The 56915-nt window shown below is 74.2% G+C and carries 55 protein-coding genes (1 of these 55 running past the window's edge); 42 read left to right on the top strand and 13 right to left on the bottom strand.

Annotated features, from left to right (window positions below):
* Nucleotides 1-552: the 3' portion of an NADPH:quinone oxidoreductase family protein gene (locus UXQ13_RS18750; RefSeq protein WP_225235719.1), read on the top strand. It extends 402 nt beyond the left edge of the window; the window shows 552 of its 954 coding nt (coding positions 403-954); the start codon falls outside the window, past its left edge; the stop codon is at nt 550-552.
* Between the two features lie 73 nt (nt 553-625).
* Here UXQ13_RS18750 and UXQ13_RS18745 read toward each other — a convergent pair whose 3' ends face one another.
* Nucleotides 626-829 (bottom strand): DUF5703 family protein, encoded by a 204-nt coding sequence (locus tag UXQ13_RS18745; protein ID WP_225235720.1) that lies wholly within the window; start codon nt 827-829, stop codon nt 626-628.
* A 117-nt stretch (nt 830-946) separates the two neighbouring features.
* Between UXQ13_RS18745 and UXQ13_RS18740 the strand changes: the two genes are divergently transcribed.
* Nucleotides 947-1105 (top strand): hypothetical protein, encoded by a 159-nt coding sequence (locus UXQ13_RS18740; RefSeq protein WP_225235721.1) that lies wholly within the window; start codon nt 947-949, stop codon nt 1103-1105.
* Here UXQ13_RS18740 and UXQ13_RS18735 read toward each other — a convergent pair whose 3' ends face one another.
* On the bottom strand, nt 1106-2104 hold the full coding sequence (locus UXQ13_RS18735) for an NHL repeat-containing protein (protein WP_225235722.1): 999 nt from the start codon (nt 2102-2104) through the stop codon (nt 1106-1108). It abuts the gene before it with no gap.
* Nucleotides 2105-2147: 43 nt separating this feature from the next.
* On the bottom strand, nt 2148-3266 hold the full coding sequence (locus tag UXQ13_RS18730; RefSeq protein ID WP_225235723.1) for a glycosyltransferase: 1119 nt from the start codon (nt 3264-3266) through the stop codon (nt 2148-2150).
* Between the two features lie 89 nt (nt 3267-3355).
* On the opposite strand from UXQ13_RS18730, the gene UXQ13_RS18725 reads away from it, so the two are divergent.
* Nucleotides 3356-3805 (top strand): hypothetical protein, encoded by a 450-nt coding sequence (locus UXQ13_RS18725; protein ID WP_336392722.1) that lies wholly within the window; start codon nt 3356-3358, stop codon nt 3803-3805.
* A 66-nt stretch (nt 3806-3871) separates the two neighbouring features.
* On the opposite strand, the gene rpsD is transcribed toward UXQ13_RS18725, so the two are convergent.
* Nucleotides 3872-4486: a 30S ribosomal protein S4 gene (gene rpsD / locus UXQ13_RS18720; RefSeq protein WP_225235725.1), complete on the bottom strand. Its 615-nt coding sequence runs from the start codon at nt 4484-4486 to the stop codon at nt 3872-3874.
* Between the two features lie 57 nt (nt 4487-4543).
* Between rpsD and UXQ13_RS18715 the strand changes: the two genes are divergently transcribed.
* Nucleotides 4544-5317 (top strand): DUF2470 domain-containing protein, encoded by a 774-nt coding sequence (locus UXQ13_RS18715; RefSeq protein ID WP_225235726.1) that lies wholly within the window; start codon nt 4544-4546, stop codon nt 5315-5317.
* Here the strand turns inward: UXQ13_RS18715 and UXQ13_RS18710 are convergent.
* The 3 genes from UXQ13_RS18710 to UXQ13_RS18700 all read right to left on the bottom strand — a co-directional run bounded on the left by UXQ13_RS18710 (nt 5277) and on the right by UXQ13_RS18700 (nt 9977).
* Complete coding sequence (locus tag UXQ13_RS18710; protein WP_225235727.1) at nt 5277-6899, bottom strand: ABC-F family ATP-binding cassette domain-containing protein; 1623 nt, start codon at nt 6897-6899, stop codon at nt 5277-5279. The two genes, UXQ13_RS18715 and UXQ13_RS18710, sit on opposite strands and share 41 nt — an antisense overlap.
* A 190-nt stretch (nt 6900-7089) precedes the next feature.
* Nucleotides 7090-9003, bottom strand: a complete 1914-nt coding sequence (locus tag UXQ13_RS18705) for an AAA family ATPase (protein WP_225235728.1) — start codon at nt 9001-9003, stop codon at nt 7090-7092.
* On the bottom strand, nt 9000-9977 hold the full coding sequence (locus UXQ13_RS18700) for an aldo/keto reductase (RefSeq protein ID WP_225235729.1): 978 nt from the start codon (nt 9975-9977) through the stop codon (nt 9000-9002). The genes UXQ13_RS18705 and UXQ13_RS18700 overlap by 4 nt, the downstream gene beginning before the upstream one ends.
* Before the next feature lie 52 nt (nt 9978-10029).
* On the opposite strand from UXQ13_RS18700, the gene UXQ13_RS18695 reads away from it, so the two are divergent.
* From UXQ13_RS18695 to UXQ13_RS18670, 6 genes are read left to right on the top strand one after another with little or no spacing between them, the layout of a single operon-like run.
* Nucleotides 10030-10845 carry an undecaprenyl-diphosphate phosphatase gene (locus UXQ13_RS18695; RefSeq protein WP_225235730.1) on the top strand — a complete coding sequence of 272 codons (816 nt, stop codon included), beginning with the start codon at nt 10030-10032 and terminating at the stop codon, nt 10843-10845.
* A 9-nt stretch (nt 10846-10854) separates the two neighbouring features.
* Nucleotides 10855-11559 (top strand): histidine phosphatase family protein, encoded by a 705-nt coding sequence (locus tag UXQ13_RS18690; RefSeq protein WP_225235731.1) that lies wholly within the window; start codon nt 10855-10857, stop codon nt 11557-11559.
* 10 nt (nt 11560-11569) lie between these two features.
* Nucleotides 11570-12121: a DUF3090 family protein gene (locus UXQ13_RS18685; RefSeq protein WP_336392721.1), complete on the top strand. Its 552-nt coding sequence runs from the start codon at nt 11570-11572 to the stop codon at nt 12119-12121.
* A gap of 32 nt (nt 12122-12153) precedes the next feature.
* The gene (locus UXQ13_RS18680; protein ID WP_336392720.1) at nt 12154-13002 is read left to right on the top strand and encodes an SCO1664 family protein; all 849 of its coding nucleotides are present in this window, start codon (nt 12154-12156) and stop codon (nt 13000-13002) included.
* 57 nt (nt 13003-13059) lie between these two features.
* Nucleotides 13060-14307, top strand: a complete 1248-nt coding sequence (mshC, locus tag UXQ13_RS18675; protein WP_336392719.1) for a cysteine--1-D-myo-inosityl 2-amino-2-deoxy-alpha-D-glucopyranoside ligase — start codon at nt 13060-13062, stop codon at nt 14305-14307.
* 5 nt (nt 14308-14312) lie between these two features.
* Nucleotides 14313-15344, top strand: coding sequence for an HD domain-containing protein (locus tag UXQ13_RS18670; RefSeq protein WP_225235735.1), 1032 nt, complete (start codon nt 14313-14315; stop codon nt 15342-15344).
* A gap of 16 nt (nt 15345-15360) precedes the next feature.
* Here the strand turns inward: UXQ13_RS18670 and UXQ13_RS18665 are convergent, their stop codons facing one another.
* Nucleotides 15361-16212, bottom strand: a complete 852-nt coding sequence (locus UXQ13_RS18665) for a PAC2 family protein (protein WP_225235736.1) — start codon at nt 16210-16212, stop codon at nt 15361-15363.
* Nucleotides 16213-16293: 81 nt separating this feature from the next.
* On the opposite strand from UXQ13_RS18665, the gene metH reads away from it, so the two are divergent.
* Together metH and UXQ13_RS18655 are read left to right on the top strand one after the other, a co-directional pair.
* A complete protein-coding gene (metH, locus tag UXQ13_RS18660; RefSeq protein WP_336392718.1) occupies nt 16294-20160 on the top strand; it encodes a methionine synthase in 3867 nt (1288 codons plus the stop codon).
* On the top strand, nt 20153-20836 hold the full coding sequence (locus tag UXQ13_RS18655) for an HAD family hydrolase (protein WP_336392717.1): 684 nt from the start codon (nt 20153-20155) through the stop codon (nt 20834-20836). Before metH ends, UXQ13_RS18655 begins: the two co-directional genes overlap by 8 nt.
* A 9-nt stretch (nt 20837-20845) precedes the next feature.
* Here the strand turns inward: UXQ13_RS18655 and UXQ13_RS18650 are convergent, their stop codons facing one another.
* On the bottom strand, nt 20846-21775 hold the full coding sequence (locus UXQ13_RS18650) for a RecB family exonuclease (protein ID WP_336392716.1): 930 nt from the start codon (nt 21773-21775) through the stop codon (nt 20846-20848).
* Nucleotides 21776-21830: 55 nt separating this feature from the next.
* Between UXQ13_RS18650 and UXQ13_RS18645 the strand changes: the two genes are divergently transcribed.
* From UXQ13_RS18645 to pafA, 10 genes are all read left to right on the top strand, one after another.
* Nucleotides 21831-22757: a tRNA (adenine-N1)-methyltransferase gene (locus UXQ13_RS18645; protein ID WP_336392715.1), complete on the top strand. Its 927-nt coding sequence runs from the start codon at nt 21831-21833 to the stop codon at nt 22755-22757.
* A gap of 191 nt (nt 22758-22948) precedes the next feature.
* Nucleotides 22949-24670 carry a proteasome ATPase gene (gene arc, locus UXQ13_RS18640; RefSeq protein WP_336392714.1) on the top strand — a complete coding sequence of 574 codons (1722 nt, stop codon included), beginning with the start codon at nt 22949-22951 and terminating at the stop codon, nt 24668-24670.
* 16 nt (nt 24671-24686) lie between these two features.
* A complete protein-coding gene (locus tag UXQ13_RS18635) occupies nt 24687-25514 on the top strand; it encodes a septum formation family protein (protein ID WP_336392713.1) in 828 nt (275 codons plus the stop codon).
* A 22-nt stretch (nt 25515-25536) separates the two neighbouring features.
* On the top strand, nt 25537-27042 hold the full coding sequence (gene dop / locus UXQ13_RS18630; RefSeq protein WP_318250054.1) for a depupylase/deamidase Dop: 1506 nt from the start codon (nt 25537-25539) through the stop codon (nt 27040-27042).
* A 2-nt stretch (nt 27043-27044) separates the two neighbouring features.
* Complete coding sequence (locus UXQ13_RS18625; protein ID WP_225235742.1) at nt 27045-27578, top strand: ribonuclease E inhibitor RraB; 534 nt, start codon at nt 27045-27047, stop codon at nt 27576-27578.
* Between the two features lie 71 nt (nt 27579-27649).
* Nucleotides 27650-27859 carry a ubiquitin-like protein Pup gene (locus UXQ13_RS18620; protein ID WP_225235743.1) on the top strand — a complete coding sequence of 70 codons (210 nt, stop codon included), beginning with the start codon at nt 27650-27652 and terminating at the stop codon, nt 27857-27859.
* Between the two features lie 106 nt (nt 27860-27965).
* Entirely contained in the window at nt 27966-28655 is a 690-nt protein-coding gene (locus tag UXQ13_RS18615) for an endonuclease VII domain-containing protein (protein WP_336392725.1), read from the top strand.
* The gene (prcB, locus tag UXQ13_RS18610) at nt 28652-29500 is read left to right on the top strand and encodes a proteasome subunit beta (RefSeq protein ID WP_225235745.1); all 849 of its coding nucleotides are present in this window, start codon (nt 28652-28654) and stop codon (nt 29498-29500) included. The genes UXQ13_RS18615 and prcB overlap by 4 nt, the downstream gene beginning before the upstream one ends.
* 3 nt (nt 29501-29503) lie before the next feature.
* Complete coding sequence (gene prcA, locus UXQ13_RS18605; protein ID WP_336392712.1) at nt 29504-30385, top strand: proteasome subunit alpha; 882 nt, start codon at nt 29504-29506, stop codon at nt 30383-30385.
* A 9-nt stretch (nt 30386-30394) separates the two neighbouring features.
* Nucleotides 30395-31753, top strand: coding sequence for a Pup--protein ligase (gene pafA / locus UXQ13_RS18600; protein WP_225235746.1), 1359 nt, complete (start codon nt 30395-30397; stop codon nt 31751-31753).
* A 40-nt stretch (nt 31754-31793) separates the two neighbouring features.
* Here pafA and UXQ13_RS18595 read toward each other — a convergent pair whose 3' ends face one another.
* The gene (locus tag UXQ13_RS18595; protein ID WP_336392711.1) at nt 31794-32897 is read right to left on the bottom strand and encodes a DUF3866 family protein; all 1104 of its coding nucleotides are present in this window, start codon (nt 32895-32897) and stop codon (nt 31794-31796) included.
* Nucleotides 32898-32933: 36 nt separating this feature from the next.
* Between UXQ13_RS18595 and UXQ13_RS18590 the strand changes: the two genes are divergently transcribed.
* From UXQ13_RS18590 to UXQ13_RS18555, 8 genes are all read left to right on the top strand, one after another.
* Complete coding sequence (locus UXQ13_RS18590; protein WP_225235748.1) at nt 32934-33902, top strand: helix-turn-helix transcriptional regulator; 969 nt, start codon at nt 32934-32936, stop codon at nt 33900-33902.
* Nucleotides 33899-34861, top strand: a complete 963-nt coding sequence (locus UXQ13_RS18585) for a helix-turn-helix transcriptional regulator (protein ID WP_336392710.1) — start codon at nt 33899-33901, stop codon at nt 34859-34861. Before UXQ13_RS18590 ends, UXQ13_RS18585 begins: the two co-directional genes overlap by 4 nt.
* A gap of 49 nt (nt 34862-34910) precedes the next feature.
* Nucleotides 34911-35114, top strand: coding sequence for a hypothetical protein (locus UXQ13_RS18580; RefSeq protein WP_336392709.1), 204 nt, complete (start codon nt 34911-34913; stop codon nt 35112-35114).
* A gap of 40 nt (nt 35115-35154) precedes the next feature.
* A complete protein-coding gene (gene tatA, locus UXQ13_RS18575) occupies nt 35155-35469 on the top strand; it encodes a Sec-independent protein translocase subunit TatA (RefSeq protein WP_225235751.1) in 315 nt (104 codons plus the stop codon).
* A 19-nt stretch (nt 35470-35488) separates the two neighbouring features.
* Entirely contained in the window at nt 35489-36412 is a 924-nt protein-coding gene (gene tatC / locus UXQ13_RS18570) for a twin-arginine translocase subunit TatC (RefSeq protein WP_336392708.1), read from the top strand.
* A 3-nt stretch (nt 36413-36415) separates the two neighbouring features.
* The gene (locus UXQ13_RS18565; RefSeq protein ID WP_336392707.1) at nt 36416-37327 is read left to right on the top strand and encodes a diacylglycerol kinase family protein; all 912 of its coding nucleotides are present in this window, start codon (nt 36416-36418) and stop codon (nt 37325-37327) included.
* A 42-nt stretch (nt 37328-37369) separates the two neighbouring features.
* The gene (locus UXQ13_RS18560; RefSeq protein ID WP_225235754.1) at nt 37370-40219 is read left to right on the top strand and encodes a DEAD/DEAH box helicase; all 2850 of its coding nucleotides are present in this window, start codon (nt 37370-37372) and stop codon (nt 40217-40219) included.
* Nucleotides 40220-40352: 133 nt separating this feature from the next.
* A complete protein-coding gene (locus UXQ13_RS18555; protein WP_336392706.1) occupies nt 40353-41405 on the top strand; it encodes a DUF4333 domain-containing protein in 1053 nt (350 codons plus the stop codon).
* A 13-nt stretch (nt 41406-41418) separates the two neighbouring features.
* Here the strand turns inward: UXQ13_RS18555 and UXQ13_RS18550 are convergent, their stop codons facing one another.
* Nucleotides 41419-42339, bottom strand: coding sequence for a 5'-3' exonuclease (locus tag UXQ13_RS18550; protein WP_225236107.1), 921 nt, complete (start codon nt 42337-42339; stop codon nt 41419-41421).
* A 128-nt stretch (nt 42340-42467) separates the two neighbouring features.
* Here UXQ13_RS18550 and UXQ13_RS18545 point away from each other — a divergent pair, with 128 nt between their 5' ends.
* From UXQ13_RS18545 to UXQ13_RS18530, 4 genes are all read left to right on the top strand, one after another.
* Nucleotides 42468-42938 carry an Lrp/AsnC family transcriptional regulator gene (locus UXQ13_RS18545; RefSeq protein WP_225235756.1) on the top strand — a complete coding sequence of 157 codons (471 nt, stop codon included), beginning with the start codon at nt 42468-42470 and terminating at the stop codon, nt 42936-42938.
* Complete coding sequence (locus tag UXQ13_RS18540; protein ID WP_336392724.1) at nt 42935-43282, top strand: nuclear transport factor 2 family protein; 348 nt, start codon at nt 42935-42937, stop codon at nt 43280-43282. Before UXQ13_RS18545 ends, UXQ13_RS18540 begins: the two co-directional genes overlap by 4 nt.
* A gap of 67 nt (nt 43283-43349) precedes the next feature.
* Nucleotides 43350-45467, top strand: coding sequence for an intein-containing Rv2578c family radical SAM protein (locus UXQ13_RS18535; protein ID WP_225235757.1), 2118 nt, complete (start codon nt 43350-43352; stop codon nt 45465-45467).
* A 37-nt stretch (nt 45468-45504) separates the two neighbouring features.
* Nucleotides 45505-46386 carry a lysophospholipid acyltransferase family protein gene (locus tag UXQ13_RS18530; RefSeq protein ID WP_225235758.1) on the top strand — a complete coding sequence of 294 codons (882 nt, stop codon included), beginning with the start codon at nt 45505-45507 and terminating at the stop codon, nt 46384-46386.
* On the opposite strand, the gene UXQ13_RS18525 is transcribed toward UXQ13_RS18530, so the two are convergent.
* On the bottom strand, nt 46361-46879 hold the full coding sequence (locus UXQ13_RS18525; protein ID WP_225235759.1) for a GNAT family N-acetyltransferase: 519 nt from the start codon (nt 46877-46879) through the stop codon (nt 46361-46363). The two genes, UXQ13_RS18530 and UXQ13_RS18525, sit on opposite strands and share 26 nt — an antisense overlap.
* Before the next feature lie 18 nt (nt 46880-46897).
* Nucleotides 46898-48322: a KamA family radical SAM protein gene (locus UXQ13_RS18520; protein ID WP_225235760.1), complete on the bottom strand. Its 1425-nt coding sequence runs from the start codon at nt 48320-48322 to the stop codon at nt 46898-46900.
* A 111-nt stretch (nt 48323-48433) separates the two neighbouring features.
* Here UXQ13_RS18520 and kdd point away from each other — a divergent pair, with 111 nt between their 5' ends.
* From kdd to UXQ13_RS18480, 8 genes are all read left to right on the top strand, one after another.
* Nucleotides 48434-49456, top strand: a complete 1023-nt coding sequence (gene kdd, locus UXQ13_RS18515; RefSeq protein WP_225235761.1) for an L-erythro-3,5-diaminohexanoate dehydrogenase — start codon at nt 48434-48436, stop codon at nt 49454-49456.
* Nucleotides 49453-50967, top strand: a complete 1515-nt coding sequence (locus tag UXQ13_RS18510; protein WP_225235762.1) for an amidohydrolase — start codon at nt 49453-49455, stop codon at nt 50965-50967. Before kdd ends, UXQ13_RS18510 begins: the two co-directional genes overlap by 4 nt.
* Nucleotides 50964-52550, top strand: a complete 1587-nt coding sequence (gene kamD, locus UXQ13_RS18505; protein WP_336392705.1) for a lysine 5,6-aminomutase subunit alpha — start codon at nt 50964-50966, stop codon at nt 52548-52550. The genes UXQ13_RS18510 and kamD overlap by 4 nt, the downstream gene beginning before the upstream one ends.
* On the top strand, nt 52547-53287 hold the full coding sequence (gene kamE, locus UXQ13_RS18500) for a lysine 5,6-aminomutase subunit beta (protein ID WP_336392704.1): 741 nt from the start codon (nt 52547-52549) through the stop codon (nt 53285-53287). Before kamD ends, kamE begins: the two co-directional genes overlap by 4 nt.
* A complete protein-coding gene (gene kal, locus UXQ13_RS18495) occupies nt 53284-53688 on the top strand; it encodes a 3-aminobutyryl-CoA ammonia lyase (RefSeq protein ID WP_225235765.1) in 405 nt (134 codons plus the stop codon). Before kamE ends, kal begins: the two co-directional genes overlap by 4 nt.
* Nucleotides 53689-53963: 275 nt before the next feature.
* Nucleotides 53964-55580: an apolipoprotein N-acyltransferase gene (gene lnt, locus UXQ13_RS18490; protein ID WP_336392703.1), complete on the top strand. Its 1617-nt coding sequence runs from the start codon at nt 53964-53966 to the stop codon at nt 55578-55580.
* Nucleotides 55577-56362 carry a polyprenol monophosphomannose synthase gene (locus UXQ13_RS18485; protein WP_336392702.1) on the top strand — a complete coding sequence of 262 codons (786 nt, stop codon included), beginning with the start codon at nt 55577-55579 and terminating at the stop codon, nt 56360-56362. The genes lnt and UXQ13_RS18485 overlap by 4 nt, the downstream gene beginning before the upstream one ends.
* Nucleotides 56359-56829 carry an FxsA family protein gene (locus UXQ13_RS18480; RefSeq protein WP_225235768.1) on the top strand — a complete coding sequence of 157 codons (471 nt, stop codon included), beginning with the start codon at nt 56359-56361 and terminating at the stop codon, nt 56827-56829. The genes UXQ13_RS18485 and UXQ13_RS18480 overlap by 4 nt, the downstream gene beginning before the upstream one ends.
* Nucleotides 56830-56915: the final 86 nt, after the last annotated feature.

Genomic DNA, 56915 nt, shown 5'->3' with positions numbered 1-56915 from the left:
TGGCTGCTCGTGCACGCCGGCGCCGGCGGCGTCGGGACGGCGGCCATCCAGCTGGGCAAGGCCGCCGGCGCACAGGTCATCGCCACGGCCGGCGGGCCGAAGAAGACCGCAGTCTGCACCGAGCTGGGCGCCGACCACGTCATCGACTACCTGAGCGAGGACTTCGTCGCCCGGGTCAAGGAGATCACCGGCGGCCACGGCGCCGACGTGGTCTACGACCCGGTGGGCGGCGACGTCTTCGACGGGTCGACCAAGTGCATCGCGTTCGAGGGCCGGATCGTCGTCGTCGGGTTCACCTCCGGCCGGATCCCGGCCGCGAAGGCCAACCACCTGCTGGTGAAGAACTACTCGGTGCTCGGCCTGCACTGGGGGCTGTACCGCAGCAAGGACCCGGGCCGGATCGCCGACGTGCACCAGGCGCTGTGCGACCTGTTCGCCGAGGGCAAGATCGACCCGCTGATCGGCCAGACCCTGCCGATGGACCAGGCGCCGACGGCGCTGGCCTCCCTCGGCGACCGCGGCACGGTCGGCAAGGTCGTCCTCACGCCGTAGGCCCCGTCGGGCAGAGGAACCTCTGCACCCCCTCGTCGGCCGATGAGGGGGTGCAGCGGTTCCTTTGCCGGGGCTACACGGCGGGGCGCGGCAGGTAGCTCAGGCGGGCGCGGCGGCGCATGACCACCCGGCGGGTGCCGTCGGCGAACATCTGCAGCTTCGCGAGCTCCCAGCCGCCCACGTCGGACTGCAGGCTCATCATCTGCGCCGCGGCGGACCGGCCGGTGCCGGACGGGATGCGCAGCGGGGCGTACTCCCACTCTCCGGTGATCGACACGCCCCCGATGGTGCCAGCCGTTCGCCTCCCGGTCACCCGGACGTCGGACGTGTCACGGCCGGCCGGGCCGGGCAGCCCTCCCGGGACCCACCCGACCCGGACCGCTGGAGGACCGCGATGACCGACCCCGTGGACGACGCCGACCGCCTCGAGCAGCAGCAGGCGATCACCGAGGAGGTGGGCCCGGGCACCCCGGTCCCGGCCGACGCGGACCCCGCGGACGCCGTGGACCAGCGGCGCGCCGTCCCGCTGGACGAGGACGACGCGCCCCGCTGATCAGCCCCGCGCGTCGATCAGCTGCAGCTGCCCGGTCTCCCGGCTGCCGACGAAGACCCGCCCGGTCGTCGGGTCGACCGCGACGGTGTTGGGCTGGCGGACGGTCGGGAACCGGGCCACCTCGGTGAGCTCGTCGCCGGCGGTGGACAGCCCGACCACCTCGTTGGTGGCCGTCAGGGTCACCCAGACGACCTGGTCGGTGCTGTCGTAGGCGAGGCCGTACGGCGTGCCCTCGAGGGGGTAGGTCGAGTCGAGCTCGAGTGGGTCCGAGCCGTAGACCAGCATCGCGTCGCCGCGGGTGTCGGCGACCAGGAACCGGCCCTGGCCGTCCGTGACGATGTGGGTGGGCCCGTCCCCCGCGTCCAGCACGGTCTGCAGCTCGCCGGCCGCGACGTCGTAGGTGGTGATGCTGAAGGCGCCGACGTCCACGACCCCGGCGACGTCGCCCACGGTGGCCACACCGCCGGGTTGGGTCTGGGAGTCGAAGGTCTGGGTGACCTCGCCGTCGGTGACCACCGAGAGGGTGCCGCCCATCTCGTCGCCCACCAGGATCTGGCCGCTGGCCACCCGGGCGGCGTCGTGCGGGTAGTCCCCGACCATCGTCTCGGTGACCTCGCCGCCGGGTAGCGCGACCTCGACGAGCATGTTGGAGTCCTCGGCCGGCACGAGCACCGGACCGCCCGGTGCGGCCAGCTGCAGGTGCCGGGCGTGGCCGGGCAGCGGGATCTCGGCCTGGGTCACGCCCTGGGCGTCGGTGAGCACCAGCCGGTTCGGGTCCCGGACGGCGACGGCGAGCAGCCCGGTGACCGGGTCGAACACCATGCCCTCGGCATCGGGGTCCAGGTCGACCACCGTCCCGGCCGGGTCGGCGGTGAGCTCGGGGGAGTCGGCCGGCTCGGCGGCCTTCACCGGCTCCGCGGCGGGGGCGTCGTCCGACCCGGACGAGCAGGCGCCGAGCACGAGGGCGAGGGGGAGCAGGAGGGCGGCGGTGCGGTGCATCGCTCCACCCTGCGGGTTCCGGGGTGCCGGCGCTGACCGGGGGTCACGCGGCCGGGAGCAGCTCGAGCATGCGGTCGACGGCGGCCGACCACGGGAAGTCGGCGGCCCGGGCCCGCGCCGCCCGCCGGCGCTCGTCGACCGGGAGGGCCAGCACCTGCTGCACGCCGTCGGCGAAGGACCCGGCGTCGTCGGCCACCGCGGCCCCGTGCCGACCGCCGGCCACCAGCTCGCGCAGGGCGGAGCTGGCCGAGGCCACCACCGGGGTGCCGCAGGCGAGGGACTCCAGGCCCGCCAGCCCGAAGGTCTCGTGCGGGCCGGGCGCCAGCGCGACGTCCGCGCTGGCCAGCAGGGCGGCGAGACGCCCGCGGTCGGCGACATGGCCGAGCCAGCGCACGGGCAGACCGACGGACCCGGTCTGCAGGCGCGCGGCGAGCGGACCGTCGCCCACCACCACGAGCGTGGCCCGGACCCCGCGCCGCCGGAGCTCGGCCAGCGTGTCCAGCGACCGCTGCGGGTGCTTCTCCGCCGACAGCCGGCCGCAGTGGACCAGCAGGACGTCGGAGCGGTCCAGCAGCTCCGCGCGCAGCCGGACGTCGAACCGGTCCGGGGCGAAGGTGCGCAGGTCGACGCCCAGCGGCACCTGGGCCACCGGCATGCCGAGTCGGGCGAACTCCTCGGCGGCGAAGTCGGTGCTGCAGACCACCAGGTCGTGCCCGGCCACCGTCCGGCGGTTCGCCGCGTCGGCCACCCGGCGCGCGGCACCCGGGGGGAGCAGCCACTGGGTGAGCAGCCGGTCCAACCGCTCGTGGGCGAGGACCAGCGCGGGGACGTCGCGCTCGGCGGCCCACCGGCCCAGGCCCCGCAGCGTCGTCCGGTCCGAGACCTCGATCCGGTCGGGGTGCAGCTGCTCCAGCAGTCGGCGCACGCGCCACGGGTCCATCACCCGGTAGCCGCCGGTGCCGGGCACCCGCGGTGCGGCCAGGGTCAGCCGGGTGACGGTGCCCGCCGCGACGTCGGCCGGGGCGCCGTCGGTCCGCGCCCCCGGGACGACGACGGCCACCGCGTGCCCCCGGTGCGCATAGCCCAGGGCGAGCCGGTCCACCGCCGTCCGCAGTCCGCCGGAGGTGGGGTGGTGCAGGTTGGCCACGAGGACGATGCGCACGCCCGGCACGATCCGGCTCTCCTGCGACGGCCCCGTGGCCGTCGGGTGGACGCCGTGCGGCGGACCGGCGAGCAGGTGATCATGCCGCTGTGACCTGGCCGATCGTCGTGGTGGTGGTGCTCCTCGTGGGGCTGCCGCTGGGTGCTGTCTGGTGGAGCCGCCGGCGGTTCTGGTCCCGGCTGCGGCCGGGGCGCGACCGCGACGTGCTCGGGGAGGTCGTGCGCCGCCACGGTCTAGGACCCGCGGCGATCGCCCGGGTCGAGGACGCCGTCCTGTGGGGGAAGCGGGTCGACGACCCGCGCGAGCGCGCGGCCGTCGTGGACCTGGCCCGGGCGAGCCTTCCGCGCCCGCCGTCCGGCCGGTGGGCCACGGTCGTGGTGGTGGGCGCGGTCGCCTACCTGGTCGTGGCGGTCGCCGGCGCTGTGTGGGCGACCGTGCAGGGACGGTGGGACGACGTGCCGTGGACCGTCCTCCTGGTCGCCGGGCTCGTCGGGGTGGGGAACGGCCCTCGGCTGGCGATCCGCCGGAACACCGACTGACGCTCGGCACGGTCGATGCGCATTCCGCAGCTGGGATGCACAGGAACCGTGCCGAGCCGGCCGGGGTCAGCGGGAGTAGTGCTCCACGACCAGCTGCTCCTCGCACTGCACCGGGATCTCGCTGCGCTGCGGACGGCGGGCGACGAAGCAGGTCAGCTCGGCCAGCCGGACGTCGAGGTACTTCGGCGCCTCGGCGTGCGCGCCGGACGCGGCCACCTGGAAGGGCTGCTTGGGCTTGCTGCGCTCGGCGATGGCGACCACGTCACCGGGCTCGACCCGGTAGCTGGGCCGGTCCACCCGGCGGCCGTTGACCGTCACGTGGTGGTGGGTGACGTTCTGCCGGGCCTGGTAGATGGTCCGGGCGAAGCCGGCGCGCAGCACCGTGGCGTCCAGCCGCGACTCCAGGTCCAGCAGCAGCGCCTCGCCGGTCTTCGCGCCGGTGTTGCGGCCCTGCTTGCGGGCCCGGTCGAAGGCCAGCCGCAGCTGGGTCTCGCTCACGTCGTACTGCGCGCGCAGCCGCTGCTTCTCCAGCAACCGGGTCTTGTAGTCGCTGGTGTTCTTCCGCTTGCGGCCGTGCTCGCCGGGCGGGTAGGGGCGGCGCTCGAAGTACTTCACGCACTTGGGCGTCAGCGGCATGCCCAGTGCGCGGGACAGGCGCACCTTCGGTCGGGGGGTGTTCACGGGGCCTCCTTGTTCGGTTAGCCTCACCTTACTCACACCGAAGACGAGGACCCCGCGATGACGTCGACCACCCCGCCCGCCGTCCGACCCACCGCCGCCGAGCGCGCCCGCAGCGTGGCCTGCCGCCCCTCGGCCGCCGTGTGCGCCGCGGGCGTGTCCGGGTCCCGCGTGCTCGCCCACGCCACCACCCGGGCCGGCCAGGTGTTCCTCGTCGTGGCCGAGGACGGCGAGCTCGCCGCCGCCGTCCGCACCGCCCCCGAGGGCGACCTGCCGGCGCTGCTGATGGTCACCGACCACGCGCCGGTCCCGCTGCGGGACCAGGTCCGGGCCCAGCTGTGGCTGTCCGGGTGGCTGACACCGGTGCGCCCGGAGGATCAGCGCGAGGTCGCCCTGGCCTTCGCCGACGTCCAGCCCGCGGGGGCCCTGCTCGACGTCGGCTCAACCGCCGTGCTGCTGCGCCTGGACCTGGCCGAGGTGGTGCTGGGCGAGGGCGGCACGACCGTCGAGCTCACCCCGGAGGACTACGCCGACGCCGAGCCCGACCCGCTGGTGGGCGTGGAGACCGCGGCCCTGCAGCACCTGGACGCCGACCACCCCGAGGAGCTGGCCCTGCTCCGCTCGCGCATCCCGGGCGTCTGGGTGACCGACACCGACGTCGTGCGGCCGCTGGGCCTGGACCGCTCGGGCTTCCGGCTCCGCATCGAGTCCGCCCGCGGCCACCGCGACGTCCGGGTCCCCTTCGACGTCCCGGTGACCTCCGAGGCCGATCTCGGTCCCGCGGTGCACCGGCTCATGTGCGCGGCCCGGCGCTGCTGCCGGGCGCAGGACTGAGCGCGCCGCCGGTCAGCACCAGCCGGCGGTCCAGCCCGAGGTCGGCGAGGAACCGCTCGTCGTGGCTGACGACCAGCAGGGCGCCCCGGTAGGCCGCCAGCGCCTGCACCAGGTGCCGCACGCTGGCCAGGTCCAGGTTGTTGGTCGGCTCGTCGAGCACCAGCAGCTGCGGTGCCGGGTCGGCGAACAGCACGCAGGCCAGCACGGCGCGCAGCCGCTCGCCGCCGGACAGCGCCCCGACCGGCAGGTGCGCCCGCGACCCGCGGAAGAGGAACCGGGCCAGCAGGGTCAGCCGCTCCGACGCCGGCCGGTCCGGTGCCGCGGCGGCCAGGGCGTCGGCGACCGTCGTCCCGGGGTCGAGCAGGTCCAGCCGCTGCGACAGGTGGGCGACCCTTCCCTCGGCCCGGGTGACCGTGCCCCGGTCGGGGACCAGCGCGCCGGTCAGCACCTGCAGCAGGGTGGTCTTGCCCGAGCCGTTGGCGCCGGTCAGGGCCACCCGTTCCGGCCCGCGCAGCACCAGGTCCACCCCGGCCGGGAACGGGTCGCGGACGCCGACGCCGCGCGCCTCCAGCACGGTGCGCCCGGCCGGCACCCGGGTGTCGGGCAGCTCCAGGGCGATCTCGTCGTCGGTCCGCAGGGCGGCCTCCGCACGGTCCAGGCGGGCCCGGGCGTCGTCCACCCGGGAGCCGTGCGTGCCGTCGGCGCGACCAGCGGACTCCTCGGCCCGGCGCTTGCGGGCGCCGAGCAGGATCTTCGGGATCCCGGCGTCCGGCGCCTTCCGGGCGGCGGAGCCGGCCCGGCGCTCGGCCCGCTCCCGGGCCTCCTGCTTCTCCCGCTTCTCCCGCCGCAGCGCCTGCTCGGCGCCCCGGACGTCGCGCTCGGCGGCGGCCTGCTCGGTGGCCACCACCGACGTCCACTCCGTGTACCCACCGGCGACCAACCGCAGCCGGCCCCGGTCGAGCTCGGCGATCTGGTCCATGCGGTCGAGCAGGTCGCGGTCGTGGCTGACCACCAGCACCGTGCCGCCGGCGCCGGCCACGACGTCGTGCAGCCGGGCCCGCTCGCGGGCGTCGAGGTTGTTGGTCGGCTCGTCGAGCAGCAGGACGTCGGGACGGCGGAGCAGCTGCCCGGCCAGCCCGAGCACCACCACCTGGCCGCCGCTGAGGGTGGCCAGCTCCCGGTCCAGGCCGATGCCGCCCAGGCCCAGCCGGTCGAGCTGGGCGGAGGCGCGCTCCTCGACGTCCCAGTCGGTGCCGACGGTGTCGAGGCGGGCGGGGTCGACGTCGCCGGACTCCACGGCGCGGATCGCCGCCAGCACCGGGGCGACCCCGAGGACGTCGGCGACCGTGCCCGCGGCGGTGGTCGGCAGCGCCTGCGGCAGGTACCCGACCACGCCGTCGACGGTCACCGACCCGGCGGTGGGCGACAGCTCACCGGTGACCAGCCGCAGCAGGGTGGTCTTGCCGCCGCCGTTGGGCGCGACCAGGCCGGTGCGGCCGGGCCCGATCGTGGCGGTGACGCCGTCGAGCACGGGCGTGCCGTCGGGCCAGGCGAAGGACAGGGAGTTCAGCGTGATGGGCACGGGAGGACCTCGCGGGGGGACGCCGGGGGAGAGGGCGGGGGCGAGGTCGTCAGCGCACGGGGGCAGTCTGCCCACCCCGTCGCCCGCGCGCACCCGCTTTTCCACCCCGGGCCGCCCAGGCAAGGGAGCCCCTGCCGAATGCAGGGCGCCCGGCAGGTGCGGAAGGGATCCCTTGCCTCGGCCGGGCGGGTCAGCCCAGGTGGTCGCGGAGGAGCGCGGCCAGCCTCGTCCGCCGGGGCTTCACGTCGACCTCGCGGACCGCCCTCGCCAGCGCGGCACCGGACGCGTGCACGATCGACAGGTGGCGCTGAGCCCGGGTCAGCGCGGTGTAGACCAGCGGCCGGGACAGCATCCCGCCGGCCTCCGGCGGCAGGACGACGACCACGCCGGGCCACTCCGAGCCCTGCGCGCGGTGCACGGTGATCGCCCAGCCGTGCTTGAGGTCGCCCAGCGCCGAGGTGGGCACGGTGCACGGCCCGGAGCTGAAGTCGACCGACAGCGTGCCGTCGCCGGTGCCGGTGACCACGCCGACCTCGCCGTTGGCGAAGCCGACCGGGTCCAGGTCCAGGTGGTTGGCGGTGGCGACCACCCGGTCGCCGACGTCGAAGCCCCAGACGGTGCCGTCGCCGGGGTTGAGCCGGGCCTTCAGCGCCTTGTTCAGCTCGATCGTGCCGGCCGGTCCGCGGTGCACCGGCGTCACCACCTGCACGGTGGACGGGTCGATCGACAGCGCCCGCGGGATGGAGTCGGTGACCAGCTGGACCACCCGGCGGGCGGCCTCGGCGCTGCCCTGCGCCGGCACGATGACCACCTCGCGGTCGGGGGAGTCCACCTGCACCAGCTCGCCGCCGCGCACGCCGGTCGCCAGTTTCGCGATGGCGCCACCGGCGGCCTGCCGGTGCAGGATCGTCAGCTCGGTCACCGGCACGACGCCGGAGTCGATCAGGTCGCCCAGCACGTGGCCCGGACCGATCGAGGGCAGCTGCGCCGGGTCGCCGACCAGCAGCAGGTGCGTGCCGTCGCCGCACGCCTCGAGCAGGGCGGCGGTCAGCTCGACGTCCAGCATCGAGGCCTCGTCGACGACGACCACGTCGGCGTCCAGCGGCCACTCCTCGTTGCGGGCGAACCCGCCCGTCATGCCCTGCGCGCCCAGCAGCCGGTGCACGGTGGTCGCCGGGTGGTCGGTGAGCTCCTCCAGCCGCTTGGCCGCCCGGCCGGTCGGTGCGGCCAGCGCGAGCTCGACGCCCTTCGACTCCAGCAGCTTGACGACGCTGGCGACGGTGCGGCTCTTGCCGGTACCGGGTCCACCGGTCAGCAGCGAGACCCCGGCGGCGAGGACCTGGGTCACCGCGTCCTTCTGCGCCGGGTCCAGCCCCTGCGCCACCGCCTTCACCGCGGACGCCGGGGCGATCGGCTCGGCGGTGGCCGCCAGCCGGGCGATGTTCTCGGCCACGGCGTCCTCGGCCATGCCGTAGCGGGCCAGGCTCAGCGTCCGCAGCGACGGGTCCGGCTCCTCGTCGGACTCCTCGTCGAACGGGGGCTCGTGCTCCAGCACGTCCCCGCTCTCCACGGCGGCCAGCACCGCGGCGGCGACGTCGTCCACGCCCTCGGCGCGCAGCGCGGTGAGCACCTGGTCCACCGGCAGCACGGTGTGCCCGTCGCGGGTGGCGGTGCGCAGGGTGAGCGCGACCAGGGCCCGGCCGCGCCGGCTGTCCTGCCGGTCGGCCCCCTTGAGGACGGCGATCGCGAGCCGGTCGGCGTCGGCGAGGGACACCTGGTTGAGCAGCAGCAACCGCCACGGGTCGTCCCGCAGGCGCCGTCCGGCGTCCGGGCCCAGCACCTCGCTGACCCCGGCGGCGAGCTTGGCGGCCAGGCCGGCACCGACCAGCAGCTCGACGACCTCGTAGGCCGGGGCCGCCGACAGGAAGGAGGAGAACAGCCGCTCGGCGCGCTGCCGGCCCACCCGCGGCAGCTTGACCAGGTTGTCGGCGCTGACGTGGTCGGGGGCGGTGATGCCGGCGCCGGGCAGCTCGGCGGCCGCGCGCTTGCCGAGCCCGGGCCAGAGCCCGGCGGCGGTGAAGGCGGCGAAGACGGGGTCGGTCATCCGGGGCGGCGGTCGGGGTACGAGGTGTGCGGGGCGGAGACCTCGTCCAGGGCGAACCGGATCGCCGCGGGCAGGCTGACCTCCTCGGCGTCCAGGCTGACCTGCAGCTGGGCGGCGGTGCGCGCGCCGACGACCGGGGCGACGACGCCGGGCCGGTCGCGCAGCCAGGCCAGCGCCACGGCCAGCGGGACGGTGTGCAGGCCCTGGGCGGCGGTGCAGACGGCCTCGACGACCCGGTCGGCGTCCTTGGAGCGCAGGTCGTCGACGAAGCCGGACCACTGCGGGGAGGCACCGCGGCTGTCGCTGGGGGTGGTGTGCCGGTACTTGCCGGTCAGCAGGCCGCGGCCCAGCGGCGACCAGGGCAGCAGCCCGATGCCCAGGGACTCCACGGCCGGCACGACCTCGCGCTCGACGCCGCGCTGCAGCAGCGAGTACTCCATCTGGCTGCTGACGATCGGGGCGCGCCCGGGCCAGCTGCGCTGGTGGGTGGCGGCCTGCGCGGTCTGCCAGCCGGTGAGGTTGCTCACGCCGACGTAGCGGGCGCGGCCGCTGCTCACCGCGGTGTCCAGGGCAGCCAGGGTCTCGTCCAGGGGGGTGTGGTCGTCCCAGGCGTGCAGCTGCCAGAGGTCGACGTGGTCCAGGCCGAGGCGCTCGAGCGAGGCGTCCAGGGCGGCCAGGAGGTGGCCGCGCGAGCCGCCGCGGCCCATGGCCCCGGTGCGGGTGCGGCCGCCGGCCTTGGTCGCGACCAGCACGTCCTCCCGCGGGACGACGTCGGACAGCAGCCGGCCCAGCGTCCGCTCGGACTCCCCGTCGACGTAGACGTCCGCGGTGTCCACCAGCGTGCCGCCGGCGTCGACGAAGGCGGTCAGCTGCATCGCAGCCTCGTCCTCGTCGGTGTCCCCGCCCCAGGTCATCGTGCCCAGCGCGAGCCGGGAGACCACCAGGCCGCTGCGCCCCAACGCCCGCTGTTCCACGAGGGGTCAACCTACCGGGACCTGCCAGGCCCGGACCGTAGGCTGCCGCCCCGTGGGTTGGGTAGAAGCAGTCGTCCTCGGGCTGGTGCAGGGACTCACGGAGTTCCTGCCCATCTCCTCCAGCGCGCACCTCCGGGTGGTCGGCGCCCTCTTCGGCTGGGACGACCCGGGTGCGGCGTTCACCGCGATCACCCAGATCGGCACCGAGATCGCCGTCCTCATCTACTTCCGGCACGACATCTGGAACATCATCCGGACCTGGGTGCTCTCGCTGCGGGACAAGTCGCTGCGCTCGGAGCCCGACGCCCGGATGGGCTGGCTGATCATCATCGGGTCGATCCCGATCGTCGTCCTGGGGCTCCTGCTGCAGGACAAGATCGAGACGACGTTCCGCGACCTGCGGATCATCGCCATCGCCCTGGTCGTGTTCTCCCTGGTGCTCTTCTTCGCCGACCGGATCGGCAGCAAGCAGCGCCAGCTGTCGGACCTGACCGTCGGCCACGGCGTGCTCTACGGGCTGGCCCAGGCGGCGGCGCTGATCCCCGGCGTGTCGCGGTCGGGCGGCACGATCACGATGGGCCTGTTCCTCGGCTACTCCCGGGCGGCCGCGGCGCGCTACTCGTTCCTGCTGGCCATCCCCGCCGTCCTCGGCTCGGGCCTGTTCCAGGCCTACGAGTCGCTGGACACCGGCATCGAGTGGGGCCCGACGATCGTGGCCACGGTGATCGCCTTCGGCGTCGGCTTCGCCGTGATCGCCTGGCTGCTGCGCTACCTGGAGCGCGGCACCTTCACCCCGTTCGTGGTCTACCGGATCGTGCTGGGCCTCGCCCTGCTCGCCCTGGTCGGCGCGGGCGTGCTGACGCCCTAACCTCGGACCATGACCACGGTGATCCTGCTCCGCCACGGCCGGACGACGGCGAACGCGTCCGGCCTGCTCGCCGGCTGGACCCCCGGGGTCCGGCTGGACGAGAAGGGCGAGGAGCAGGTGGCCGCCGTGGGCGCCCGGCTCGCCCCGGTCCCGCTGGCCGCGATCGTGTCCAGCCCGCTGGAGCGCTGCCAGCAGACCGCCGGCGCCGTCCTGGCCGGCCGCGAGCTCGAGCTGCAGACCGACGACCGGCTGGGGGAGTGCCGCTACGGCGACTGGACCGGCAAGCCGATCAAGGACCTGCTCAAGGAGCCGCTGTGGAAGGTCGTGCAGCAGCACCCCTCCGCCGCGGTCTTCCCCGGCCCCGAGGGCGAGGGGCTGGCGCAGACCCAGGCCCGCGCCGTCGCCGCCGTCCGGGAGTGGAACGCGAAGCTGGGCCCGGACGCCGTCTGGCTGGCCTGCACCCACGGCGACGTGATCAAGGCGATCCTGGCCGACGCCTACGGCATGCACCTGGACTCCTTCCAGCGGATCGTCGCCGACCCCGCCTCGATCTCGGTCGTCAGCTACACCGAGACCCGCCCGTTCGTGCTCCGGGTCAACGACTCCGGCGGCGACGTCAGCGGGCTGATCCCGCCGAAGAAGAAGGCCCGCCGCTCGCGGAAGGCCTCCTCGGACGCCGTCGTCGGCGGGGGCGCCGGCCCGGCCGGCGCGTAACCTCGTCGCCGTGCCACGCCAGGTCTTCCTCTTCGAACGCCCCGTCCGCTTCGTCGCCGGCACCGTCGGGCAGCCCGGCGACCGCACCTTCTACCTGCAGGCCGCCGACCAGGCCGGTCGGGTGGTCAGCGTCGCCCTGGAGAAGTCTCAGGTCGAGGTGCTCGCCGAGCGGATGAGCGAGCTGCTCGACGAGGTCGCCACCCGGGCCACCACCGTCGTCCCCCCGGACGCCGACGTCGACGACCTCGACCCGTTGACCGCCCCCGTCGACGAGGAGTTCCGCGTCGCGGCCATGGGCCTGGCCTGGGACGGCGAGGCCCAGGCCGTCGTCGTGGAGGCCGTGGCCGCCGGCGAGGAGCCGATCGACGAGGACGCGATCCTCTCCGACGCCGACGAGGGCCCCGACGCGCTGCGGGTGGTCATCACCCCGGCGGCGGCCCGCGGCTTCGTGGCCCGCGCCCGCCGGGTGGTCTCGGCCGGGCGGCCGGCCTGCCCGTTGTGCTCGATGCCGCTGGACCCGGCCGGCCACGTCTGCCCGCGGCAGAACGGGTACCGGCGCTGACCGAGCGCCAGGGCGGCACGGGCGACGAGCTCGTGGACGCCTTCCTGGGCGGCGAGCTCGACGACCTCGCGGACGAGCCCGACGAGGACGACGAGTTCGAGGACGACGAGGACGGCGAGACCCGCGAGGTCGAGGGCCTGGCCTTCGACCACGGCGACCGGCGCTCGCCCGCCGACGACGCCGAGTCGCGCACGCTGCTGCTCGACGGCGAGCTGGACCTCGAGGGCCGGCTGCTCGACGCCTCCAACGTCACCCTGATCGGGGCCATCCGCACCGACACCCTGGCCGGGGAGTGCGTCTACAAGCCGGTGCGCGGCGAGCGCCCGCTGTGGGACTTCCCCGACGGCACGCTGGCCGGCCGGGAGATCAGCGCCTACCTGGTCTCCGAGGCCACCGGCTGGCGGGTCGTGCCCCCCACGGTGCTGCGCGACGGGCCCTTCGGCAGCGGCATGGTCCAGCTGTGGCAGCACATCGACCCGACGGTGGAGATGACCACCTTCGTGCGGCGGGACATCCCCGAGCTGCGCCGGATGGCGGTGTTCGACGCGGTGGTCAACAACGCCGACCGCAAGGGCGGGCACATGATCCCGGTCGCCGGCGGCCACGTGTACGGCGTGGACCACGGCATCTGCTTCTCCGCCGACCCCAAGCTGCGCACCCTGCTGTGGCGGTGGGCCGGTCAGCCGCTCACCGACGAGGCGGTCGAGGTGCTGGACCGGCTGCAGGACCAGCTGCGCGGTGACCTGGGGGAGCAGCTGCACGAGCACCTGACCCGCACCGAGGTCCGCCGCACCCAGCAGCGGGTCGCCGACCTGCTGCGCAGCGGCCGGCACCCCGAGCCCAGCGGTGACTGGCCCGCGCTGCCCTGGCCGCCGTTCTAGCCAGGGGATCCACCGGGGGAGGCGAGGTCGTCGGCGGGCCGCCGTAGGCTTCCCTCCGTGCTCAGCTGGCCCGCCCCCCTCCTGCCCTCCCTGCCCGGGAACGGCCCCGCCCTGCGGTTGCACGACACCGCGCGCAGCGAGGTCGTGGCCACCAGCCCGGGTCCCACCGCGCGGATGTACGTCTGCGGGATCACCCCCTACGACGCCACGCACCTGGGCCACGCGGCCACCTACCTGGCCTTCGACCTGGTCAACCGGGTGTGGCGCGACCTCGGGCACGCCGTGCACTACGTGCAGAACGTGACCGACGTCGACGACCCGCTCTTCGAGCGGGCCAACCGCGACGGCGAGGACTGGATCGTGCTGGGCATGCGGGAGACCGCGCTGTTCCGCGAGGACATGACCGCGCTGCGCGTGCTGCCGCCCGAGGACTACGTCGGCGCCGTCGAGGCGATCCCGCAGATCGTCGCCCACGTCGAGGAGCTGCAGGCCGCGGGCCTGGCCTACACCCTCGAGGACGGCACCGGCGACGTCTACCACGACGTCGCCCAGGCGCCGGGTTTCGGCGGCGAGAGCGGCTACGACGAGGCCACCATGCTGCGGCTGTCCGCCGAGCGCGGGGGAGACCCCGATCGTCCGGGCAAGCGCAACCGGCTGGACCCGCTGCTGTGGCGCGGGGCCCGCGAGGGCGAGCCGTCCTGGGCCGGGCCGCAGGGCGTGGCCGGGCGACCGGGCTGGCACGTGGAGTGCGCCTCCATCGCGCTGGGCACCATCGGCATGGGCTTCGACGTCCAGGCCGGCGGCAGCGACCTGGTCTTCCCGCACCACGAGTTCTCCGCCGTGCACGCCGAGGCGCTCACCGGCAGCAAGCCCTTCGCCCAGGCCTACGTGCACGCGGCGATGATCGGCCTGGACGGCGAGAAGATGAGCAAGAGCCGGGGCAACCTGGTCTTCGTCTCCCGGCTGCGCGGCGACGGCGTCGACCCCATGGCCATCCGGCTGGCGCTGCTGTCCGGGCACTACCGCACCGACCGCGCCTGGACCCCCGACTTGCTCTCCGACGCCGAGCGCCGGCTGGCCACCTGGCGCGAGGCCGTGACCCGCCGGTCGGGGGCGTGCGCCGCGGAGGTGCTCACCGCCGTCCGCGAGCGGCTGTCCGACGACCTGGACTCCCCGGCTGCCATCGCCGCCGTCGACGCCTGGGCCGCGGCCACCCTCGGCGGCGGCGACGTCGCCGAGCAGGACGAGGGCGCACCGGACGTCGTCCGCGACGCCGTCGACGCACTGCTCGGCGTGGCGCTGTAGCTCCCGTGAGCACCCCGTTCCGGCTCACCGACCGGGTCGCCCGCGAGCAGGCCGAGCAGCTGCTGGCGCCCGCGGCCGCCCGGTCGACGTCGTCCCGGGGACGGGTCCGGCCCGAGCCGGAGGACCCGCTGCGCACGGCCTACGAGCGCGACCGGGACCGGATCCTGCACGCCAAGGCGTTCCGCCGGCTCAAGCACAAGACACAGGTGTTCCTGCACCCCGACGGCGACCACTTCGTCACCCGGCTGACCCACACGCTTCAGGTCACCCAGGTGGCGCGGTCGCTGGCTGCTGCGCTGGGTCTCAACGAGACGCTGGCCGAGGCGATCGCGCTGGGCCACGACGTCGGTCACTCGCCGTTCGGCCACATCGGCGAGGACGCGCTGGAGCCCTACGTCCCCGGCGGCTGGCACCACGCGGCGCAGGGGGTGCGGATCGTCGAGGTGCTCGAGGACCTCAACCTGACCTGGGAGGTCCGCGACGGGGTGCGGGCGCACAGCTGGAAGATCGACCCGCCGCCGACCACCCGCGAGGCCGAGTGCGTGCGGTACGCCGACCGGATCGGCTATCTGTCCCACGACGCGCTGGACGCCGTCCGGGCCGGCGTGCTGGCTCCCGGTGACCTGCCGGCCCGCGCCCGGGCGGTGTTCGGCGAGCCCGGCAGCCAGATGGTCGGCGCGATGATCGACGCGGTGGTGACCGGCAGCCTCGCCGACGGCGGCGCCGTGGTCATGGAGCCCGACGCGCTGGAGGCCATGCACGAGCTGCGGGCGTTCATGTTCGAGCGGGTCTACGGCTCCGAGGTGGCCGCTGGCCAGAAGCACGTGGCGGTCGGCGTCATCCGCCGGCTGGTCGAGCACTACCTGGCCCACCCCGACCAGATCCCGGCCAGCTACCGCGACCCGGCCGCCGACACGATGACCCAGGTCGTCGACCACGTCACCGGCATGACCGACCGCTATGCGCTGACCACCCACGACCGCCTCTTCGACGCCGACGCCACGGCGAGGATGACCCCGCTGCTCGGCTCCCCGTGAGGTGGCCGGCTGAGGGCTACTTCTCGCGGCGCTTCAGGTAGCGCTCGAACTCTCTCGCGATCTGGTCGCCGTCGGCCTGGGACAGGTCGCTCTCGGTGGCCCGCTCCTCCAGGGAGCGCACGTACTCCACGACCTCGTCGTCGTCGGCGGCCATCTCGTCGACGGTCCGCACCCACTGCTCGGCCTGCTCGGGCAGCCCGCCCAGCGGCACGGCCAGCTCGAGGACCTCCTCCACCCGGTGCAGCAGCGCGACCGTGGCGCGGGGGGAGGGCGGCTGCGACACGTAGTGCGGGACGGCGGCCCAGAAGCTCACCGCGGGCAGCCCGGCCTGGACGCAGGCGTCCTGGAAGACGCCGAGGATGCCGGTGGGGCCCTCGTACGTCGAGGTCTCCAGGCCCCACTTCTGCGCCGACTCGCTGTCGTAGGCCGAGCCGGAGACCGGGGTGGGCCGGGTGTGCGGGGTGTCGGCCAGCAGCGCGCCCAGCGCCACCACGGTGGACACCTCGAGCTCCTGCAGGATGGCGATCAGCTCGGCGCAGAACCCGCGCCAGCGCATGTTGGGCTCGATCCCGCGCACCAGGACGACGTCGCGGTCGCCGCCGGCGGGCTTGCGGGCCACCGAGATCCGGGTGGTCGGCCACTCGACCTTGCGGCTGACGCCGTCCTTGAGCGAGACCTGCGGGCGGTTGACCTGGAAGTCGTAGTAGTCCTCGGGGTCCAGCGCGGCCAGCGGCTCGGCGTCCCAGATCAGCTCCAGGTGCTCCAGCGCGCCGGTCGCGGCGTCCCCGGCGTCGTTCCAGCCCTCGAAGGCCACCACGACGACGGGGTCGGTGAGCCGGGGCAGGTCGGAGGGGGTCGGGTCGATCACCTGACCGAGCCTACGTCGCCCGCGCGGTGCACCCCGGTCCCCGACGGCCGACGTGCACAATGGGCGCGAACCGGTCGCACCGTGGAGCCCCGCAACGCAGCCGACTCGCCCTCGGGCGAGCCGCTCCCGTTGTCCCCCCGTGAGGTCACCGTGCTCGAGACGCCCCAGCCCCGCCCCGACGCCACCGACCAGCTGCGCGCCCTGCTGGCCGAGCGGATCCTCGTGCTCGACGGCGCGATGGGCACCGCCATCCAGCGCGACCGCCCCGACGAGGCCGGCTACCGCGGCGAACGCTTCGCCGACTGGCCCAGCGACGTCCAGGGCAACAACGACCTGCTCAGCATCACCGCACCGGACATCATCCGCGGCATCCACGAGGAGTACCTCGCCGCCGGCGCGGACCTGCTGGAGACCAACACCTTCAACGCCACGTCGATCTCGCTCGGCGACTACGGCATGTCCGACCTGGCCTACGAGCTCAACCTGGCCAGCGCCCGGCTGGCCCGCGAGGCTGCCGACGCGGTGAGCACCCCGGACAAGCCGCGGTTCGTGGTCGGCGCAATCGGCCCGACCAGCCGGACGGCGTCGATCAGCCCCGACGTCAACGACCCGGGCGCCCGCAACGTCAGCTACGACGAGCTGGTCGAGGCCTACCTGGAGCAGGCGCGCGGACTCGTGGACGGCGGGTCCGACGTCCTGCTGGTCGAGACCATCTTCGACACGCTCAACGCCAAGGCGGCGATCTTCGCGCTGGAGACGCTGTTCGAGGACCGCGGCCGCCGGTGGCCGGTGATGATCTCCGGGACGATCACCGACGCGTCCGGGCGCACGCTGTCCGGCCAGGTCACCGAGGCGTTCTGGAACTCCGTGCGGCACGTGCGGCCGCTGCTGGTCGGGCTCAACTGCGCCCTCGGCGCGGCCGAGATGCGGCCCTACATCGCCGAGCTGGCCCGCGTCGCCGACACCTTCGTCTCCTGCTACCCCAATGCCGGGCTGCCCAACGCCTTCGGCGAGTACGACGAGGCCCCGCACGAGACCGCGGCGGTGCTGCAGGAGTTCGCCGAGGCCGGGTTCGTCAACCTGGTCGGCGGGTGCTGCGGCACCACCCCCGCCCACATCGCGGCCATCGCCGGGGTGGTGGCGGACCGGACGCCGCGCACGCCGCCCGTGGTGGCCCCCGCGCTGCGGCTGTCGGGGCTGGAGCCGCTGACCGTCGTCCCGGAGTCGTTGTTCGTGAACGTCGGCGAGCGGACCAACATCACCGGGTCGGCCCGCTTCCGGAACCTGATCAAGGCCGGGGACTACCCGGCCGCCCTCGCCGTCGCCCGCCAGCAGGTCGAGGCCGGTGCGCAGGTCATCGACGTGAACATGGACGAGGGCATGATCGACGGCGTCGCGGCCATGGACCGCTTCGTCAAGCTGATCGCCGCCGAGCCGGACATCAGCCGGGTGCCCACGATGGTCGACTCCTCCAAGTGGGAGGTCATCGAGGCCGGGCTCAAGTGCGTGCAGGGCAAGTCGATCGTCAACTCCATCTCGCTGAAGAACGGCGAGGAGGAGTTCGTGAAGCAGGCCCGGCTGTGCCGGATGCACGGGGCCGCCGTCGTCGTGATGGCCTTCGACGAGGACGGCCAGGCCGACAACCTGGAGCGGCGGAAGCAGATCTGCCGCCGGGCCTACGACATCCTGGTCGACCAGGTCGGCTTCCCGGCCGAGGACATCATCTTCGACCCGAACGTCTTCGCCGTGGCCACCGGCATCGAGGAGCACGCCACCTACGGCCAGGACTTCATCGAGGCCACCCGCTGGATCAAGCAGAACCTGCCCGGGGCGCTGGTGTCCGGCGGGGTCTCGAACGTCTCCTTCAGCTTCCGCGGCAACAACAAGGTCCGCGAGGCCATCCACGCCGTCTTCCTCTTCCACGCCATCCGGGCCGGCATGGACATGGGCATCGTCAACGCCGGGGCCCTGGAGGTTTACGACGAGGTGCCCGAGCTGCTGCGCGAGCGGATCGAGGACGTCGTCCTCAACCGGCGGCCGGACTCCACCGAGCGGCTGCTGGAGATCGCCGGGGACTTCGCCGGCGACGGCAGCGTCCGCGAGGTCGCCACCGAGGAGTGGCGCTCGCTGCCGGTGGGGGAGCGGATCACCCACGCGCTGGTCAAGGGCATCGACGAGTTCGCCGAGTCCGACACCGAGGAGCTCCGCCGGGAGATCTCGGCCCGCGGCGGTCGACCGATCGAGGTCATCGAGGGCCCGCTGATGGCCGGCATGAACGTCGTCGGCGACCTCTTCGGCGCCGGCAAGATGTTCCTGCCCCAGGTGGTCAAGAGCGCCCGGGTGATGAAGAAGGCCGTTGCCCACCTCATCCCGTACATCGAGGCGGAGAAGCAGCCCGGGGACGTCGAGCGCAGCAACGGCACGGTCGTCATGGCCACCGTGAAGGGCGACGTGCACGACATCGGCAAGAACATCGTCGGCGTCGTCCTGCAGTGCAACAACTACGACGTCGTCGACCTCGGCGTCATGGTGCCGGCCCAGAAGATCCTGGACGCCGCCAAGGAGCACGGTGCCGACGTGATCGGGCTGTCCGGCCTGATCACCCCGTCGCTGGACGAGATGGTGAACTTCGCCGCCGAGATGGAGCGGCAGGGCCTGGACATCCCGCTGATGATCGGCGGCGCCACCACCTCCCGGGCGCACACCGCGGTGAAGGTGGACCAGCGGTACCACGGCCCGGTCATCTGGGTGAAGGACGCATCGCGGTCCGTGCCGGTGGTCGCCGCCCTGCTGTCCGACGAGCAGCGGCCCAAGCTGCTGGAGACCACCGAGGCCGACTACGACGCGCTGCGCGAGCGGCACGCCGCCCGGGAGGACACCCGCTCGCTGCTGCCGCTGGCCGCCGCCCGGGCCGCCGCGTCGGCGCTGGACTGGACCGACTACCGCCCGCCCCGCCCGCACCTGCTGGCCCGGCAGTCGCCCGACGCCTGCCGCGGCCCGGCGTGCGACCACAGGGGCGGGCACGTCACCCAGTTCACCAAGGTGTTCACCGACTACCCGCTGGCCGAGCTGCGCGACTACATCGACTGGCAGCCCTTCTTCAACGCCTGGGAGATGCGCGGCCGGTTCCCCGACATCCTCAACAACCCGGCCACCGGCGAGGCGGCCCGCCGGCTCTACGAGGACGCCAACGCCATGCTCGACCGGGTCGTCGAGGAGAAGTGGCTGCGGGCCGCCGGGGTGTTCGGGCTCTTCCCGGCGTCCCGGGTGGACGGCGTCGAGGACATCACCGTCTACGCCGACGACGCCCGCACCGAGGTCGCCGCGACCTTCCACCACCTGCGCCAGCAGGGCGAGGGCCGCGACGGGTCCGCCCGCAAGTCCCTCGCCGACTTCGTCGCCCCGGCGTCGACCGGGCTGCGCGACCACGTGGGCGCCTTCGCGGTGACCGCCGGGCTGGGCTCGCAGGAGAGGGTGGCCCAGTTCAAGGCCGACCTGGACGACTACTCCGCGATCATGCTGGAGTCGCTGGCCGACCGGCTGGCCGAGGCCTTCGCCGAGCGGCTGCACGAGCGGGTGCGCACCGAGTTCTGGGGCTACGCCCCCGACGAGGACCTGGACGGCGACGCCCTGCTCGCCGAGAAGTACCGCGGCATCCGGCCGGCTCCGGGCTACCCCGCCTGCCCCGAGCACACCGAGAAGCAGACGATCTGGCAGCTGCTGGACGTCGAGGCCACCGTCGGCATCGAGCTGACCGAGTCGATGGCGATGTGGCCCGGCGCCGCGGTGAGCGGGCTGTACTTCTCCCACCCGCAGTCGCAGTACTTCGTGCTCGGCCGGGTCGGCCGCGACCAGGTCAGCGACTACGCCGCCCGCAAGGGCTGGACCGTCGCCGAGGCCGAGAAGTGGCTGTCGCCCAACCTGGGGTACCGGACCGAGGATGAGTGAGCTGACCGCCGTCCTGTTCGACATGGACGGGACCCTGCTGGCGACCGAGCAGTACTGGGACGAGGCCCTCGTCGAGCTGGGCGCCGGCTGGGGCACGACCGTGGGTCCCGAGGCGCTCGCCGCGACCGCCGGGGTGGACCTGGACGGCGCCATGGCCATCGTCCGGGCCGCCGTCGGGGTCTCCCGCACCCCGGAGCAGTCCGCCGCCGACCACGCATGGGTGGTGGGCCGGGTCGAGGAGCTGATGGCGGGGTCGGTGAGTTGGCAGCCGGGCGCGCGGGAGCTGCTGCTGGCCTGCCTGGCCGAGGGCGTCCGGACCGCGCTGGTGACCACCACGCCCCGGGCGCTGGTCACCCACGTGCTCGGGCACCTGCGGCCCGACCTGGGCACCGAGCCGTTCGAGGTCGTGGTGTGCGGCGACGAGGTGCCGGCCCGCAAGCCCGACCCGGCGCCGTACCTGCAGGCCATGGCTGCCCTGGGCCTGGGCCCGGCGGACTGCGTGGTCGTGGAGGACTCGCTCACCGGCAGCCGGGCCGGCCTGGACGCCGGATGCCGGGTGCTCGGGGTGCCCGCGGGGCAGGTGCTCCCGGCCGAGCCCGGCCTGACCGTCGGCTCGACCCTGGTCGGGGTCACGCCCGCCGCCCTCGCCGCGCTGCCGTACCCGGTCCGGGCCTGACCCGACCGGTCAGACCGCCGTCACAGGGACCGTGGTGCGCCAGCCGGCGGCAGCGGCGGCCTCGGCCGGGAACCGCGGCGGCGTGCCGCCGAAGGACGGGCAGAACGCCTGGTGGTCGCACCAGCTGCACAGCCGACTGCGGTTGGGCCGGAAGTCGCCGGTCTCCACCGCCTTGGCGATGGCGGCCCAGATCGCCTGCAGGGTGCGCTCGAAGCGCAGCAGCTCGGCCTCGTCGGGGGCGTAGGTGAGGACGTCGCCGTCCTTGAGGTAGATCAGCTTGAGCTGGGCGGCCACCACGCCGCGGGTGCGCCACAGCACCAGGGCGTAGAACTTCATCTGGAACAGCGCCTTGGCCTCGAAGGCCTCCCGCGGCATGCCGCCGGTCTTGTAGTCCACCACCCGCAGGGCGCCGTTGCGGGCGACGTCCAGCCGGTCGACGAACCCGCGCAGCAGCAGCCCGTCGGGCAGGGTGACCTCGACCAGCTCCTCGCGGCCCTCGGGCTGGATCCGGGTGGGGTCCTCCAGCCGGAAGTACGTCTCGACCAGTGCGCCGGCGGAGTCCAGCCAGCCGGCCAGCTCGGTCTCGCCCGCCTCGGCGGCCTCGAACAGGTCGGCCACGCCCGGCTCCTCGCGCAGCTCGGCCCAGGCCGGGTCGACCAGGTCGCGGGCGGCGGCCACGGTGCGCTCGGCCGGCGGCAGGTCGTAGAGCTTCTCCAGCACGGTGTGCACGAGGGTGCCCCGCACCGCGGCCCGGGACTTCTTCTCCGGCAGCCGGTCGATGGTGCGGAAGCGGTAGAGCAACGGGCAGGTCTTGAAGTCCGCGGCGCGCGAGGGGGACAGGGAGGGCCGGCGCGGGGTGGTGTCGCCGGCCGTCGTCCGCTGGTCGGCCGGGTCGGTCGCCGGGTCCGTGACGTCCAGCGCGAGGTCCGTCGTCGTCATGCCCGCCACGGTAGGTGCGGGGTCCGACAGAACCGTCTCCGTAGGCTCGGCGCCCGTGGAACCCCAGCCCGGCGATGCCGTCCCCGAGAACCCGACGACCCCCGGCACCCCGGACGGCCCCGTCGACGGCCCTGCCGACGCCCCGGCCGACGCTCCGGTCGACGGTGCCTTCGTCGTCGGCGACCGGGTGCAGCTGACCGACCCCAAGGGCAACATGCACACCGTCGTCCTGGAGCCGGGCAAGCAGTTCCACACCCACCGCGGTGCCATCGAGCACGACAGCCTCATCGGGGCCCCCGAGGGGTCGGTCGTGCACTCGACCAACAACACCGGCTACCTGGCGTTCCGGCCGCTGCTGGCCGACTTCGTGCTGTCGATGCCGCGCGGCGCCCAGGTCATCTACCCCAAGGACGCCGCGCAGATCGTCGGCTTCGGCGACATCGGTCCCGGGATGCGCGTGCTCGAGGCCGGCGCCGGGTCGGGCGCGCTGTCCTGCTCGCTGCTGCGGGCGATCGGCACCACCGGCACGCTCACCAGCTACGAACGCCGCGAGGACTTCGCCGACGTCGCCCGGGCCAACGTGCAGACGTTCCTCAAGGAGGTGCCGGCGAACTGGTCGCTGCGGCTGGGCGACCTCGACCAGCACCCGGCCAGCGAGACCGTCGACCGGGTGGTGCTGGACATGCTGGAGCCCTGGGCTGTGCTCCCCACGGTGGCTGCCGCGCTGCGCCCGGGCGGGGTGCTGGTCGGCTACGTGGCCACGGTCACCCAGCTGTCCACCTACGTCGAGGCCCTGCGCGAGCAGGCGGTCTGGACCGAGCCGTACTCGTGGGAGTCGCTCCTCCGCCCGTGGCACGCCGTGGGCCTGGCGGTGCGCCCCGAGCACCGCATGGTCGCCCACACCGCGTTCCTGGTCACCTGCCGGCGGCTGGCCGAGGGCACGGTCGCCCCGCTGCGGGCCCGGAAGGCCCGCCGCATCTGAGCGGCCGGCGGGACGGGTGGGGCGGGTCGTCGCGCACTCGTCACGCCCGGCCCCCGCGAGCGCGGCGCGCTGTCGTACGGCGTGGATACAGTGGCGCGACGGAAGCCCCCTGACGTGTGCGGAGGTGCGTGGTGGGTTCTCTCGGCCCTGACGAGTTCCGAGCGCGACGTGAGCGTGACGTCGCCTCGCTGGTGAGCCAGATCAGCTACCTCGAGGAGGAGATCGGCCTCCTGCGGCGCAAGGTGTCCGACAGCCCCCGCCAGGTGCGGGCGCTGGAGGAGCGGGTGGCGGAGGCCGAGGGCCGCGTGGCCTTCCTCTCCGAGCGCAACGACAAGCTGACCGACACCCTCCGGGGTGCCCGCGACCAGCTCGTCCAGCTCAAGGAGGAGATCGACCGGCTCGGCCAGCCCCCGTCGGGCTACGGCGTGTTCCTCGGCCGGTTCGACGACGGCACGGTCGACGTGTTCACCGGTGGCCGCAAGCTGCGGGTGTCGGTCTCCCCGGCGGTCGACGGCGAGGCGCTGCAGTACGGCCAGGAGCTCATGCTCAACGAGGCGATGAACGTCGTCGAGGCCCGCGGCTTCGAGCGGTCCGGCGACGTGGTGACCCTCAAGGAGCTGCTGGAGCCGATCGAGGGCCAGCCGCACCGTGCGCTGGTCGTCGGGCACACCGACGAGGAGCGCATCGTCCAGCTCGCGGACTCCCTGACCGACCAGAAGCTGCGCAGCGGTGACTCGCTGCTGCTGGAGCCCCGGTCGGGCTTCGTCTACGAGCGGATCCCCAAGAGCGAGGTCGAGGAGCTCATCCTCGAGGAGGTCCCCGACATCGACTACGGCGACATCGGTGGCCTGTCCCGGCAGATCGAGCAGATCCGGGACGCCGTCGAGATGCCGTTCCTGCACAAGGACCTGTTCAAGACCTACGAGCTGCGCCCGCCCAAGGGCATCCTGCTGTACGGCCCGCCCGGGTGCGGCAAGACGCTGATCGCCAAGGCGGTCGCCAACTCCCTCGCCAAGCAGATCGCCGTCGCCCACGGTGCCGAGGAGGCGACCCGCGCGCGGTCCTACTTCCTCAACATCAAGGGCCCCGAGTTGCTGAACAAGTACGTGGGGGAGACCGAGCGGCACATCCGGCTGGTCTTCCAGCGGGCCCGCGAGAAGGCCAGCGAGGGCGCTCCCGTCATCGTGTTCTTCGACGAGATGGACTCGATCTTCCGCACCCGCGGCACCGGGGTGAGCTCCGACGTGGAGTCCACGATCGTCCCGCAGCTGCTCAGCGAGATCGACGGCGTCGAGGGCCTGGAGAACGTCATCGTCATCGGCGCCTCCAACCGCGAGGACATGATCGACCCGGCGATCCTGCGGCCGGGCCGGCTCGACGTGAAGATCAAGATCGAGCGGCCGGACGCCGAGGCCGCGCGGGACATCTTCACCAAGTACCTGACCACGACGCTGCCCATCCACAGCGACGACCTGGCCGAGCACGGCGGCAGCCGCGAGGCGACCATCGCCGGGATGATCCAGTCCACCGTCGAGCGGATGTACACCGAGACCGAGGAGAACCGCTTCCTCGAGGTGACCTACGCCAACGGGGACAAGGAGGTCCTGTACTTCAAGGACTTCAACTCCGGCGCCATGCTGCAGAACATCGTCGACCGCGCCAAGAAGATGGCCATCAAGGACCACCTGGAGACCGGTGGGCACGGGCTGCGGGTCGGGCACCTCATGGCGGCCTGCGTGGACGAGTTCAAGGAGAACGAGGACCTCCCGAACACGACCAACCCCGACGACTGGGCACGGATCTCGGGCAAGAAGGGCGAGCGGATCGTCTACATCCGCACGCTGATCAGCGGCAAGGGCAGCGAGTCGGGCCGGGCGATCGACACGGCGACCAACACCGGTCAGTACCTGTAGTCCGGTGCGGAGGGCGGTGCTGGCGGTCGGGGCCGCCCTCCTGCTGGCGGGGTGCACGTCGGTCGTCGACGGCACCGCCAGCCCGGCGTCCGTGGCCGCGCCGACGCCGGGGGACGACCCGCTGGTCGACGCACCGGCGGTCGGCACCTGCCACGACATCGAGAACTCCTACTCACCGCTGGAGATCCCGCCGGTCGTCGGGTGCGACGAGGAGCACACCGGGGAGACCGCACTGGTGCAGGACACGGGCCTGCCGCTGGAGGCGGAGTACCCGACCGAGGACGGCATCGACGACGGCTACCTCGGCGACGTCTGGGACGAGGTCTGCAGCTACGACACCGTGCAGGACTACCTGCAGGGACGCATCGGCGACCAGGCGTACGCCAGCTACACCAAGGTGCTGCCGACCGAGGAGCAGTGGGCGATCGGTGCGCGCTGGGTCGCCTGCGACGTGACCTACGGGTACCTGGAGCCCGAGCCGGCACCCGGGCGGATGGCCGGGGCCCTGCGGTCCGGCGAGACCGCGCCCTACCGCGCCTGCCTGACCGGCGACGCGCAGGACAACGACGTGGTCGCCTGCTCCGAACCGCACTGGGCCGAGCAGATCTCCGGCTCGCCCGACGTCCCCGAGGGCACCCCGTTCCCGGCCGACCAGGCCGCGCGGGCACCGATCGCGGCGCAGTGCCTGCCGAACGCGGTCGACTACCTGGACGGGCCGCTGCCGGCCGACGTGGCCGTGGACATCACCACCGAGGACGCCGACGACTGGGAGGGCTACCCCTTCGCCACCTGCGTCCTGGTGCCCGTGGCCGGCGGCACGACCGACACCAGCTTCCGGGATTGATGCGTCCTCATATGGTTGCCGCATGAGCGTGCGGCGGGTCATGGGCACCGAGTTGGAGTACGGCATCTCGGTGCCGGGGCAGCCGGGGGCGAACCCCACCACCTTGTCCAGCCAGGTGGTGAACGCCTGGGCACCGGCCGAGGCCGCGGCGCGTCGTCGTCCGCGCTGGGACTTCGAGGAGGAGAACCCGCTGCGCGACGCCCGTGGGTTCGACCTGTCGCCGGCCCGGGCGCTGGACCACAACGACCCCGACGAGGACCCGGGGATGGCCAACGTCGTCCTCACCAACGGGGCGCGGCTGTACGTGGACCACGCGCACCCGGAGTACTCGACGCCCGAGGTCACCAGCCCGCGCGACATCGTGCTGTGGGACAAGGCGGGGGAGCGGGTGATGGCCGAGGCGTCCATCCGGGCCGCCCGGGTGCCCGGCAGCGTGCCGATCCAGCTGTACAAGAACAACACCGACGGCAAGGGCCAGTCCTACGGGGCGCACGAGAACTACCTGATGGACCGCCGGACGCCGTTCCTGGACATCATCCGGGGCTTGGTGCCCTTCTTCGTGACCCGCCAGGTGTTCGCCGGCGCCGGTCGGGTCGGCATCGGCACCGACGGGCGGACGCAGGGCTTCCAGCTGTCCCAGCGCGCGGACTTCTTCGAGGTCGAGGTGGGTCTGGAGACCACGCTGAAGCGGCCGATCATCAACACCCGCGACGAGCCGCACGCCACCCCGGAGGAGTACCGCCGGCTGCACGTGATCATCGGCGACGCGAACCTCGCCGAGTGGTCGACCTACCTGAAGGTGGGGACGACGTCGCTGGTCCTGGCCATGATCGAGGCCAAGGCCCTGACGTCGGACCTCGCCGTCGAGGAGCCGGTCGCCGAGCTGCAGGCGGTCAGCCACGACGCGACCCTGACCCACCGGCTGCGCCTGCGGGACGGCCGGCGGCTCACCGCGCTGGAGATGCAGCAGGACTTCCTGGCCCAGGCCCGGGCCTACGTCGCCCGGACCGGCGACCAGGACCCGCAGACCCACGACGTGCTGGCCAAGTGGGGCGAGGTGCTCGACGACCTGGCGATCGACCCGATGCGCTGCGCCGACCGCCTGGACTGGCCGGCCAAGCTCCGACTGCTGCAGGGCTACCGGAAGCGCGACGGGCTCGAGTGGGGCGACGCGCGGCTGGCCCTGGTCGACCTGCAGTACTCCGACATCCGGCCCGACAAGGGCCTGTACCAGCGCCTGGTCGCCCGCGGCTCGATGCAGCGCCTGGTCACCGAGGACGAGGTGACCGCGGCGATGACCACCCCGCCGTCGGACACCCGCGCCTACTTCCGCGGGGAGTGCCTGCGCCGGTACCCCGCGCAGGTGGCCGCCGCGTCGTGGGACTCGGTGGTGTTCGACCTCGGCCGGGAGAACCTGGTGCGGGTGCCCACGATGGAGCCGCTGCGGGGGACCCGGGAGCACGTCGGTGCCCTGTTCGACCGGGTCGGCAGCGCCCAGGAGCTGGTCGACACCATTACGGGGAGCTGACGGTGGCGTCGCCGGAGGCCCCGGTCCCGCGACGGCCCCGGCGCGCCAGCACGCGGACGGTCCGCCCCGAGGACGTCGGCGCCCTGGTGCGGGTGCTCTCGGCCCTGCAGGTGCACCTGCTGTCGGGGGACCTGCCGGTGCAGCTGACCACCTCGCTGTCCCGGCACCTGGCCACCGCGGGCCTGCTGGCGCCCGGGGCCACCCCCGCCGAGCTGCTGCTGGCCCTGGACGACCTGGCCGGCCGGCTGCGGTCGGGCGGGACGCAGCCCGAGGTGTCCGGGGAGACCCGGCACCTGGTGGGCTTCACGACCCGCGAGCAGGCCGACGCGTTCGCCGCGGGTGCCGCGCGCCGGGCCGGCGACGAGGTCGAGGGGCCGGTCCCCGCGGACGCCGACCGGTGGGTGGGCGACGTGCAGTGGCAGGTGACCGTCCGGGTGGTCGAGCCGCCGATGTCCCCTGCCTTCGACGCCCGGATCGCCGGGCTGCACGCCCTCGCCGACGCGCACGCCGGTCACCTCGGCGGCTGGGAAGCCTGAGCGGTTCCTGTCATACCGTCCGGGTAGCTTGCGCAGCAGGGCACGACGACGCACTCGAGCTGGAGGATCAGATGGCCACCAGGGACACCGGCGGGCAGCAGAAGGCGACCCGGTCGCGCGAGGAGACCGACGAGGTCGAGGCCTCCGTCGACGCGGAGGGCACCGAGCGCCGCGAGCAGATGAGCGAGGACGTCGACTCGATCCTCGACGAGATCGACGGCGTCCTCGAGTCCAACGCCGAGGAATTTGTTCGCTCGTACGTACAAAAAGGGGGGGAGTAGACGGTTTCGTTCCGCATCTCGGCGGGTCAAGGTGGCAGACGCCAAGCATTGCCCGGACTGCGGTGAGCTGCGGCCGACGTCGGAGTTCACCCGGAACAGGGCGCAGATGGACGGGCTGGCGTTCTACTGCAGACGGCATGCACAGGAACGGCACCTGGCCGCCCGCCGGGCAAGAGAAGGACCTCCTCGGCGCCGTCACGCAGTCGGCGTCGACGTACCGGCCGGGCACAAGTGGTGCCCTGACTGCAGCGAGGTGAAGCCCCTCGATGAGTTCCCACGATCGGCACGGACCACGACCGGGCGGTACTCGTACTGCAAGCCGTGCCACGGTGTTCGCGGTCAGGCAAGCCTGGACAAGGTCGGAGGATCCCGCACCTACCACCTGAAGCGCAGGTACGGGATCACCGCGGTCGAGGCCGACGCGATGCTCGCGGCCCAGGGCGGGCTGTGCGCGATCTGCCGCGTGGCCCCGGCGGCGCACGTGGACCACGACCACGCCACGAACGCGGTCCGCGAGCTGCTGTGCTTCAACTGCAACGGCGGACTCGGCCAGTTCCGCGACGACCCGGCCGTGCTGCTGGCCGCCGTCGACTACCTGGAGAAGCACGCGGTCGGTCCGGGCGCGGGGGAGCAGCCCCCGGCGGCGGGCTGCACCACGACGCCGCGACTAGGGTCGGAGCGACGAGACCGACGGGGTCCACGACCCGGTCGGCGACGGACGGACCGCCCCGCACCGGGGCAGGCCGCAGAGCATCGGTCCGGCCCGCACGGGCCGGCGGAGGAGGCGCACGGGTGAGCGATCAGATCGCCGGACGGAGCGGGTTCACCCCCGCCTACCTGGACCGCGTGGGGTCATCGTTCACCGACTTCCTCGGGACCGTGGCCCCCGACCTGCTTCCCGGCCGCCGGCCGGTGCCCGCGGTCCCGATGGGCGACATGGCCCCGCACGGCACCACGATCGTCGCGGCCACCTTCGACGGCGGCGTCCTGATGGGCGGTGACCGGCGGGCCACGATGGGCAACCTGATCTCCAGCCGGGACATCGAGAAGGTCTACGCCGCCGACTCCTGGTCGGTCATCGGCATCGCCGGCGCGGCCGGCATCGCGATCGAGATGGTCCGGCTGTACCAGGTCGAGCTCGAGCACTACGAGAAGATCGAGGGGATGGTGCTGTCCCTCGACGGCAAGGCCAACCGGCTGGCCGCGATGATCCGCGGCAACCTCGGCGCGGCCATGCAGGGCCTCGCCGTGGTCCCGCTGTTCGCCGGCTACGACCTGGACGCCGCCGAGGGCGTCAGCCCTGGCCGCATCTTCAGCTACGACGTCACCGGCGGGAACTACGAGGAGCGCGGGTACGCCTCCGTGGGCTCCGGCTCGCTGTTCGCCCGCAGCTCGCTGAAGAAGACCTGGCGGCCCGGGCTGTCCGCCGACGCCGCCACCCGCAGCCTCGTCGAGGCGCTCTACGACGCCGCCGACGACGACTCCGCCACCGGGGGACCGGACAGCGTCCGCCGCCTCTACCCGATCCTGTACCGGATCGACGCCGAGGGCGCGGTCCGGCTGACCGACGACGAGGTCGCCGAGATCGCCGCCTCCATCACCGCCGACCGGTCCGCCGGCGCCGCGAACCGGGAGGCCTGAGCCATGACCATGCCCTACTACGCCTCCGCCGAGCAGGTCATGCGCGACCGCTCGGAGTACGCCCGCAAGGGCATCTCCCGCGGTCGCAGCGTCGCCGTGCTCACCTGCGCGGACGGCGTCCTGCTCATCGCCGAGAACCCCAGCTCCACGCTGCACAAGGTCGGCGAGATCTACGACCGGATCGGCTTCGCCGCCGTCGGCCGGTACTCGGAGTTCGAGAGCCTGCGGGTGGCCGGCGTCCGGCTGGCCGACGTCCGCGGCTACTCCTACAACCGGCGCGACGTGACCGGCCGGGTGGTGGCCAACGCCTACGCCCAGACCCTCGGCTCCATCTTCACCGAGCAGATGAAGCCCTTCGAGGTCGAGCTGTGCGTGGCCGAGGTCGGCACGACCGCCGAGGCCGACCAGCTCTACCGGCTCACCTTCGACGGCTCCGTGGTCGACGAGCCGGACTTCGTGGTGATGGGCGGCCAGGCCGAGGCGGTCACCACCCACCTGCGGGAGAACTTCCGGTCCGGCCTGCCGCTGCGCGAGGCCCTGGCGGTCGGTGTCGCTGCCCTGTCGGCGGTCAGCGCCTCCACCCAGGCCAACGGCGGCGCGCACACCACGCTGCCGGCCGAGCAGTTGGAGGTCGCCGTCCTCGACCGCGTCCGGCCCAAGCGCACCTTCCGCCGGGTCACCGGCGCGGCTCTGCGCGCCCTCCTGGCCGACGACGCGGCGCCCGCAACCGAGGCAGCCCCCGACGCCGCCGAGGGCGAGGGCGCCGCCCACCTGCCCACCAGCCCGGCCCCCGGCACACCGCCCGGCCTGGGTGACCCGGCGGCACCGGACACCGCGGGCGGCGCGGCCGGCGATCCCGACGCGGCGCCCGGAACATCGGCCTAGGCTCGGATCGTGGACCGCAGGATCTTCGGCATCGAGACCGAGTACGGCGTCACGTGCACCTTCGAGGGCCAGCGCCGGCTGTCGCCCGACGAGGTCGCGCGCTACCTCTTCCGCCGGGTGGTGTCCTGGGGCCGGAGCTCCAACGTGTTCCTGCGCAACGGCGCCCGGCTGTACCTCGACGTGGGCAGCCACCCCGAGTACGCCACCGCCGAGTGCGACGACCTCACCGAGCTCGTCGTCCACGACAAGGCCGGTGAGCGGATCCTCGAGGGCCTGCTGATCGACGCCGAGCAGCGGCTGGCCGACGAGGGCGTCAACGGCGACATCTACCTGTTCAAGAACAACACCGACTCCGCCGGCAACAGCTACGGCTGCCACGAGAACTACCTGGTCGGCCGGCAGGGCGAGTTCTCCCGGCTGGCCGACGTGCTCATCCCGTTCCTGGTCACCCGGCAGATCGTCTGCGGCGCCGGCAAGGTGCTGCAGACCCCGCGCGGGGCGGTCTACTGCGTCAGCCAGCGGGCCGAGCACATCTGGGAGGGCGTCTCGTCGGCGACCACCCGGTCCCGGCCGATCATCAACACCCGCGACGAGCCGCACGCCGACGCCGAGCGCTACCGCCGGCTGCACGTCATCGTCGGCGACTCGAACATGAGCGAGACGACCACGCTGCTCAAGGTGGCCATCACCGACCTCGTGCTGCGGATGATCGAGGACGGCGTGCCGATCCGGGACATGACGCTGGAGAACCCGATCCGGGCGATCCGCGAGATCAGCCACGACCTCACCGGCCGGCGCAAGGTCCGGCTGTCCAGCGGCCGGGAGATGTCGGCCCTGGAGATCCAGACCGAGTACCACGACCGGGCCGCCGAGTACGTCGACCGCGAGGGCCTCGGCCCGGTGCACCGGCAGATGCTCGAGCTGTGGGGCCGCACCCTCAAGGCCGTCGACACCGGGGACCACTCGCTGATCGACCGCGAGGTCGACTGGGCGATCAAGCAGTCGCTCATCGAGCGGTACCGGGCCAAGCACGACATGTCGCTGTCCGCCCCGCGGATCGCCCAGCTCGACCTGGCCTACCACGACATCCGACGCGGCCGGGGCCTGTACTACCTGCTCGAGCGGGCCGGGCAGGTCGACCGGGTCACCCACGACCCCCGGGTCTTCGAGGCGAAGAACGTGCCGCCGCAGACCACCCGGGCCAAGCTGCGCGGTGAGTTCATCCGCAAGGCGCAGGACAAGCGGCGCGACTTCACCGTCGACTGGGTGCACCTCAAGCTCAACGACCAGGCCCAGCGCACCGTGCTGTGCAAGGACCCGTTCAAGTCCGTCGACGAGCGGGTCGAGAAGCTCATCAACTCGATGTGATGCGGGTCGGTCGGGTCACCCGACCGACCCGGTCAGGCGGTCAGGACCGCTCGACCAGCCCGGCGGCGTACCGGCCGGCGCAGGCCGCGGACAGGAAGTAGGCGTGGTCGGCGTCCAGGCCACGCCCCATGGTCGACAGCCCCACCGGGGAGGCGCGCAGCGCGTCGTCCAGACCCTCGACCTCGACCTCAACCACAGGGTTGCGGTCGGGCTGCCCGGCCAGGTCCTCGGTGACCTGGCGGGCCAGCTCGGGCGACAGACCCGAAACCGGCACCGGCAGCGTCACCCCGGCCAGGGCCACCCGGCCGAACGCGGTCAGCGAGTGGTGGGACACCCCGCGGTGCCGGGGGCGCGGGTCGGCGTCGGAGATCCGCAGCGCGCCGACCGACCGGCCGCCCAGCACGTGCGCGGCGTTGCAGGCCTCCCCGGCGGCGACGCCGGAGAAGCCCCAGGGCGTGCCGGTGCCCAGGTTGCCCGGGCCCTGCGCCACGACCGCGACGTCCGCGGCCAGCACGTGCCGGGCGGCCAGCAGGGCGGTGTGCACGGTGACCGCCTCCAGGTCGCCGCCGAACGCCTGGCCCGCGGTGACCACGCCGGCCAGCGAGGCACCGAGTCCGTCCAGCGTCCGGGAGAAGGCCGCGGGCAGCGCGCCGCCGTCGGTCATCACGTAGGCCACCCGCAGCTCGGGCGCGGTGGCCCGGACCCCGGCGAGGACGGCGGGCAGCGCGGAGTGCAGGTCGGCCACGACCACCGGCATCCCGCCGACGTCCTCGGCCTCGGCGATGACGGCGTGGTGCGGGGTCTCCTGCTCGTCGACGCCCTGCACGGTCACCTGCAGCCCGGTGTACCGGCCCTTGACCAGGTGCCCGGGCCCGGTCGGGTCGGCCGGCAGCCGGCCCGGGAAGGCCACGACCAGCGCGTAGCCACCGGTGCCCAGCCGCTGTGCCCAGGCCGTGGTGTTCAGCAGCACCGCATCGCCGACCTGCGGGGTGCCGACCACCGAGGGGTGGGCCAGCGCCCGCAGCTCCCCGTCGCCGAGGACCTCGACCTGCAGCTCCAGGGAGTCCCGCCAGGTGCGGCCCAGCGCGGTCACCGTCCCGCGCCGCCAGCGGATCCGGGACTCGGGCACCTGAGGGCTGCTCACCGGTCCCAACCTAGGGGACGCACTAGCCTGGGAGCCGTGTCGGCCAAGCGTGCGGAGAGACTGGTCAACCTGGTCTTCGCCCTGCTGGGCACGCGGCAGTTCGTCACCGCCGAGAAGATCCGCAGCACCGTGCCCGGGTACGAGCCCGCCGACGGTTCCGAGCGGGCCGACGAGGCGTTCAAGCGCATGTTCGAGCGCGACAAGGCCGACCTGCGCGAGCTCGGCGTCCCGCTGGAGACCGGCCGCACCAGCGCGTTCGACCTGGACGACGGCTACCGGATCGCCCGCTCGGCCTACGAGCTCCCCGAGATCACCCTGACCGGCGACGAGGCCGCCGCGGTCGGGCTGGCCCTGCGGCTGTGGCAGTCAGCGCAGCTGGGCGGGGCGGCGCAGGGTGCGCTGGTCAAGCTGCGCGCGGCCGGGGTCGACGTGGACGGCGCCGGTGCGCTGCCGCTGCAGCCACGGCTGGACGGCGGCGAGCCCGCCTTCGACGCCTGCTACACCGCCGCCCGCGACCGGCGGCTGCTGACCTTCACCTACACCCGCCCGGACGAGGACACCGGCGTCCGCCGTCGGGTGCAGCCGTGGGGCGTCGTCTCCTGGCACGGCCGCTGGTACCTGGTCGGCCACGACCTGGACCGCGAGGGCACCCGGGTGTTCCGCTTGTCCCGGGTCACCGGCACGCCGCGCGCGAGCGGCCCGGTCGACGCGTTCACCCCGCCGGGCGAGCTGGACCTGGCCGCGGTCGTGGCCCGACAGGTCGGCCGGCCCGAGCACGTCGTCGTCCTCACCGCGCGGCCGGGCACCGCCGTCGGCCTGCGCCGCCGGGCCGCCGCGCTCGGCCCGGACGCCGCCGGCGACGACCGCCTGGAACTGCGCACCACGGAGCTCTGGGCCCTGGCCGACGAGATCGCCGCGCACGGCGCCGACGTCCTGGTGGAGTCCCCGCCCGAGCTGCGCTCGGCGGTCGTCGAGCGGCTGACCCGGCTGGCGGCCGGCGCATGAGCGCCCCGACGACGGACCGGATGACCCGGCTGCTGGCCCTGCTGCCCTACCTCGAGGCCCGCCCCGGCGGGGTGCTGCTGGCCGACGCGGCCCGCGACTTCGGCGTGACCGAGGCGCAGCTGCGCAAGGACCTGGAGCTGCTGTGGGTCTGCGGGCTGCCCGGGCACGGCCCCGGCGACCTGGTCGACCTGTCCTTCGAGGGCGACCGGGTCCGGGTGACCGACACCGCCGGGCTGGTCCGACCGCTGCGGTTGGCCACCGACGAGGCGGTCGCGCTGGTGGTGGCGCTGCGGGCGCTGCTGGAGGTGCCCGGGCTGGCCGAGACCGACGCGGTCAGCCGCGCCCTGGCCAAGGTGTCCGCCGCGGCCGGGCAGCCCGCCGACCTGGCCGGTGCGGTGACCGTCAGCATCGACGCCCGCGAGCAGACCCTCGCCGTCGTCCGGGAGGCCCTCCAGGCCGGTCGGGCGCTGCACCTGCACTACTACGTGCCCAGCCGGGACCAGCACACCGAGCGGACCGTCGACCCGATGCGGCTGCTCCTGGTCGCCGGGCACTGGTACCTGGAGGCCTGGTGCCGCGAGGCCGTGGACACCCGGCTGTTCCGCCTGGACCGGGTGGACGACGTCGCGGTGCTCGACGAGCCCTCGGCGCCGCCGGAGCAGGCCCGGCCGCGCGACCTGGACGACGGCATCTACCAGCCCGGTGCCGACCAGCCGCTGGTCCGGCTCCGGCTGGACCGCAGCGCCCGGTGGGTGGCCGACTACTTCCCGGTCGAGGAGGTCGTCCCGGTCGACGACCCGCCCGGCGGGCTCGCCGTGTCCGTGCGCACCGCAGACCCCGCGTGGGCCCGTCGCCTGGTGGCCTCGCTCGGCGGCGCCGCCCGGGTGGAGGACCCGCCCGAGCTCGCCGGGGAGATCGCGGCCGCGGCACGGGCCGCGCTGGCCCGTTACAGCGACTGAACAGGGCGCACCCAGCGTTCCGTCGGTGTCCCCGGCTAGTGTCGTGCCCGTGCTGCTGCTCATCGTGCTCGGGGTCGTCGTCGTGCTGGCCCTCGTCGTCCTGGGTGCCCTGGGCTTCGGGCTCCTGGGCGCGGCCGGCCGGCTGACCCGCGAGATTGCGGCGCTGCAGCGCGACGTGGCCCCGGTGGCTGCCCAGTTGCAGGCGTCGCTGGCCGCCGCCGCGGCCAGCCGGCAGAAGTCGCCGGACGCGTAGCCTCGATCCCGAATCCGCCCGACCCTCCCGGAGGACCCCGATGAGCCTCGGCCCGCTCGAGATCGGCCTGATCATCCTGGCCATCCTGCTGCTGTTCGGCTACAAGAAGCTGCCCGACGCCTCCCGCTCGCTGGGCCGGTCGATGCGCATCTTCAAGGGCGAGATGAAGGGCATGAAGGACGACGACGTCCGTGCCAAGGACCCCGCCACCACCACCCCGCGCGGTGAGCTGTCCCAGCCGGTGACCCCGGACTACGAGGCCGAGGCGCGTGCGGCCGAGGCACGGGCCGCCGAGGCGCGGGCCCGGGCCGACGCCGGTCGCACGGGGACCACCCCGCTCGACGGCACCCGCTGATCCTCGCCGGCGCCCGACCGTGAGCACCGCCGAGGCGGACCGGCCGCGCGTCCGGCGGCGGAAGCGACCGCCGCGCGACGACGCGGCGACGATGAGCCTGATCGGTCACCTCAAGGAACTGCGCAACCGGATCGGCATCGCGCTGCTGTTCGTGTTGATCGGCACGGCCATCGCCTTCTGGTGGTACGACCACGGCCTGGGCCAGTTCATCCGGGCCCCGTACTGCTCGATCCCGGCCGACAACCGGCTGGAGTCCGGCTCCGGCTCGGACTGCACGCTGCTGGTCACCGACGTCTTCGGCGGCGCGCTGATCCGGCTGAAGATCGCCTTCATCGCCGGGGTCGTGCTGTCGGCCCCGTTCTGGCTGTGGCAGGTGTGGGCCTTCCTGACGCCGGGTCTGAAGTCGAACGAGAAGCGGTACGGCGTCACCTTCGTGGTCGCCGCCAGCCTGCTGTTCGCCCTCGGTTCCGCCCTGGCCTACATCTCGCTCAAGGCGGGTCTCACGCTGCTCTTGGGCCTGGCCGGGGACAACGTCACGATCGCGCTCACCGCCCAGGACTACATCGGGTTCGTCATCTCGATCCTGCTGGCCTTCGGGGTCTCCTTCGAGGTCCCGCTGGTGGCGGTGGCGCTCAACCTGGTCGGGGTGCTCTCCTACGCCGCGCTGGCCAAGGCCCGTCGGTGGATCTACTTCCTGACCATCGTGTTCGCGGCGTTCATCACGCCCACCCAGGACCCGTTCACGATGCTGCTGATGGCCCTGCCGATGTGCGTGCTGTTCGAGGTGGCCATCCAGATAGCCCGGGTGGTGGACAGGCGACGGGCCCGTCGGGACGGCACGGCCGGGTACGCCGGGCTCGACGACGACGCGGCGTCCCCGCTGGACGCCCGGCCGTCCGCGCTGGACGACCGCCCGTCGGCGCTGGACGACCCGGCTCGCTGACCCGTGCAGGTCGCACTGCTGGTCAACGAGGCCGCCGGCCGTGGGCGGGCCCGGTCCGCCGCGGCCGCCGTCACCGCCCGGTTGGCGTCGGCCGGCGTCCAGGTGCACCCGCTGGTCGCCCCGGACCGGACGGCGGCCGAGGACGCCGTCCGCACGGTGCGGGAGGACGTCGACGCCGTGGTGGCCCTGGGCGGTGACGGGGTGGCGCACGCCGCGGTCCAGGGGCTGGCCGGCAGCGGCACCCCGCTGGCCGTGCTGCCCGCGGGCACCGGCAACGACCTGGCGCTCGCCCTCGGCATCCCGGCCGACCCGCTGGCCGCCGCCGACGCCGCGGCGCAGGACCTGCTGACCGGCGGCGGGCGGCGGGTCGACCTGGCGCGCAGCACCAGCGCGGCGGGGGAGCGGTGGTGGGCCACCGTGCTGTGCTGCGGGTTCGACTCGGTGGTCAGCGACCGGGTGAACCGGCTCCGCTGGCCGCGGGGTCCCCGCCGGTACGACCTGGCGATCGCCGTGGAGCTGGCCCGGCTGCGGTCCCGGCGGGTGCGGCTGACCCTGGACGGCGTGCCCGCCGAGCACGAGGTCACGCTCGTCGCGGTGGGCAACACCGCCTGGTACGGCGGCGGACTGCGGATCTGCCCCGGGGCCGACCCCGCCGACGGCTGGCTGGACATCACCGTCGTCGGTCCGGTGAGCCGCTTCGAGCTGGTCCGCACCCGCCCACGGTTGGCCGCGGGCACCCACGTCAGCCACCCCGCCGTCCAGGTGCTCCGGGCCCGGGAGCTGCTGGTCGAGCCGGTCGGTGCGGACGCCGAGGGGCTCACCACCTTGGCGGACGGCGAGCCGGTGGGGCCGCTGCCCCAGCGCAGCACGGTCGAGCCGGGCGCCCTCACCGTCCTGGGCACCGGCCGCCGCTGACGGCCCCCGGCAGGACCGGCGCCGCCCTCCTACGGTGGAGGCATGCTCGACACCGGCGACCTCAGCCCTGCCGAGCGGTACGCGGCGTCCCGGCGCCGCGGTCGCTTCCCGCTGCTGTCGGACTTCGTGCTCGACCTCGGGTTCACCCTCGACCCGTTCCAGCAAGAGGCCTGCGAGGCGCTGGAGGGCGGGTCCGGCGTGCTGGTCTGCGCCCCCACCGGGGCCGGCAAGACGGTGGTGGGGGAGTTCGCCGTCCACAAGGCGCTGGCCGAGGGCCGCAAGGCGTTCTACACGACCCCGATCAAGGCGTTGTCGAACCAGAAGTTCGCCGACCTGGTCGGCCGGTACGGCCCCGACAAGGTCGGCCTGCTGACCGGGGACAACGCGGTCAACGGCGACGCCCCCGTGGTCGTGATGACCACCGAGGTGCTGCGCAACATGCTCTACGCCGACTCCCCGGCGCTGCGCGGGCTGGGCTACGTGGTCATGGACGAGGTGCACTACCTGGCCGACCGGTTCCGCGGCGCGGTCTGGGAGGAGGTGATCATCCACCTCCCGGACGACGTGGCGCTGGTGTCGCTGTCGGCGACGGTCAGCAACGCGGAGGAGTTCGCCGACTGGCTGGTCACCGTCCGCGGGGACACCCGGGTCGTGGTCAGCGAGGTGCGGCCGATCCCGCTGTGGCAGCACATGCTGGTCGGCGGGCGGATGTTCGACCTGTTCGCGCTGCGACCGGGGGCGCACCTGTCCGGCGACGTCGAGCTGTCCCGGCGGGAGCGGGGCGCGGCGGTCGTCGACCCCGAGCTCGTGCGCTACGTGAAGGAGCAGGAGCGCCGACTCGACTCCTGGCACGGCGGGGCCACCCGGCGCAGCAAGGACCGCTACGAGCACCGGCCCCGCTACACCCCGCCGGCCCGGTCGGAGGTGCTGGCCCGGCTGGACGCCGCCGGTCTGCTGCCGGCGATCACCTTCGTCTTCAGCCGCAAGGGGTGCGACGCCGCGGTCGAGCAGTGCCTGCGGTCCGGCCTGCGGCTCACCGACGAGGCCGAGCGGGCCGCCGTCGCCGAGGTGGTGGACCGGCACACCGGCGCGCTGCACGAGGCCGACCTGCAGGTGCTCGGCTTCTGGGAGTGGCGCGAGGGCCTGCTGGCCGGCCTGGCCGCCCACCACGCCGGCCTGGTGCCCGCGTTCAAGGAGGCCGTCGAGGAGTGCTTCGTGCGCGGCCTGGTCAAGGCCGTCTTCGCCACCGAGACCCTCGCGCTGGGCATCAACATGCCCGCCCGCACGGTGGTGCTGGAGAAGCTGACCAAGTGGAACGGCGAGGCCCACGTCGACGTGACGCCGGGGGAGTACACCCAGCTCACCGGCCGGGCCGGTCGCCGCGGCATCGACGTCGAGGGGCACGCCGCGGTCGTGTGGGCACCGGGCGTGGACCCCGCGGCGGTCGCCGGCCTGGCCAGCACCCGCACGTACCCGCTGCGCTCGTCGTTCCGGCCCAGCTACAACATGGCGGTCAACCTGGTCGGCTCGTACGGCCGGGAGCACGCCCGGGAGCTGCTCGCCTCCTCCTTCGCCCAGTTCCAGACCGACCGGTCCGTGGTCGGCCTGGCCCGGCAGGCCGCCCGCGGCGAGGAGGACGCCGCCCGCCTCGAGGCCGCCGTCCCCACCGGGAAGGGCGACGTCGCCGGGTACGCCCGGCTGCGGGCCGAGATCGCCGACCGGGAGAAGGAGCTGGCCCGGGACACCCAGGCCCGCCGCCGGCGGGAGGCCGCCGAGACGTTGCTGGCGCTGCGACCGGGCGACGTCATCCGGGTGCCCTCGGGACGGCGGCAGGGGCTGGCCGTCGTCCTGGACCCGGGCATCACCGAGCTGGCCGACCCCCGGCCGCTCGTGCTCACCGAGGACAAGTGGGCCGGCCGACTGGGCCCGCTGGACTTCCCGAGCCCGGTGGACGCCCTCGCCCGGCTCCGGGTGCCCAAGAACTTCAACCACCGCAGCCCGCACGCCCGCCGCGACCTGGCCGCGGTGCTCCGCGACACCCGCGCCGAGCTGGGGCTGGGGGCCCGCAAGACCCGGATCCGGTCCGGCGCCGACGACGATCCGGTGCTGGTGGACCTGCGGCACGCCCTGCGCCGGCACCCGGTGCACCAGCTGCCCGACCGCGAGGAGCTGGTCCGCAGCGCCCAGATGTGGCTCAGCGCCCGCCGGGACGCCGAGCGGGTGCGGGCGCAGGTCGCCGAGCGGACCGGGTCGCTGACCCGTCAGTTCGACCGCACCTGCGACGTGCTGGAGGAGCTGGGCTACCTGCGCCCGGACGCGCCGTCGGCGGCCGACGAGAGCAGCCCCGGCCCGCACCCGGCGGCCGAGGCGCCGGTGGTGACCACGGCCGGGCGGCAGCTGTCCCGGATCTGGTCCGAGGCCGACCTGCTGACCGCCGAGTGCCTGCGGGCCGGGGTGTTCACCGGCCTGGACGCTCCCGGGCTCGTGGCCTGCGCCAGCGCGCTGGTGTTCGAGGCGCGCCGGGATTCGCCCAGCCAGCCGGCGGTGCCCTCGGGCCCGGTGTCCGCGGCCCTGGTCGCCATGCGACGGGTGCACGCCGAGCTGCACGCGGTGGAGACCGCCCACGGGGTCCGCCCGAGCCGGGACCTCGACCTGGGCTTCGCGCAGGCGGCCTACCGCTGGGCCGAGGGCCAGTCGCTGGACCGGGTGCTGGCGGAGGCCGAGCGGGTGGGCACCGAGCTGTCCGGCGGTGACTTCGTCCGCTGGGCCCGCCAGCTGGTCGACCTGCTCGACCAGCTGGCCAAGGTCACCGACGGCGCGCTGGCCCGGACGGCGCGGACGGCGGTCGAGCGGGTCCGCCGCGGTGTCGTCGCGGTGGCGGTGAGCGGCTGAGCGATATCGCCGGGGGACGCCGCGGGCGCGGCGGCGGCGCTCCGAGTGGGGCCGTCGACCGGGGTGGTGGACAATCGGCGCGGCCCGCTGCCGGGACCCCCGGGGTCCGGCCCGCCACGACGAGGGAGCACCGATGACCAACCCGCCGCAGGGTGGCGACCACCAGGACCCCGACCGCACCCAGGGTGCCGACGGTCCGGACGCGGCTCCCGGTGCCGACAGCACCCGGATGATCCCGCTGCGCCAGCCCGACGGGTCCGGCGCGTCGGGCAGCTCCGGGTGGGGGCAGCAGGCCAGTGGTCAGCAGGCAGGTCCTCAGCAGGCCGGAGGTCAGGGCGCCGACGCGCAGCCCGCCGCCGGGTCGTGGGGGCAGTCGACGCCCCGGCCCGCCGCGGAGCAGGACCAGCCGACCCCGCCGTCGTCGAGCCCGCAGCCCGGCCAGCAGCAGGGTGCGTCGCCGTCCTGGGGCCAGGCCCCGCAGGGCGGCTACGGCCAGCAGGGTGGCCAGCAGTACGGCCAGGGCGGCGCCGGTCAGCCGCAGTACGGCCAGCAGTACGGGCAGGGCGGCTACGGCCAGCAGGGGGGCCAGCAGCAGTACGGCCAGCCCGGCGCCGGCGGGTACGGCCAGCAGGGCGGCTCGCCGTCCTACGGCCAGCCCGGCTACGGCCAGCAGCCCGGCCAGTACGGCCAGGGCGGTCAGCAGCAGCCCGGCCAGTACGGCCAGGCCGGTGCCGGTCAGCAGTACGGCCAGCAGGCGGGGCAGTACGGGCAGGGCGGGGCCGGTCAGCAGCAGTACGGCCAGCAGCCCGGCCAGTACGGGCAGCCGGGTGCGGGTCAGTACGGCCAGCCCGGTGGTTTCGGCCAGCCGCCGGCGCGGCCGGCGAAGCCCAAGCGCACCGGTCTGATCGTCGGCCTGGTGGTGCTCGGTCTGCTGGTGATCGCCGCGGCGATCGTGCTGCCCATGGTGCTGGGGAGCAAGACCCTCGACCCGCAGGCGGTCCAGCGCGACGTGGCGGCCCAGTTCGAGGAGCGCGAGAACGTCTCCGTCGACCTGACCTGCGACGAGGACATGACCGTCGAGACGGGGGCGACCTACACCTGCGAGGGCACCACCGGCGAGGACGAGGACGTCACCATCACCATCCGCGTCACCGACGACGACGGCGCCTACGAGTGGTCCGAGTGAGGCAGGCCCCCGCTCAGGGGGCCAGGTAGCCCGGCCACTGCAGCGCCGCGCCCAGCCGGGCGATCGAGTTCTGCAGGCCGTGCCGCTCGGCCAGCTCGGCGAGCGCGTCGTGGTCGGCGGGGGAGCGGGGCAGGTCGCCGTCCACGGCCGGCATGTCGATGTCCTTGACCACCTCGACGACGGCCGGGGCGGCGTCGAGGTAGGCGGCCGACTCGTGCAGCTTGCGCAGCACGGACGCCGTCAGCGGGGCCTTCGGGACGGCGGTGTGGGCCACCGCCTCCCGGATCCCGGCCAGCGACCCGAACGCGGTGATCAGCGCCGCGGCGGTCTTGTCGCCGACTCCCTTGACGCCGGGTAGGCCGTCGCTGGGGTCCCCGCGGAGCACCGCGAAGTCGGCGTAGGCCTTGCCCGGTACGCCGTACTTGGCGGCGACGGCGCCCTCGTCGACCAGGTCGAGGTCGCCGATGCCGCCGCGGGCGGTGTACAGCACCCGCACGCCGCGGGCGTCGTCCACCAGCTGGAACAGGTCGCGGTCGCCGGTGACGATGTCCACCGGACCGCGGGCGCGGGTGGCCAGGGTGCCGATGACGTCGTCGGCCTCGTAGCCCGGCGCCCCGACCCGGGCCAGCCCGGTGGCCGCGAGCACCTCGATGAGCACGGGCACCTGCGGGCCGAGCTCGTCGGGGACCTCCTCGCCGCCCTCGGGTGCCTGCCGGTGCGCCTTGTAGGAGGGCACGGCGTCGGTCCGGAAGGCCGGGCGCCAGTCGTCGTCCCAGCAGGCGACGAACCGGTCGGGCCGGTGCGCGACGACCAGCCGGGCGGACATGTCGAGGAACCCGCGCACGGCGTTGATCGGCCGGCCGTCGGGTGCGGTCACCGTGGTGGGGACGCCGTAGAAGGCCCGGAAGTACAGGCTCGCCGCGTCCAGGAGCATCGTCGTCACGTCCGGGACGGTAACGGCCCGGCAACGACCGGGCGGAACTGTCGGTGTCCCTGGCTAGTCTGCGCCTGTGCGCACCCCCAGCGACCTCGCCGTCCCCGCCGACCTCGGGGGCTGAGCCGGTGGCCGCCGAACCGCTGGACAAGCTCGAGCCCCGGGCCGACGTCGACCGCGCCCTGCTGGCCGCGCTGGCCCGGGACGGGCGGGCGAGCTACACCGAGCTGGCCACCCAGGTGGGCCTGTCGGTGTCCGCGGTGCACCAGCGGGTCCGCCGGCTCGAGCAGCGCGGGGTCATCACCGGGTACTCGGCGCGGGTGGAGGCCAAGGCGGTCGGCCTGCCGATGGTCGCGTTCGTCTCGATCACCCCCATCGACGTCGCCCAGCCCGACGACGCCCCCGCCCGGCTGGCGCACCTCACCGCGATCGAGGCCTGCCACTCCGTCGCCGGGCCCGACAGCTACATGCTCAAGGTGCGGGTGGCCTCCCCGGACGCGCTGGAGGGCCTGCTCGCCGAGATCCGGGCCGCCGCCAACGTCACCACCCGGACCACGGTCGTGCTCACCACCTTCTACGAGGACCGGCCGCCGGTCTGAGCTCCCTGGACGTCACCGCGTTCTACGCCGACTGGTCGGCCGCCGACCTGCCGGCGATGGTGGCCCGGCTGCACCCGCAGGTGGACTGGCCCGAGCCGTGGTCCGGCGGTCGGCTGCGCGGCCCCGCCGCGGTCGCCGGCCACCTCGCCGACCAGCGCCGGGACGTGCGGTTCACCGTCGTCCCGCTGCACGTGGTGCAGACCCACCAGGCAGCGGTCGTGACGGTGCACCAGGTGGTGCGCGACGCCGACGGGGACCCGCTGTCGGACACCACCGTGCTGCACACCCTGACGCTGGACGACGGCCTGGTCCGCCGGCTGGACGTCGGCGAGCCGCCACCCTGAGCAGGAGTTCGTCCACAGCCCGGCCCGGCACATCGACAGCCTGCCGAACGTGTGTTCGACTGGGTGCATGCGATGGGATGCCCAGCGGCTGGACCTGGTGGAGCCCGAGGTGCTGCCCGGGCTGCCCACGGTGGCCGGTCTGCTGCGCAGCCTGCAGGTGCCGGAGTTCCCCGGCCTGACCCTGCACGAGGTCCGCGCGAAGTCGGCGCTGAACAAGGTGCCCGAGGATTCCGCGATGCCGTTCGCCTACACGGTCAACACCTTCCGGGGCTGCTCGCACGCGTGTGTGTACTGCCTGGAGGGCGACACGGCGGTGCTGATGGCGGACGGGCGTACGCGCCGCATCGCCGACCTGCGGGTGGGGGACCAGATCATCGGGACCGAGGTGGTCGGCTCCTACCGTCGCTACGTCGCCACCGACGTCCGGGCGCACTGGAGCACCCGGAAGCTCGGGTACACGGTGAGGCTCCAGGACGGGACCGAGTTGGTGGCCAGCGGCGATCACCGGTTCCTCACCGGCCGCGGCTGGAAGCACGTCACCGGGACGACAGCCGGCCGCGACCGGCGGCCGCACCTGACGACGAACGACTCGATGCTCGGCTTCGGGAAGACCTCCGAGACGCCCAAGGCCACCGACGGGTACCGGCGGGGATACCTCACCGGGATGGTGCGGGGCGATGCCGACCTCAAGCGCTACGCGACGACCAGGCGCAACGGCCAGCGCGGCGTCCTGCACCGCTTCCGGCTCGCCCTGGCCGACGTCGAGGCCCTGGACCGCTCCCAGCAGATGCTGGCCGAGGAGGGCATCCGCACCGACCGCTTCGACTTCAGCCCACAGACCGAGGTGCGCCAGGCCATCACCGCGATCCGGACGCAGCGACGGGGTGACTTCGAGCGGATCACGGAGCTCGTCGCCTGGCCGGAGCGGCTCACCGACGAGTGGCGGCGAGGATTCCTCGCCGGCGTCTTCGACGCCGAGGGCTCCCGGAGCGCGGGCATCCTGAGGATCGCCAACTGCGACGAGGAGATGCTCAGCCGGACCGAGGAGGCGTTCTCGGCCTTCGGGTTCGACACCGTGCGCGAGGACAGGCACCGGCCGGGCGGGTTGCAGTACGTCCGTCTCCGCGGAGGGCTCCGCGAGCACATGCGGTTCATCCACCTGGTCGACCCGGCCATCCGGCGCAAGTGCGCCGTCGCCGGCATCGCCATCACGAGCGACGCCGACCTCCGGGTGGCCTCGGTCGAGCCGACCGGCGTCGAGATGCCGATGTACGACATCACCACGGGCACCGGGGACTTCATCGCCAACGGCGTCGTGAGCCACAACTGCTTCGCCCGCAAGACCCACGAGTGGCTCGAGCTGGACAGCGGGGCGGACTTCGACCAGGAGATCGTGGTCAAGACCAACATCGCCGACGTGCTGCGCCGGGAGCTCTCCCGGCCGTCCTGGAAGCGGGAGCACGTCGCGCTGGGCACCAACACCGACCCCTACCAGCGGGCCGAGGGCCGCTACCGGCTGATGCCGGGGGTGATCGAGGCGCTGGCCCGCTCGGGCACCCCGTTCTCGATCCTCACCAAGGGCACGCTGGCCCGCCGCGACCTGCCGCTGCTGGCCGCGGCGAGCAAGGACGTACCGATCGGCATGGGCGTCTCGCTGGCCATCTGGGACGACGACCTGCACCGCTCGCTGGAACCCGGCGTCCCCACCCCGCGGGCGCGGCTGGAGCTGGTCCGGCAGATCGTGGACGCCGGACTGCCCTGCGGGGTCTTCCTGGCCCCGGTGCTGCCCGGGCTGACCGACCAGCGCGAGCACCTGGAGAAGGCGATCGCGGCGGTGGCCGCGGCCGGCGCCACCGGGGTCACCGTCGTGCCGCTGCACCTGCGGCCCGGTGCCCGCGAGTGGTTCACCGCGTGGCTGTCCCGGGAGCACCCCCGGCTGGTCAGCCGGTACAAGTCGCTCTACGGCCGCGGTGCCTACCTGCCCGCGGAGTACCGCGACTGGCTGTCGGCCCGGGTCGCCCCGCTGCTGGCTGCCCACGGGCTGGACCGGCACGGCGGGGGAGCGGCCCGCGGCATCGGCGGGCTGCCCGGCGACGAGACGGCGTCCTTCCCGTTCGGGTCGCTGCCCGGTCCGGCCGTCGTCGTCGAGCCCGTGGACCGGCCCGAGCAGCTGTCGCTGTGCTGACCGGGGATCCGGGGCCGCCGGCGGTTAGGGTCCGGCCATGACCACGGCCAGCTGGCGCGACGTCGTCCGCCGCGACCTCTTCGGACCCTCCCCGGACCCGCGCGACCGGCCCTACCGGTTCGTCGTCCGGATGGGTCTGGCCGTGCTGCGGCTGTTCGGCTTCCGGTTCGACGTCCGCGGCACCGAGCACCTGCCGGCAGCCGGCGGCGCGGTGATCGCCAGCAACCACGTGAGCTACTTCGACTTCATCTACCTCGAGTACGTCGCGCTGCCGCAGCACCGGATGGTCCGGTTCATGGCCAAGGCCTCGGTGTTCGGCAACCGGTTCGCCGGTCCGTTCATGCGGGCCATGCAGCACATCCCGGTCGACCGCACCGCCGGCGCCGCCGCCTTCGACGTCGCCGTCCGGGCGCTGAAGGACGGCCAGGTGGTCGGGGTCTTCCCCGAGGCCACCATCTCCAGCTCCTTCACCGTCAAGGAGCTCAAGGCCGGCGCCGCCCGGATGGCCGTGCAGGCCGGGGTGCCGATCATCCCGGCCGCCGTCTGGGGCGGGCACCGGGTGGCCACCAAGAACCACAAGGTGGTGCTGCGCCGCGGGGTGCCCGTCACCGTCCTCCTGGGCGAGCCGCTGGTGCCGGCGCCGGGGGAGAAGCCGCAGGCCCTGCTGCGCCGCACGCAGGCGGCGATGGAGCAGCTGCTCGACGAGGCTCAGCGCAGCTACCCCGACGTCCCCGCCGGCGACGACGACCGGTGGTGGCAGCCCGCCCACCTCGGCGGCACCGCGCCCACCCCCGCGGAGGCGCACGAGCTGGACATCCACGACGTGCGCGGCACCGCGGTGAAGGTGCAGCGCACCCCGCTGCAGAAGGTCCGGTACCTGCTGGCCCCGCTGGTCAGTCGACGACGTCGGGGGCGCTGAGCCGGAAGGCCTCGCACTCCACGCCGTACCAGCGGGTGGTGCGGCCCAGCGGGTCCATCCCCAGCCGCCGGCAGACCGCGACCGACCGCTCGTTGCCGGGCCGGACCACCGCGTACACCTCGGGCAGCCCGTCCTCGAAGGCCCGCTGCACTACGCCGCCGGCCGCCTCGGTCGCGTACCCGCGGCCCCAGCTGTCCGGGTGCAGGTGCCAGCCGACCTCGAACTCACCCACCCCGTTCGGCAGCGGCTTGAGCAGCAGCGTGCCGGCGACCGGACCGCCGTCCAGCGGCTGCACCGCCCAGCACCCGGCTCGCCCGTCGGCGGCGTGCACCGCGTCCCACCGGCCGACCAGCGCCGCCACCCCGCCCGACGGCGGTCCGGACAGGAAGCGCAGCACCTCGGGGCGGGAGTACAGGTCCTCGAGCCGGGCCAGGTCGTCGTCCGACGTCGTCCAGGCCCGGATCAGCAGCCGGGGGGTCCGCAGCAGCTCCACCCACCCTGCCTACCCCGGTCAGCCCAGCTGCGCGACCGACGCCTCGCGGGAGGCGACGGCGGCCGCGTCGGCGGCGACCGGGTCCACGGCCCGGTCGGCCCACCAGCGCTGCCCGGCCTCGGGGAGCGTGTGGATCGGGTCGTAGTAGGTGTAGCGGCGGTCCAGCGCGCCCTCGTCGGTGCGCTCGATCCCGGTCCGGTAGTTCTTGGTCCAGTAGCTGATCCCGCGCTCACGGTCGTACTCAGCGACCTGGTGCACCCAGCGCTTGCCGACGTAGGGCACGTCGCAGACGATCCGCGGCGTGGCGAAGCCGGGCAGGTAGCCCATCAGGTCGTGCTGCAGGGTCTGCGCGACCGACAGCGGCACCCGCCAGTGCTCGGCGGACGGGATCATGTCGCACATGTAGAAGTAGTAGGGCGTGACCCCGGCGCCGTCGAGCAGCGCGAAGCACAGGTCCAGCAGCTGGCCGGCGGTGTCGTTCACCCCGTGCAGCAGCACGCCCTGGTTGCGCACGTCGCGCACCCCGGCGGCCAGCATCGCCTGGGCCGCCTCGGCGACCAACGGCGTCACCGACTGGGCGGCGTTGACGTGCGTGTGGACGGCGAGCGACACCCCGCGGGCCCGGGCGGTGCCGGCCAGGCGGGTCATCCCGGCGACCACGTCGTCCTGCAGCCAGTGCTGCGGCATCCCCATCAGGGCCTTGGTGGCCAGCCGGATGTCGCGGACCGAGTCGATCTCCAGCAGCCCGGCGACGAAGGCCTCCAGGTTCTTGAACGGCAGGTTGGCCACGTCGCCGCCGGAGACCACGACGTCGCGGACGCCGGGGGTGGCCCGCAGGTAGGCCAGCATCTCGGCCTGCCGGTCGACCGGCTTGAGGTCGAACTTCAGCTTGGTGACCGCCGGCGTGGAGTTGCCGACCAGGTCCATCCGGGTGCAGTGGCCGCAGTACTGCGGGCAGGTGGGCAGCAGCTCGGCGAGCACCTTGGTGGGGTAGCGGTGGGTCAGGCCCTCGACGGCCCACATCTCGTGCTCGTGCAGCGAGTCGCGGGCGGCGTACGGGTGGCTGGCGGCCGCGCCGGGCAGCCGGTCCGACGCCACCGGGAGCATGTAGCGGCGCACCGGGTCGGCCAGCATCGCCGCGGTCGTGGGGACCGCGGTCGGCACCATCGTGTTGAGCATCTGCGGCGGCAGCAGCAGCGACATCGTGGCCCGGCCGGCCTGGTCGGCCTCCACGTCGGCGTAGAAGGTCTCGTCGAGCAGGTCGCCGTAGACCCCGCGCAGCTGGCGCAGGTTCTTCACGCAGTTCACGCGCTGCCACTGGGCGCTGCGCCACTGCTCCGCGGTGACGTCGGCGAAGCCCGGCAGCCGCCGCCAGTCGGGTTCGACCAGCTCACGGGCGGTGTACTCGTAGGGCTGCTCCAGCACGACGACCTCCAGCTGCAACCGGCACTTCCGGTGGCGACGTCGACACCATACGGGAGATCGTTCGGTGAAACGTGACTTTCACGATAGGTTCTGCACCGACGGGTCGGAGCAGGACTGAGGAGGCACCAGGTGCGGACGGCGACGGAGCGGGCACTCGGGGTGCACCGGGTGCTGGAGCCGGTCGGGGTGCTGCCCCAGGCCGCCCGCCGGCTGGACCCCGACGCGCCCACCGGCCCCGACGAGGTGCGCATCGACGTCGAGCGGCTCAACCTCGACGCCGCCTCCTACCGGCAGCTGCACGAGGCGCACGGCGGCGACGGCGCGGCGGTGCGCGACGCCGTGCTGGCGATCGTCGCCGAGCGCGGCAAGATGCAGAACCCGGTCACCGGCTCGGGCGGCATGCTCATCGGCCGGGTCGCCGAGGTCGGCCCGGCCTCACCGCTCGGCCTGGCGGTCGGCGACCGGGTGGCCACCCTGGTGTCGCTCACCCTGACCCCGCTGCGGATCACCGACGGCCTGGCGCGCTGGGACGGCCACGGCGAGCAGGTCCCGGCGCAGGGCACCGCCGTGCTGTTCGCCCGGTCCATCGCCGCGGTGCTGCCCGACGACCTGCCCGAGAACGTCGCGCTGGCCCTGCTGGACGTCTGCGGGGCGCCGGCAGCCACCGAGCGGGTGGTCCGCCGCGGCACCTCGGTCGCCGTCCTGGGCGCGGCGGGCAAGTCCGGCTGCCTGTCGGTGGCCGCGGCCCGCGACGCGCACGCCCGCCGGGTGGTGGGCGTCGTCCGGGACGAGCGGGAGGCCGCCGCCCTGCGGGCCGCCGACCTCGCGCACGAGGTCGTCGTCGCCGACGCCACCGACCCGCTGGCCGTCGCGGCCGCCCTCGGCGAGCCCGTCGACGTCACCGTCGTCTGCGTCGACGTGCCCGGCGCCGAGCACGGGGCGGTCCTCGCGACGGTGGACGGGGGCACCGTGGTCTTCTTCTCGATGGCCACCTCCTTCCCGGCGGCGGCCCTGGGCGCCGAGGGGATGGCAGCGGACGTGACGATGCTGATCGGGAACGGCTACACGCCGGGGCACGCCGCCCTGGCCCTGGACCTGTACCGCCGCAACGCCGGGGTGCGGGCGCTGGTCGACCCGCGCGTCCACCCATGAGCCTGCTGGTCACCGACGTCACCGTGGGCGACGCCGCCGGCCGGGCCGTGCACGTCGTGGACGGCGCGATCGCCTGGGTCGGGCCCGCCGCCGGTGCGCCGCGCGCGGACCGCACCCTGGACGGCGGGGGAGCTCTGCTGACCCCGGCGTTCGTCGACGCCCACGTGCACGCCACCGCCACCGGTCTGGCGCTGACCGGGCTGGACCTGCACGGGGCGGACAGCCTGCGCTCGGCGCTGGCCGCCGTCGCCGCGCACGTGGCGGCGCACCCCACCGGCATCGTGCTGGGCACCGGGTGGGAGGAGACGGCCTGGCCCGAGGGCCGCGCGCTCACCCGGCACGACCTGGACGCCGTCGTCGGCGACCGGCAGGTCTACCTGGCCCGGGTCGACGTGCACTCCGCGACGGTGTCCACCGCGCTGCTGGACCGGGTCCCCGGCATCACCGGCCTGCCCGGCTTCGCCGCCGACGGCCGGCTCCGGCTGGACGCCCACCACGCCGCCCGCCAGGTCGCCTACGGCGCGGTCGACCCGGTCCAGCGCGCCGCGGCGCAGCGGGCCACCCTGGACCTGGCCGCCGACCTCGGCATCGGCTGCGTGCACGAGATGGCCGGTCCCGAGGTGTCCAGCGCCGAGGACCTGGCCGGCGTGCTCGCGCTGAGTCGGCAGGATCCGGGTCCGCTGGTGCTGGGCTGGTGGGGCGAGCTCTCCGAGCGCGGCGGTCTGGACGTCGTCCGCGAGCTGGGGCTGGCCGGCGCCGGCGGCGACCTGTTCTGCGACGGCGCGTTCGGCTCGCACACCGCCGCGCTGTCGACGCCCTACGCCGACCGGCCGGAGACCTCGGGCGTGCTGCGGTTCGAGACCGCGCAGCTGGTCGAGCACGTCCGGGCCTGCACCGCCGCCGGCGTGCAGGCCGGGTTCCACTGCATCGGGGACGCCGCGGTGGACCAGGTATTGGCCGCGGTCGCCGCGGTGGGGGAGCAGCTGGGCCGTGACGCCGTCCGGGCGTGCCGGCACCGGCTGGAGCACGTCGAGATGGTGTCCACCGACGCGATCGACGAGATGCGCCGCTGGGGGATGGTCGCCAGCGTGCAGCCGGCCTTCGACGCCGCCTGGGGCGGGGACGACGGCATGTACGCCGAGCGCCTGGGCGTGGAGCGGGCGCTGGCCTGCAACCCGCTGGCCGACCTGTCCGACGGCGGGGTCGCCATCGCCCTGGGCAGCGACGCGCCGGTCACCCCGCTGGACCCGTGGGGCGGCGTGCACGCCGCCGTCGACCACCGCACGCCCGGCGCCGGCCTGCGCCCCTTCGACGCCTACGACGCCGCCACCCACGGCGGCTGGCACGCCGCCCGCGCGGAGCACCGCGACGGCCCGCTGGCCGTGGGCGCACCGGCGCACCTGGCGCTCTGGGCCACCGACCTGACCCTGTCCGGAGTGCTCGCCGAGCGCGCCCGCCCCACCTGCCGCGGCCTCCTGGTGTCCGGCGACGTCGTCCGAGGAGCACCGTGAGCGCACGACTGACCCTGGACCCCGGGCTCGTCACCCGGGCCCGCGAGCTGGCCGAGCAGGCCGCCCAGCCGGTCATCGACCTGGCCGGTCGGCACACCACCGTCTCCGTCGAGCGGGCCGTGCTGCGGCTGGCCGGGCTGGAGGGCACCGACCCGGTCACCGGCGAGGGCGAGATCCCCTGGGTGAACCGCGTGGTGGACACCGTCCGCGACCAGGTCGGGCTGGCCTCGGGCGTCGCGCTGCCGGTCTGGCACGCCATCGCCTCCGGGCGGGCAGCGAGCCTGCAGGACGTCGCCGAGCAGGTCGGGGCCGGCACCGCCCGCTTCGAGCTGCCCACCGGTGCCGCCCACGAGCAGGCCCGCGAGGCCGCACTGGCCGCCGTCGGCGCCGGCCTGGGCCGGGTGGACGACGCCCGCCGCCGGCGGGAGGACCTGGTGGCCACCCACGGCGACCCGCCGCGCCGTCCCTGGATCTACCTCATCGTGGCCACCGGCGACATCTACGAGGACATCCCGCAGGCCCAGGCCGCCGCCCGGGCCGGTGCCGACGTCATCGCCGTCATCCGGTCCACCGGGCAGTCGCTGCTGGACTACGTGCCCGAGGGCGCCACCCGCACCGGGTACGCCGGCACGTACGCCACCCAGGAGAACTTCCGGCTGATGCGGGCCGCCCTCGACGAGGTCAGCGCGGAGCTCGGCCGCTACGTCCGGCTGACGAACTACGCCTCGGGGCTGTGCATGCCCGAGATCGCCGCGCTGGCCGGCCTCGAGCGGCTGGACATGATGCTGAACGACGCGATGTACGGGATCCTCTTCCGCGACATCAACCCGATCCGCACCTTCGTCGACCAGCGGTTCAGCCGGATGGTGCACGCCCGCGCCGGGATCATCATCAACACCGGCGAGGACAACTACCTCACCACCGCCGACGCGGTCGACGAGGCGCACACCGTCACGGTCAGCCAGCTGCTCAACGAGCGGTTCGCCCGGGAGGCCGGGCTCGAGGACTGGCAGCTGGGCCTGGGCCACGCCTTCGAGATCAACCCCGCCGTCCCGGAGTCCTTCCGGCTGGAGTTGGCGCACGCGATGCTGGCCCGCTCGCTGTTCCCCGACGCCCCGCTGAAGTGGATGCCGCCGACCAAGCACATGACCGGCGACGTGTTCGGCGGCTACCTGCTGGACGGGTTCTTCAACCTGGCCGGGATGCTCACCGGCCAGTCGATCCTGCTGGTCGGCATGATGACCGAGGCCGTCGTCACCCCCTGGCTGAGCGACCGGGACCTGGCGCTGCGCAACGTGCGCTACGTGCTGGACGCCGCCGGCGGACTGGGCGAGGATTTCGCCCCGCCGCCGGGCGGGTTCATCGACACCCGGGCGCACACCGTGCTCGGTGAGGCCGTGGCGCTCCTGGAGCGGATCACCGCCGACGGCCTGCTGCCCTCGATCGCGGCCGGCACCTTCGGCATCACCAAGCGCCCGGCCGACCGCGGCAAGGGCCTGGACGGCGTCGTGGTCAAGGACGCCGACCACCTGGACCCGGCCACCGAGCTGATGCAGGCCGCGCTGCTGGAGGGATCCCGATGAGCTCGATCGTCCGGCCGTACGGCGACACCACCGGCGACGGCATGGTGCAGACGTCGTTCACCCTGCCCGTGCCGCCCGGTCCCAGGGCCGAGGGCGCGGCCCTGCAGTTGGCCACCAAGATGGGCATCAGCCCGGCGATGGTGGTGCACAGCCACGGCATCGGCACCGGCTACACGTTCTTCGTCGTCTACGGGTCGGTCACCCACCTGGTGGACCTGGACGCCGTCGAGGTCGAGGAGCGCGACTACCCGCTGATGAGCCCGGCGGAGGTCAACGGGGCGATCAAGAGCCGGCTGCACCGCAAGCTCGTGGTCATGGGCGCCTGCATCGGCACCGACGCGCACACCGTCGGCATCGACGCGATCCTCAACCTCAAGGGCTTCGCGGGGGAGAAGGGCCTGGAGTACTACCGGGAGATGGACGTCGCCAACCTCGGTGCCCAGGTCACCGTGCCCGAGCTGGTCGGCCAGGCCCGCGCCGCCCGCGCCGACGCCGTGCTGGTCAGCCAGGTCGTGACCCAGAAGGACGCGCACCTGCGGAACACCCGCGAGCTGGCCGGCGCGTTCCGCGAGGCGATGGGGGAGGACCGGCCGCTGCTCGTCGTCGGCGGCCCCCGGTTCGACCCGGCGATGGCACGCGAGCTCGGCGTCGACAAGGTCTTCGGCCGCGGCACCACCCCCGGCGAGGTGGCCTCCTACCTCGTCTCCGCCCTCATCCCCGAGGAGGTCCCCGCGTGACCGCCACCGTCGGACTGACCGTCACCCACCGCCGCTACGTGCCCTACGCGCACGCCCACTACGGCGGCTCGCTGGTCGACGGCGCCTACACCCTGGGCCTGTTCGGCGACGTGGCCACCGAGGTCGCGATCGTCGGGGACGCCGACGAGGGCCTGCTCGCCGGCTACTCCGACATCCGGTTCCTGGCCCCGGTGCAGGCCGGGGACGTGCTGGAGGCCTCCTGCGAGGTGGTGGCCGTCGGCCGGCGGTCCCGGACCCTGCGCTGCTGGGCCGACGTGGTCGCCCGGGCCGCCCCGGACCGCGGCCCGTCGGCGGCCGACGTGCTGGCCGAGCCGCTGCGGGTGGTCGAGGCGACGGCGACGCTCGTCGTCCCCCTGGCCGGGACCACCGAGCGTGAGTGACACGTAACGATCTGGTAACGCCCTGCCGCAGGTGACCCGATGACCTGTGCGACGGGTCCCGGGCTCCCTAGTGTTCCCCCGTCGCACCATCGCGATCCTGCCGCCGGTCCTGGTCAAGGGCGAGGTCGGTCGGACCGCCGGGCGGCACCCCGCGCCACCAGACAACGGCGGGACCGGACGCAGCCAGTCGCCCGGACCGCCGGCCCGAAGGCCGGGGTGCCGCTGCCGGCGGCAGCTGCGCCATCCCGTCGGCACCGGGTGGGATGCTGGGCGGCGTGACGGTGATCGAGTCGGTGGACCGCGACCTCCCAGCCGCGGACCCACCGCGTCGCCGCCCCGGCATGGTGCTGCGCACCCTGCTGGCCGCCGCCGGGGGAGCGGCGCTGTTCTTCGCCTTCCCCGGCTGGGACCTCTCCTTCCTCGCGGTGCTCGGTCCGGCGGCGCTGTCGCTGGCGACCCGGGGTGTCCGGTTCCGGGCCGGGCTGTGGCTGGGCCTGGTCCACGGCTTGGCGTTCTTCGTGCCGCTGCTGTCCTGGACCGGGATCTACGTCGGGTCCTTCCCCTGGCTGGCGTTGTCGGTCACCGAGGCGCTCTACGTCGCGCTGCTGGGCGGCGCGCTGGCGGTGACCGCCCGGCTGCGCGGCTGGCCGCTGTGGGCCGCGGCCCTGTGGGTGGGCGACGAGGCGCTGCGCGGCCGGTGGCCGCTGGGCGGGTTCCCGTGGGGCCGGCTGGGCTTCAGCCAGGCCGAGGGCCCGTTCACCGCGTTCGCCGCCTACGGCGGGGTCGCGCTGGTCAGCTTCGCCGTCGCGCTCACCGGCACGCTGCTGGCCGCGGCCGGCCTGGCGCTGGCCCGGGCGTGGCGGGACAGCTCGGCCGCCGAGCGCCGGACCCGGTCGCTGCGCGCAGCCGCCCTCGCCGTCGTCGGCACGCTCGCCGTCCCGGTGGTGGGCACCGCGGCCGCGCTGCCGCTGGCCGGCGGGTCGCTGACCGAGGGCGGGCCGACCCGCACGGTCGCGGTCGTGCAGGGCAACGTGCCCCGCGCCGGCCTGGACTTCAACGCCCAGCGCCGGGCCGTGCTGGACAACCACGTGAGCGAGACCCAGGCGCTGGCCGTGCAGGTGGCCGCCGGGGAGGTCGCCCAGCCCGACCTGGTCATCTGGCCGGAGAACAGCTCCGACATCGACCCCTACCTCAACGACGACGCCGCCGCCGCGATCGACCGCGCCGCGCAGGCGATCGGTGCCCCCATCCTGGTCGGGGCCGTGGTCAGCGGCCCGGGCCGGTTCATCTCCAACACCGCCATCGTGTGGGACCCGGAGACCGGCCCGGGGGAGACCTACGTCAAGCGGCACCCGGTCCCGCTCGCCGAGTACGTGCCGGCCCGCTCGTTCTTCCGGTTCTTCAGCGACAAGGTCGACCTGGTGCGCGCGGACTTCCGCGCCGGCACCGAGATCGGCACCCTGGACATGGCCGGCACCACGGTCGGCGACGTCATCTGCTTCGAGGTGGCCTACGACGGACTGGTGCGCGACGTGGTCGACGGCGGCGCCACGATGATCGTGGTGCAGACCAACAACGCCACCTTCGGCTTCTCCGACGAGAGCCCGCAGCAGCTGGCCATGGGCCGGCTGCGCGCGGTGGAGTTCGGCCGCTCGGTCGTGATGGCCTCGACGAGCGGCATCAGCGCGGTCATCGCCCCCGACGGCTCGCTGGTCCGCAGCTCGGACCTGTTCACCCCGGCCACGTTCGTCGAGGACATCGCCCAGCGCGACGGGACGACGGTCGCCGCCCGGGTGGGGGTCTGGCCCGAGGTGGCCCTCACCGTCCTCGGGCTGGGTGCCTTCCTGGCCGTCGTGGCGGGCGGGATCCGCACCCGCCGAGCCGCCCGGTGACCGCCCCCGCCGACGGTGTGCTGGTCGTCGTCCCGACCTACTGCGAGATCGAGAGCCTCGAGGCGGTCCTCACCCGGCTGCACGCGGCCGTCCCCACCGCGCACGCGCTGGTCGTCGACGACGGGTCGCCCGACGGGACCGGCGAGCTGGCCGACCGGCTGGCCGCCGCCGACGAGCGGGTGCACGTGCTGCACCGCACCGCCAAGGCGGGCCTGGGGCCGGCCTACGTCGCCGGTTTCCGCTGGGCCCGCGAGCACGGCTGGCCGGTGGTGGTCGAGATGGACGCCGACGGGTCGCACCCGCCCGAGCAGCTGCCCGACCTGCTGGCCGCCCTCGCCGACGCCGACCTGGTGCTCGGCTCGCGGTACGTGCCCGGTGGCCGGGTGGAGAACTGGCCGGCCCACCGGCTTGCGATCTCGCGGATCGGCAACGTCTACACCCGGCGCGTCCTGCGCCTGCCGCTCACCGACGCGACCGGTGGTTTCCGGGCCGCCCGGGCCGACCTGCTGGCCCGGTTGCCCTTCGACGAGGTGGCCAGCCAGGGCTACTGCTTCCAGGTCGACTGGGCCTGGCGGGCGGTCCGCAGCGGGGCCCGGGTGGTCGAGGTGCCGATCACCTTCAGCGAGCGCACGGCCGGCAGGAGCAAGATGAGCTCCTCGATCGTTGGGGAAGCACTGGCCCGGGTGACCTGGTGGGGCCTGCTGGACCGGGTGGCCGATCGGCTGCCCGGCCGAGTGCCCCGACCCGTGCCGGCCCGAACGCGAACCGGAGGACCGACATGACGAGCCGACTGCGCACCTTGCTGGGCCTGGGTGCCCTGGCGGAGGTGGCGGTGTTCATCGCCGTCGCCGCCTGGATCGGGGTGGGCTGGACCATCCTGGCCGCGCTGGTGACCAGCGCACTGGGCTGGGTGCTGCTGGCCAAGCAGGGCACAAAGACGCTCACCGAGCTGCGGCTGCGGGCCCAGGAGCACCGCGCCCCGGGCACCGCGCTGGGCGACGCCGGGCTGATCGCCGCCGGGGGAGCGCTGATGATCCTGCCCGGGTTCCTCGGTGACCTCCTGGGCCTGCTCTGCCTGCTGCCCGGGACCCGCAAGCTGCCCCGGGCGCTGATCGCCCGGGCGGTGCTGAACCGGCTGCCCGACCGCGCCCGCGGCCCGGTCCGGGTGCAGAGCACCCGCCCGGCCCAGGTGCACCCCGAGCCCGCCGACCGCCCGGCGGTCATCGAGGGCACCGTCGTCGAGCGCTGACCCCGACACGCAGAAGGGCCCCTCCGGAGTGGGCGGATTCCAGGGGTCGTCGCAACACCGCTGGTCAGTAGGCCGGTTGCAGTAGA

It is taken from the genome of Klenkia terrae, assembly GCF_037083865.1.
Classification (GTDB): domain Bacteria; phylum Actinomycetota; class Actinomycetes; order Mycobacteriales; family Geodermatophilaceae; genus Klenkia; species Klenkia terrae.
The sequence above is the reverse complement of the archived record's forward strand: the minus strand, read 5'-3'. Positions and strand labels throughout refer to the sequence as shown.

Excerpts from the sequence above, each read along its gene's own strand:
- UXQ13_RS18555 (WP_336392706.1), top strand. The coding sequence starts at position 40,353 with ATGACCAACCCGCCGCAGGGTGGCGACCACCAGGACCCCGACCGCACC.
- prcA (WP_336392712.1), top strand. The coding sequence starts at position 29,504 with ATGACCATGCCCTACTACGCCTCCGCCGAGCAGGTCATGCGCGACCGC.
- UXQ13_RS18735 (WP_225235722.1), bottom strand. The coding sequence starts at position 2,104 with ATGCACCGCACCGCCGCCCTCCTGCTCCCCCTCGCCCTCGTGCTCGGC.
- tatA (WP_225235751.1), top strand. The coding sequence starts at position 35,155 with ATGAGCCTCGGCCCGCTCGAGATCGGCCTGATCATCCTGGCCATCCTG.
- UXQ13_RS18620 (WP_225235743.1), top strand. The coding sequence starts at position 27,650 with ATGGCCACCAGGGACACCGGCGGGCAGCAGAAGGCGACCCGGTCGCGC.
- UXQ13_RS18650 (WP_336392716.1), bottom strand. The coding sequence starts at position 21,775 with ATGACGACGACGGACCTCGCGCTGGACGTCACGGACCCGGCGACCGAC.
- UXQ13_RS18585 (WP_336392710.1), top strand. The coding sequence starts at position 33,899 with ATGAGCGCCCCGACGACGGACCGGATGACCCGGCTGCTGGCCCTGCTG.
- UXQ13_RS18615 (WP_336392725.1), top strand. The coding sequence starts at position 27,966 with ATGGACGGGCTGGCGTTCTACTGCAGACGGCATGCACAGGAACGGCAC.
- UXQ13_RS18510 (WP_225235762.1), top strand. The coding sequence starts at position 49,453 with ATGAGCCTGCTGGTCACCGACGTCACCGTGGGCGACGCCGCCGGCCGG.
- UXQ13_RS18690 (WP_225235731.1), top strand. The coding sequence starts at position 10,855 with ATGACCACGGTGATCCTGCTCCGCCACGGCCGGACGACGGCGAACGCG.
- UXQ13_RS18535 (WP_225235757.1), top strand. The coding sequence starts at position 43,350 with ATGCGATGGGATGCCCAGCGGCTGGACCTGGTGGAGCCCGAGGTGCTG.
- UXQ13_RS18480 (WP_225235768.1), top strand. The coding sequence starts at position 56,359 with ATGACGAGCCGACTGCGCACCTTGCTGGGCCTGGGTGCCCTGGCGGAG.
- UXQ13_RS18560 (WP_225235754.1), top strand. The coding sequence starts at position 37,370 with ATGCTCGACACCGGCGACCTCAGCCCTGCCGAGCGGTACGCGGCGTCC.
- UXQ13_RS18655 (WP_336392717.1), top strand. The coding sequence starts at position 20,153 with ATGAGTGAGCTGACCGCCGTCCTGTTCGACATGGACGGGACCCTGCTG.
- UXQ13_RS18740 (WP_225235721.1), top strand. The coding sequence starts at position 947 with ATGACCGACCCCGTGGACGACGCCGACCGCCTCGAGCAGCAGCAGGCG.
- dop (WP_318250054.1), top strand. The coding sequence starts at position 25,537 with ATGAGCGTGCGGCGGGTCATGGGCACCGAGTTGGAGTACGGCATCTCG.
- kamE (WP_336392704.1), top strand. The coding sequence starts at position 52,547 with ATGAGCTCGATCGTCCGGCCGTACGGCGACACCACCGGCGACGGCATG.
- UXQ13_RS18705 (WP_225235728.1), bottom strand. The coding sequence starts at position 9,003 with ATGACCGACCCCGTCTTCGCCGCCTTCACCGCCGCCGGGCTCTGGCCC.
- UXQ13_RS18550 (WP_225236107.1), bottom strand. The coding sequence starts at position 42,339 with ATGCTCCTGGACGCGGCGAGCCTGTACTTCCGGGCCTTCTACGGCGTC.
- UXQ13_RS18530 (WP_225235758.1), top strand. The coding sequence starts at position 45,505 with ATGACCACGGCCAGCTGGCGCGACGTCGTCCGCCGCGACCTCTTCGGA.
- UXQ13_RS18715 (WP_225235726.1), top strand. The coding sequence starts at position 4,544 with ATGACGTCGACCACCCCGCCCGCCGTCCGACCCACCGCCGCCGAGCGC.